A 56,293-nucleotide genomic window follows, 5' to 3' on the forward strand; every position below is an offset into this window, starting at 1 on the left:
GTCGTGGACCGTCTGCTTGCGGTGCATCCAGGCCGCGTAGGTGACGCCGTCGGAGTCCTTGATGTCCTCGGACACGCGGAAGCCCAGGTCCTCGAGGTACTTGCGCCCGCGGGGGACGTCCGGGATGACCTGGTTGAAGTGGTCCAGGCGCACCAGCTCGCCCGCGGAGTAGAGGTCGTAGCGCATGTGCAGCCGCTCGACGTGGTCGGTCTCGTAGAAGAACTCGTACGGGAAGCCCAGCGGGTCCTCGACGCGGACCGAGTCGCCGATGCCCTTGACGAAGCCTTCCTTGCGGCGCTCGGTACGGCAGCCGAGCTCCTGGTAGTAGGCCTCGGCCTTGTCCACGTCCTCCGGGGTGCGGACCCGGTAGGAGAAGGCGGCGACGGCGGCGACCGGGCCCTTGCGCAGCACCAGGTTGTGGTGGATGAACTCCTCGAAGGAGCGCAGGTAGATCGCGTTCTCGTCCTCTTCGGTCACGTGCAGGCCGAGCAGGTCCACGTAGAACGCGCGGGACTTCGCCAGGTCGGTGACCACGATTTCCATGTACGCACAGCGGACGATGTCCGGGGCCGGGACGGAGGGCTTGGGAATCTCGTTGCTCATTGTTCCTTCTTCTTTCGTCGCTGAAGCTGTCAGTAGTCGATTTCGGAGGCTTCCACGACGCCGAACTTCGGCGTGTGGACCTTGCCCAGGGTGATGTGCACAGCCTGCTGGTCGGTGTAGAAGTCGATCGAGCGGTAGCCGCCCTCGTGGCCCAGGCCCGAAGCCTTCACGCCCCCGAACGGGGTGCGCAGGTCGCGGACGTTGTGGCTGTTCAGCCACACCATGCCGGCCTCGACGTTCTGCGCGAAGTTGTGCGCGCGGGTCAGGTTCTGGGTCCAGATGTAGGCGGCCAGCCCGTACTTGGTGTTGTTGGCCAGCTCCAGGGCCTCTTCGTCGGTGTCGAACGGGGTGATCGCCACGACCGGGCCGAAGATCTCCTCCTGGAAGATCCGGGCATCCGGGGCCACGTCGGCGAAGACGGTGGGGGCGACGTAGTTGCCCTCGGGCAGGTGCTCGGGGCGGCCGCCGCCGGCCAGCAGCCGGCCCTCGGTCTTGCCGATCTCGACGTAGCTCATGACCTTCTTGTAGTGCTCCGGGTGCACGAGCGCGCCGACCTGGGTCTTCGGGTCGTGCGGGTCGCCGACCACAATGTTCTTGGCACGGGCGGCGTACTTCTCGAGGAACTCCTCGTAGACGCCGCGCTCGACTAGGATGCGCGAGCCTGCCGTGCAGCGCTCGCCGTTGAGGGAGAAGACCCCGAACAGCGCCGAATCGATGGCGGCGTCCAGGTCGGCGTCGGCGAAGACCACGCAGGGGCTCTTGCCGCCGAGCTCCATGGACAGGCCCTTCAGGTTCGCTGCCGCGTTGCGGAAGATGGTCTGGCCGGTGGTGGTCTCGCCGGTGAAGGAGATCAGCGGAACGTCCGGGTGCTTGACCAGCGCATCGCCGGCTTCCTCGCCCAGGCCGTTGACCAGGTTGAAAACACCGGCGGGCACGCCTGCGGCGGTGAAGATGTCGGCCCACAGCGAAGCCGAGAGCGGGGTGAACTCGGCCGGCTTCAGCACCACGGTGTTGCCGGTGGCCAGGGCCGGGGCGAGCTTCCAGGACTCGAGCATGAACGGGGTGTTCCACGGGGTGATCAGGCCCGCCACGCCGATGGGCTTGCGGTTGACGTAGTTGATCTGCGAGCCGGGCACCTTCATGGCGTCGTCGAACTGGGCGACGATCAGGTCGGCGAAGAAGCGGAAGTTCTCCGCCGCGCGCAGCGCCTGGCCCTTGGCCTGGGTGATCGGCAGGCCGGTGTCGAAGGTCTCCATCTCGGCCAGGCGGTCTTCCTGGGCCTCGACGGCGTCGGCGATCCGGTTCAGCACGCGGGCCCGCTCGCGCGGCTTCATCTTCGGCCACGGGCCGTTGGTGAAGGCCTCGCGGGCGGCAGCGACGGCGGCGTCGATGTCCGCCTTCTGCCCGGCCGCTGCCGTGGCGTAGGTCTGGTTGGTCACCGGGTCCAGCACATCGAACGTCTCGCCGCCGACGGAATCGACGAACTTGCCGTTGATGAAGTGCTGGATGTGGGTGGGCAGGTTCTCGGGAACGTAGTGCTCGGCCACGATCTACCTTTCTTTCTGGGGGTTGTTCTCGGTGGTCTGTCAGATGGCGGAGGGCGGCTGGTTCTGCTGCGCCATGTAGGCGTTCAGCGTGGCCGTCCGGTGCGCCCGGGCGGCCATCTCGATCTCGTGCAGGTCGGCGCCGGATTCGATCAGTGCCAGCAGCTTCTCGTGTTCCTCCACGGATTGGCGGGCGCGCCCCGGGACCAGGTCGAAGGTGGAGGCGCGCATCGCGCTGAGCCTGTTCCAGCCGCGGTGGACCAGGTCCAGGATGTGCGGGTTGGGGCAGTGCCCGTACAGGATCGCGTGGAAATCGTTGTTGATCCGGCTGAAGCGGGCCGGCTCGAAGTTCTCCAGGCAGGCGCGCAGCTCGCGGTTCAGGTAGCGCGCCCTGGTGATGTCCTCGGCGGTGATCAGCGGGGCCGCCAGGGCCGTGGCCGCGCCCTCGATCACGCTCAGGGTCTGCATCGTGTGCAGGTAGAGCATGGCATCGACGCCGGCCACGGTGGCCCCGACATTGCGCTCGAATGTCACCAGGCCCTCGGCCTCCAGCCGGCGCAGCGCCTCGCGCACGGGCACCACGCTGAAGCCCAGCTCATCGGCGATCGTGCTGAGTACCAGGCGGTAGCCCGGGACCAGGCTGCCGCTGGTGATGCGCTCCTTGAGGGTCTCGTAGGCCTGCTCCGACTTGGAGACGGCGGCCGCGGGGCCCGCGGGGGTGAGGGTGGACATCGCAGGATCCGTTACTGTTCGCCGCGGGCCGCGACCCATTCGCGGTACTTGGCCAGCCACTTGGCGTTCATCGGGAAGAGGCCGTCAACCTTATGGCCTTCCTTGACCATTTCGAAGACGAAAGCGTCCTGGCGCTCCTGCTCGACGGCTTCATCGGCCACTTCCTCGGCCAGCGACGGCGGCAGCACCAGGATGCCGTCCTCGTCGGCCACAATGATGTCACCGGGCTGGACGGTCGTGCCGCCGCAGGCAACGGTGACGTCCGTGTCCCAGGGGACGTGCTTGCGGCCCAGCACCGCCGGGTGGGCATTGGAGTAGAAGGCCGGGATGTCCAGTCCGGCGACGGCCGACAGGTCGCGCACGCCGCCGTCGGTAATCACTCCGGCGGCTCCGCGCACCTGGGCGCGCAGGGCCAGGATGTCCCCGAGCGTGCCCGCTCCCTTTTCGCCGCGGGCCTCCATCACCAGTACATCGCCTTCGTTCAGCGCGTCGATGATGCGCTTCTGCGCGTTGTAACCGCCGCCGTGGGTCTTGAACAGGTCCTCGCGGTTGGGCACGTAGCGCAGGGTGCGCGCGGTGCCGATCACCTTGCGGCCCGTCTTGGTCGGCTGCAGGCCGTCGATGCTGACGTTGTTCAGGCCGCGCTTGCGCAGGGCAGCGGAAATGGTCGCCGTGGCCACCGACGCCAGCTTGGCCTTCAGTTCCTCGGTCAGCACCGGAGCCTGGGGCTCGAGCCCGGCGGCTTCGGCGGAACCGTAGGCCTCCTCGCGGTCCTTGTCGGTGACCTTGGGCAGGTCGCCGAAGTCGGCGAAGGGCTCCTCGCCCTGGGTGACCGTCGTGGTCAGCCGGCCGCTGCTTAGGCCGATAGAGCCTTCGCGGGGCACAGTGTCGACCTCCACCTCGACGACGTCGCCGGGGACGATCACGGAGGAGCCGGCCGGCGTGCCGGTGAGGATGATGTCGCCCGGCTCCAGGGTCATCAGCTGGGACAGGTCCGCCACGATCTGTGCGAACGGGAAGATCAGCGCGTCCGTGGTGTCTTCCTGGACGAGCCCACCGTTGACCCAGGTGCGGATCCGCAGGCCTGCGGGATCAACCAGCTCGGCCGGGATCAGGGCCGGCCCGACCGGGGTGAAGCCGTCCCCGGACTTGGATCGGATGTTGGAGCCCTTGTCCGCGTACTTGATGTCGTACACGCCAAGGTCGTTGCTGGCGGTGACGGCGCCGACGTAGCTCCAGGCCTCGTCCAGGCCCACCCGCCGGGCCGGCTTGCCGATGACCAGGGCCACCTCGCCCTCGAAGGCGAGCAGTTCGGTGCCTGCGGGGCGCTCCACGGTGCCGCCGGACAGGCTCAGCGACGAGGAGGCCTTCATGAAGTAGGACGGGGTGGCCGGAATGCGGCCGCGCTGGGCCGCCCGGGAATGGTAGGAGAGGTGGACGGCCAGGACCTTGCCGGCGTTCTTCAGCACGGCGGCGTCCACCGGCTGCAGCCGGCTGTCCTGCGAAACTTCCTGGGCAATGTTGCCTTCGGACAAAGCATCCTCCTGTGGGGTCCAGCCTGCGGCGGACGGGCTGTGAGGGGTACAAGCTGTGATGTACGAAATCGTATACGATCCATCATGGCCTGTGCCAGCCATCACGTCAAGGCCTCGGCCGGACTTTTCCGCGGGTCCCGGCTCCAGCTTCCGGCACCGTGGCCGGGGAAACCCGACTGTGCGCTGTGCGCCACTTTTTCTTCGCTCACACCAAACAATCCGGCCGGGGCGCGGACCTAAGGTGAATGCCAAGAACGGGAAAAGCCGGCGCCGGACGCCGGGCCGATCCCCGGGAAAACCTGCCACTTTCTTAAGGAGAATGCGATGACTGCACAGCTGCAGGACGTCAGCAGCGGACTGGATGCCCGCGAACTGCGCAACACCTTCGGCAACTTCGCCACCGGCGTCACCGTGGTGACCTACGAGCATGAGGGCCAGGTCCTGGGCGCCACGGTCAACTCCTTCACCTCCGTTTCCATGGAGCCGGCATTGGTGCTGGTGTCCCTGATGCGCTCGTCCAAGGCCGGGCAGTTGCTGGACGGCCGCCCCTTCGCAATCAACATCCTCAATGACGCCCAGCATGCCACCGCGCTGCAGTTTGCCGGCAAGCCCCAGGACGGACATGCCATCGAGTGGAACCTCGACGGCGAGGCCCCGCGGCTGGCCGACTCGCTGGCCTGGTTCACCTGCCGCCCCTGGCGGCAGTACGACGGCGGCGACCACGTGCTGGTCGTTGGCGAAGTCGCCGGCTTCGGCCACCGTCCCGACGCCGAGCCGCTGGTCTTCTACCGCGGCGGCTGGCGCGCCGTTTCCTAATCCTTCCGATCGCCTCATACTTCGAACATGCAACAAGGAGAACATCGCATGACCGCCACGACGACCGAGCAGCCGATGATGGTTGACGGCAAGGTGACCCGGCCGATGAACGGCAAGGAATACCTGGAGAGCATCCGGGACGACCGTGAGGTCTACATCTACGGCGAGCGGGTCAAGGACGTCACCACCCACCCGGCGTTCCGCAACTCCGCCCGGATGATCGCCCGCCAGTACGACGCGCTGCACGATCCGGCCACCAAGGACGTGCTGACAGTGCCCACGGACACCGGCAACGGCGGCTACACCCACGCCTGGTTCCGTGCCCCCAAGTCCTCCGAGGACCTGCTGGCCGGCCGCGACGCCATCGCCGCCTGGGCCCGGCAGTCCTACGGCTGGATGGGCCGTTCCCCGGACTACAAGGGCTCCTTCCTGGCTTCCCTCGGCGCCAACGACGAGTTCTACAACCCCTACGAGCAGAACGCGCACCGCTGGTACAAGGAGGCCCAGGAAAAGGTCCTCTACTGGAACCACGCGATCGTCAACCCGCCGATCGACCGCAACCGCCCGGCGGACGAGGTTGGCGACGTCTTCGTGCACGTGAAGAAGGAAACCGACGCCGGCATCGTGCTCTCCGGCGCCAAGGTCGTGGCCACCGGCTCGGCGATCACCAACATGAACTTCATCGCGCATTACGGGATGCCGATCAAGGATAAGCGCTTCGCCGTCGTCGCAACCCTGCCGATGAATGCCCCGGGCATGAAGTTGATCTCCCGCGCCTCCTACGCGATGACCGCCGACGTGATGGGCAGCCCGTTCGATTACCCGCTCTCCTCCCGCCTGGACGAGAACGACGCGATCCTGGTGCTCGACGACGTGCTGGTCCCGTGGGAGAACGTCTTCGTCTACGGCGATGTGGAGAAGGTCTCCCAGTACTCGGTGAAGTCCGGGTTCAAGGCCCGCCTGCTGCTGCACGGCTGCACCCGGCTGGCCGTGAAAATGGACTTCCTCACCGGGCTGCTGGTCAAGGCCTTGGAGCTGACCGGCACCTCGGACTTCCGCGGCGTGCAGACGCGGATCGGCGAGGTCATGGCCATCCGGCACCTGTTCTGGTCCCTGTCCGAGGCCATGGCCCGCAACCCGGAGCCGTGGAAGGGCGGCCGCGAGGGCTACGTACAGCCGGACCGCATCGCGTCGATGGCCTACTCCTGGTTCTCCACCCAGCAGTACCCGAAGATCCGCGAGATCGTGCAGAAGGATCTGGGCTCGGCGCTGATCTACCTGAACTCCAACGTTGCAGACTTCCACAATGAGGACATCCGCCCGTACCTGGACAAGTATGTGCGCGGCTCCGGCGGGATCGAGGCCATGCAGCGGGTCAAGACCATGAAGGCGCTCTGGGACGCCACGAACTCAGAGTTCGGGTCCCGGCACGAGCTCTATGAGCGGAACTACCAGGGCAACCATGAGGGCGTGCGCCTGGAGATCCTGAACGTGACCAAGGGATATGGGCTGACCCAGCAGTTCACCGACTTCGCCGACCAGTTCATGAGCGAGTACGACGAGAACGGCTGGACGGTGCCGGACCTGTTCGGCAATGAGGACGTTAACATGATTGGAAAGTTCAACTTCTAACGTGTGGGGCAGGCCCTGCGTGCCGCTGGTGCGCCACGCTTCGGACCCGCCTGCCCACCCTTAGCCAAAGGTTCCCGTCATTGGCAGCAGCAACGGTGTCTTCCGTCGATATCTCCGACCTGACCGAATGGAGACGGACGGTGGCATCGTTGCTGCTGCCATTGGACATCCAGACCGATGACGAGAACTTCCATGCCAGGATTGACGCCATTACCGTCAATGGCATCCGGCTGTTCACCGTCAGTGCCACCAGGCACTGGCTGGAGCGGACCGCGCGGCTCGCTTCCTCCGGCGCCGACCCGTTCTTCAGCATCTCCCTGCAGCTGGAGGGTTCCAGCACCATCAGCCAGCACGGTCACCGGGACCTGCTGCTGCCGGGGGACTTCACCGTCTACGACTCCACCGTCCCCTACGAGCGCCGCTTCGAGGCCGACTCGACCTCGCTGGTGGTGATGTTCCCGCAGCAGCTGATCAACCTGCCGCCCAAGGCGCTGGCGGGCATCGCCGGGATGCGGATTTCCGGCGCCGAGGGACTGGGGGCCATCGTGTCCGCGTTCCTGGCCGGGGTGGCCCGCAACCTGACGGCGCTGGAAGGGCGCCTGGGCCTGAGCATGGCGGCGTCCATGGTGGACCTGGTCACCGCCGCCTTCTCCGAGAAGATGGGCATTGTCGCCCCGAACCGTTCCCGCCCGCGGCTGGAACAGATGATGGCCATCCGCGAGTCCATCATGGCCAGGCTGCCGGATCCGGACCTGACCCCGGACGCCATCGCGGCCGAGCACTTCATTTCCACCCGCCAGCTGCACATCCTCTTCCGCGAGCAGGGCACCACCGTGTCCACCTGGATCCGGGAACGCCGCCTGGAGATGGTCCGGCGCGAGCTGGTGGACCCGCTCCAGGAGACCGAGAGCATCCGGACCTTGGCCGAGCGCTGGGGCTTTCCGGACGCCACGCACTTCTCCCGCATATTCAAGGAAGCCTACGGCGTAACCCCGCGCCGGTACCGCCAGGACGCCCTGGGAACTGCCGGCTAGCCCACGGTGGGAGCGCGGTTCGGGGGAGTGGGCACAATCACGCCCCCGGTCGTCGCCGGGCCGCCGGTATCCGCCACGCGCAGGGCGGGAATTTGTCCGGCCGCTGCCTCCGGCGCCAGATGCGCGGTGACCGTCGGCTCGGACCAGGACCGCAAGGTGACGGCGACATCGTGCGCGCTGGGCCGCGCTGCCGCCTCCCGGGCCGTCATCGCGCCCAGCAGGCGGACCCAGTCGGGGCCGAGGAAGTCCGGAATCTCCGGATCGCGGAGCAGCCGGGCCACTGCCGCTTCGACCCCCGGGCCGGGAAACGCCTTCTCGCCCGTGAGGCATTCGATCAGCACCAGACCCAGGGAGTAAATATCGGTGGCCGGCGTGATCGTTTCGCCCAGTGCCTGTTCCGGGCTGAGGTAGTTGGCGGTGCCGATCGTGGCTCCCTGCGAGGTGGCAGTGGGTGCCTCCATCAGCCGGGCGACGCCGAAATCGGTGAGCCTGGGGTGGTGGCGGGTGTCCGTGCCGCCGCCGCTGAGCAGGATGTTCGCCGGCTTGATGTCACGATGGATGACACCTTCCTGGTGGATGTACGCCAGCGCATCCGCCAGGTCCGCGCCGATCTGTGCCACGTCCGCGGGCGGCAGCGGGCCACGCTCCAGCCGGCGGCGCAGGTCTTCGCCCTCGATCAGCTCCATCACCAGGTAGCTGGTCATCGCGCCGGAGGAATCCCGGTGCAGCCCGGCGTCCAGCAGCGTCACCAGCCCGGGATGGTTCAGCCTGGCCAGCAGCAGCGTTTCGGTGTGCTGCCGGCGGTACCTGTCGTCGTCCTCGGTCGTGGGCAAAAAAACCTTGACCGCCACCTCGCGCCCCAGCGCCTCATCCGTTGCGCGGTACACGGAAGCACCCCCGCCGCTGCCGAGGAGTTCACCCGTTCTGTATCGGCCCCCCAAAAGCATCTGCGCATCGCCTCCGAGCCGCCGAAATTGATCAGTCTGCTGTTGTTATACGGAAGATTGTACCCGCAGATCCGCCCAGGACCCCGCCCGGACGGCGAGGTCCTGGGCGGTGAATTAATTGGCCAGGAAGTCGATGGCGGCGTTCTTGAAGGCCCGCGAGGTGACCGCATTTGCGTGCGTCCGCGCCGGCAGCCACAGCACCTCGGCGTTGCCGCTGAGCCGGGCCAGCTCCTCGGCGGTCCGCGCCAGCTCGTCCTTCTCACCGGCCACCAGCAGCAGCGGCATGTGCGGCACGGCGTCCGAGGGCACGAACGGCTCGATCTTGATCGCCTCGATCATCGTCAGCAGCGCGTACAGGTCGTTGCTGGGCACGAGCTTGGCCATGCGCAGCAGTTCGGCGGTGGTCGGGTCCTCGATCGGGGTGCCGTCGGCCAGATAGCGCTGAGCCGCCGGCAGGTCGAAGTCCGCCAGCGGATCGTGCACGCTGGGGCCGCCCAGGACCATCCGGCGCACCAGCTCCGGCTGGGTGGCTCCGAATTCCCAGGCCAGCCGCGCGCCCAGCGAATAGCCGATGATGTCCACGCCGGTGGCGTCGTCGCCGTCCTTCAGCGGCCGCACGTGTGCGTTCTGGACCAGCTGCAGCAGGTCCGCCCGGATCCGGCTGGGGGAGTAGGCGTCCATCTCCTCCGGGGCGGGGCTGCCGCCGTGGCCGGGCAGGTCCACCGTCACCACCCGGCGGCCGGCCTGGGTCAGGGCCGTGATCCAGCCGGCGTCCTCCCAGTTCAGCTTCGCCGAGGAGGCGAAGCCGTGCAGCAGGATCACCGGCCGGCGCGGCCCGGTCGTTCCCTCGGCGGCCTCGTGGATCTGCACGTTCAGGTGCGGGTCCACGCCTTCGACGAGGCGGTCCAGGTGGGCTCCCATATTGTCCGTCCTTTACCTCGGATCGTTACGACAGGCCTGCGGGCTGGTCAGTCTTCGTCCGGCACGGGGCTCAGCCGCACCCGGCGCTTCGGCGCCTCTTCCTTCGGCACAGTGCCCACAATACCTGCGGTGTCGTCCGGAACCTCGAAGACGATCAGGGGATCGCCCACCTTGATTGTGTCCCCGGGCTCGCCGTGGATCTTCACGACCTTGCCGGCCTGCGGGGACGGCAGCTCGACGGCGGACTTGGTCGTTTCCACCTCCACGAGCGGGTGGTTGCGTTCCACCCGGTCGCCCTCGGCGACCAGCCACTCCAGCACGGTGGCCTCGATCAGACCCTCGCCCAGGTCCGGCAGGGGAAAGGAAATTTCAGCCACGGCGGTACTCCAATACTCGCTGGATCCCGAAAAGGATGCGGTCGATGTTGGGGATGTATTCGTCTTCCAGGTCTCCGGAAGGGTACGGAACGTCGAAGCCGGTCACGCGTTCCACCGGCGCGCGCAGTGTGCCGAAGCAGCGTTCGGTGATGAGCGCGGCGACTTCGGCGCCGAGACCGGCGGTCAGCGGCGCCTCATGGACGACGACGGCGCGGCGCGTCTTCGAAACCGACGCGGCCAGCCCCGCGGTGTCGATCGGCTTGAGCCAGCGCAGGTCCAGCACTTCCACCTCGATGCCGTCCTCGGCGGCGAGCTCGGCAACCTGCAGGCAGCGGGCGACCATCGCACCCCAGGCCACCAGGGTCACATGCTTGCCCGTCCGCGCCACGCGCGAACCGCCCGGCTGGAAGCCGGCACCGCCGACATTCACCGGGCCCTTCTGCCAGTAGCGGGACTTCGGCTCCATGAAGATCACCGGATCCGGCCGCGTGGCCGCGTGCTTCAGGAGGTGGTAGGCCTGCTCCGGGTCGGCCGGGGAGACGACCTTGAGCCCGGGCACGTGCGCGAAGAGCGATTCGAGCGACTCGCCGTGGTGCTCGGGGGCGCGGATGCCGCCGAAGCTGGGCACGCGCAGGGTGATCGGCATCGGCAGCGTGCCGCGGCTGCGGTAGTTCATCCGGCCCACCTGGCAGACGATCTGGTTGATCGCCGGGTAGGCGAAGCCGTCGAACTGCACCTCCGGGATGGGGTGGTAACCGGCCATGGCCAGGCCCACGGACATGCCGAGGATGCCGGATTCAGCCAGCGGGGTGTCGAATACACGCTGTTCGCCGAAGCGGGCCTGCAGCCCGTCGGTGATCCGGAAGACGCCGCCGAGCCGGCCCACGTCCTCGCCGAGGATGACCGTGCGCGGATTCTCTTCCATCACGTCGGCCAGGGCACGATTCAGCGCCTGCTGCATCGAAAGCGTCTCCACGCGTCCTTCGGCGCCCTCGGCCGCAGCGGGGGCGGTAACCGTTTCGGCATGCCCCTTGGCCTGCGCGGCATCGGCCGCTTCACGGTTGGCCTGCGCGGCGTCGAGGTCGCCCAGGGTCATGTGCTCAGACATGTTCGGACTCCTCCCGCCAGGCGGCAGCTTGGGCCTTGAGTGCCTCAGTAGGTTCCTGGTAGACGAAATCGAACATCTCCGTCCCAGGGCGCGGGCCGAGGGCCTCCAGCCCGGTGCGGATCTGCTCCTCTTCGGCCTTCGCGGCAGCCAGCGCGTCGGCGAAAAATGCTTCGTCGGCGATGCCGGCCTCCAGCAGCCGGGCGCGCATCCGGGCCAGCGGGTCCTCGCCGGCAGCGGCGCGTTCCTCGTCCAGCGTCCGGTACCGTCCCGGGTCGTCGCTGGTCGAGTGCGGTCCGCGCCGGTAGGTCATGGCCTCGATGACAGCGGGGCCGTTGCCGGCCCGGGCATGGGCCAGGGCCGCGGCCGTGGCCTGGGCGACGGCGACGACGTCGTTGCCGTCCACCTGCAGCGACGGGATGCCGTAGCCGGCCGCCCGGGCCGCCACCGATCCGCCGGCCACCTGGCGCTCGGTGGGCACCGAGATGGCCCAGCCGTTGTTCTGGACGAAGAAGACCACCGGGGCCTTCAGGACGGCGGCGAAGTTCATCGCCTCGTGGACGTCGCCCTGCGAGCTGGCGCCGTCGCCGAAGTAGGTGATGGCGGCGCCGCGCTCCTGCCCGGGTTCTGCGTCGAGGGTCTGGGCGTGGGCCCAGCCGACGGCGTGCAGCACCGAGCCGGCGACCACTGCCTGGATCGGGGCGAACCGGCTGGCCGCCGGATCGTAGAGCCCGCCGTGCCAGACGGCCTTGTGGGTGGACATGTACTGGACCATGTCCACGCCTGCGGTGCGGGCCACGCCCATTTCCCGGTACGTGGGGAAGACGAAGTCCCGCGTCATGTCCAGGGCGAAGCCGCTGCCGACCTGCGCGGCCTCCTGGCCCAGTTCGGGCGCGTAGCCGGGGATCAGGCCCTGGCGCTGCCAGCGGATGGCGGATTCATCCAGATGGCGCACGGCCACCATCAGCCGGTACAGCTGCCTGAGCTGGTCCGCGCTCAGTTCGGGCAGGTTTGCCTGCTCCACCGCGAGCTCGAGTGCCATCCGCGCTCCTTCGTGTGTCCGTCCTGCCGGCGGGGTCGGGCCGGTGCTTTCCTGGTGCTGCCAGTGACGATACTCACGTCGAAAATCGTGTTCAATATGCAGCTGGGAGACGAGGCAAAGTGCGCAATTGGTTCACTCTCTTCCCGGGCCAGTCTGACAGTTTGTTAGCTAGGGTCGTGTGTTGTCCTCGCCGCAAACCTGGATTTGGCTGGTCCAGGGCCCCTTGTATTCCACGTAGTCCTTGCAGACGGTGCCACCCCAGTAGACATGCTCGTAGGAGTCCGCCTGTGAAGCGATACGGACGAAGGGCCGGCCGTCGTCGTTGATCCTCTGGGTGTGTTCTTCACCTCCTGACAGAACCGTAAGTTCCAGCTCGAAATCGCAAAGGCGTTCCCTCGCGGAGACAAGGGCCAGGACGACGATCTGCTCGTCCTGTGCAAGGCGTATCGTCCTCGCAGGAAAGTAGGGGACCGTCCGCTCATCGTCGATGAACATTGCCGTCGCCGGACTCCGGTCCAAGTCGAAGTGCATGGCGGTAGAGGTATCGACGTGGCCGAAACCACTGGCCAGGTTGACCCGGGTGCTGTGCGCGGGGGATGAACAGCTGGTGATCGGCTCGATATTGACAATGCGCACCTGTTCGGAGCGGTTTCCGGTGAGTTCCAGGGACAGGTATTCCGGCGCGTCGCGGACTGCGCCGCGTTCGCTCAGGAGCTTGAGCTGGTCCTCGGGGGAGATGCTGCCGAGTTCGGCGAGGTCGCTGTGCGTCAGCCGGCTGCGCGGCGGAAGCACCACGGACACATTGACTTCCTGCCCGATAACCTGGACCGTGACAGGGTCCCCGGTCTCGGTCAAGCTGTTGATGACCTGCGTGAACCGGGGAACGAGCCAGTTGGTGAGCGCAAGGCCCAGGGCTGCGACCATGAGCGTGGTCAGCCAGACGGCAGGCTTCGTGAGGAAGGAGCGGATTCCGGAAGGCTTCCCCTGCGGCTTCTGTCCGGGCGGGCGGCGTCTGTCCCGGGACCTTCCCGGGCGGGATGTCTTGGCGGCCATCGCGGTATCCGGTCAGCTGTCCGATGCAGGCTTGGGTACCGCTGCAGGCTAGGCGGGGGCGGGCTGGATATTGTGGTTCAGCCGGAAGGCGTTGTCCGGGTCCCAGGCGCGCTTGAGCGCCGTCAGCCGCTCCAGCTTGTCCGGCCCGTAGACCGTCAGCGCCAGCGAGCGCGGATCCTGGCCGGGCTCGGCGCCCATGAAGTTGATGTACTGGCCGCCGGTGGCGAAGGGCCGCATGTCGGTGGCGAAGCCGCGCACGAAATTGATCCGCGCGGCGTCGTCGGCGGCGTCGTTCCAGAAGCCGTAGACATTGAGCCAGAAACGCGCGGACCGGTTCGGGAATGCGGTGGCTTCCTCGGGCACCCGGCCAAAGGCACCGCCCAGATGGTGGATGTCGAACGCCGTCCCGTGCCAGGTCTGCTCCGCCGCCCGGCCGATGATGAGGGCGATGACCTCGTCGTCGAGCCGGTCGAAGGAAGTGTTCTTCCAGTACGCCCGCACCCCTTTGGGGAAGAGTTCGTCCGTCTGGCTCTGCCACTGCACCCAGGGCACCGGCTCGACGGCTTCGGCATCCGGGGGAGCCGCCTGCCGCAGGGCGTCGACGAGCCGCTCGCCCTCTCCGCGGTCCTCCGAAGCCCAGCAGAAGCCGATGATCAGCGCCGGCTCGTCGCCCAGTTCCCAGCTTGGCGGCGGCACGATCACGGTAATAATCGAGGTCAGCTCATCGGGCAGCTCCCGGGTCCAGTGCTCCCAGGCCTGCAGTGCGATCGTCCAGTGTTCGGGGCCGTAGTAGACCAGGTTGCCGGAGAAGACCTCGGATGGCAGCGGGCGGGCGCGGAAGGTGAAGGAGGTGGCCACGCCGAAGTTGCCGCCCCCGCCGCGCAGTCCCCAGAACAGGTCCGGATTCTCGGTGTCGCTGGCGGTGGCCGGGTGGCCGCCGGCGGTAACCAGCTCAACCGAGACCAGGTTGTCGGCCGCCAGGCCGTCCGCCCGGGTCAGCCAGCCGAAGCCGCCGCCCAAGGTCAGCCCGGCCACCCCGGTGGAGGAGACGACGCCGGTGGGCACGGCCAGGCCGTGCGCGGTCGTGGCTGCGTCCAGGTCCGCCAGGGTCGCCCCCGGCTGCACCCGCACCGTCCGCCGGTCCGGATCCACCTCGACGTTCCGCAGGCCACCCAGGTCCAGCACCACGCCGGCGTCGACCGTCCCGTTGCCTGCCACATTGTGGCCGCCGCCGCGGACGGCGATCGGCAGGCCTTGCCCGAGGGCGAAACGCACCGCCGGGGCAATGTCGCTTTCCGCACCGGCCCGGACAATGACGGCCGGCCGCCGGTCGATCATCGCATTCCAGACCCGGCGGGCCTCGTCATAGCCGGGGTCGGCGGCCAGCAGCACGCTGCCGGCCAACTGCTGGCGCAGGCCGGCCAGGGCGTCTTCGTCAAGCTCCGTCTGGGGATTCATCGGGGCACCTTCCGTGCGTCCCGCCGGACAGTTTCCCACAAGTGCCCGGAGGGGTTCTGTTCCAGGGCTGGTGCCGCGGGCGGCTGTCCCGCGGCCTGCAGGATGCACGGCCGCGGCAAGCCGTTGCGGCTGCGGCTTATGCCGACTCCTCCAGTATGGGCACCCCCGGCGGGCGGGGGAAGGCTTGGCAGGGTGCAGGGCCTCCCGGAGGCCCAGGCCGGCCCTGGCGCCGGCTCCGCAAGAACCGCGCCGGGCCGGGCAGGCTTTCCGGATCGGTAGGCAGAGTGTTTATTCTTTTCGGAAAGGTGTCGGCAGGATGGCCGGTAGCTTCGGGAAAGGGAGTACACGGTGCAGGTCGATTCGCTGGATGCCCGGATTGTCACACTGTTCGCCGAAGACCCGCGCATGTCGGTCCTGGAGGCTTCCCGCGTGCTGAAGGTGGCCCGGGCCACGATCCAGGCGCGGCTGGACAAGATGCAACGCGCGGGCGTGATCGCCGGCTGGGGCCCGCGGATTTCGCCCGAGGAGCTTGGCTACGTGGTCAAGGCCTACTGTTCCTTTGCCATCCGCCAGGAAGCCGGGCACGACGCGGTGGCCACCGCGCTCGCGGACATTCCCGAGGTGCTGGAGCTGCACACCGTCTCGGGGGAGAGTGACCTGCTCGCCTGCGTGGTGGCCCGCTCCAATGCGGACCTGCAGCGTGTGCTGGACGAGATCATGGCGACCAACACGATCCTGCGCTCATCCTCGGTGATTGTGCTGAACAGCCACTTCGAGGGCCGGACCCTGCCGCTGATGCAGGCTGCCTCCAGTGCCGCGGACCGCCCGTGACCCTCCTGACCCGCCCAATCCATCGACTTTGCAGGTCATGCCCATGCGGAGGCTGGGGAGTTCTAGCGGTCGTTGCAACACCTTGATTCCTTGGAGTTGCAACGACCGTGTCGTCTTTAGCGGAAAAACCGGACAGGCCGTCCGGCAGGAGAAAGTACACGCCGCGGGAGCGGGAGGGGTTCTTCCGGGCGCTGGAACGGGCCGGGTCCGTCGCGGCCGCCGCGGCGGAGCTCGGATTCAACCTGAGCACGTGCCACCGATGGGCCCGGGCGGCGGGCATCCCCGGCAGGCCCGGCGGGCCGCTGCATCCGGGCCGGGAGGAGTTCTTCCGGCTGCGGGCCTCGGGGGTGTCCCGGAAGGGGGCGGCCGCGGCGGCGGGCATCCATCCGCGCACGGCCGGGCGCTGGGAAGCGCAGTCCCTGCCGCCGAAGCTGCTTGGCCGTCAGGCCCGCTGCCAGTCCTTCGGAGAGTGTGAAGGACGTGGCGGACAAGTGCTCCGGGAAATTCCTGACGCGGCCCATGACCGATTCTGGCCATACCTCCGCCGCAGCTGGACCGTCATCCACAGCCAGGCCCCGCATTCCTGATCCACTCTGCGGATCACGCCCGTTTTTCGCCCCGGCATGGGCGTGATCTGTGAAGTCGATGGGGAGGGTAACAGATTGTGTCAGAGTGACCAAAACCCTGTAGAATACCTTCTAGTCATTCTGACTATAAGGCGGCGTGTGAAGGAGGTGGCCATGAACATGAGCTCGGCAAATGTGTCCGAACGCGCGCAGCAGCCCCCGGCCCTGGCCATCTCCACCGTGATCTTCGCCCTTCGGCCGGACTCCGAGCGGACCCGGCCCACCCTGTGGCTGCCGCTGGTGCGCCGGACCCGCCAACCGTTCCGGGATCTGTGGGCGCTGCCGGGCGGGCCGCTGAGTGCCACCGAATCCCTGCAGGATGCTGCGGCACGGAACCTGCAGGAAACCACCGGCCTGCAGCCGAGCTACCTCGAACAGCTGTATGCCTTCGGGGGCCTGGACCGCTCGCCGTCCCAGCGGGTGGTCTCGATCGTCTACTGGGCACTGGTGAAGCCGGACGAGGCGGCCCTGGCCCGGGAGACGGAGAACGTGCGCTGGTTCCGGGCGGACCGCCTGGACAAGCTGGCCTTCGACCACAACCTGATCGTGGACTATGGGCTCTGGCGGCTGCGGAACAAGGTCGAGTACGGCTCGATCGCCTACGACCTGCTCGGCGACAGGTTCACCCTTGCCCAGGTCCGCGAAGTCTACGAGGCGGTGCTGGGCCGGACGCTGGACCCGGCGAACTTCCGCCGCCACCTGCGCGCCACCCCGGACATCGAGGCAACCGACGAATACCTTCAGGGCGTGCGGCACCGGCCGCCTCGCCTGTACCGCTATACCGGCGCTGCCGCCCAGCGCAACAACGGCCCGCTCAGCCAGTCCGGCTGAGCGGCCGCACCACAGGAACCCCAGCCAGGCAGAACAACGGAGAAGACCATGGCATCAGTCACCACCACCATCGAGCTCATCACCCGCGAGGAAGCCCTGGCGCGGCCGGCCGCCGGCAGCACCTGCAGCCCGGACCTCGCCAAGGGCCCGTGGGCCTTCGACGCCCCCGCAGCTCCGGCAGCCTGGGCGCCGTCCTACGGCCCCGGTGCCTCGATGGCCGATGACGCCCCGCTCTCCACGCCCCGCCAGGGCCAGATCCCGGAGGAGTACCGGCTGGCCTCGGATGCCGAGCTGGAGGCCCGGATCCTGGCCGCGAAGCAGAAGCTGGGGGAGAAGCTGGTGATCCTGGGCCATTTCTACCAGCGCGACGAAGTGGTCAGGTACGCGGACTTCGTCGGCGACTCCTTCCAGCTGGCCCGCGCCGCGAAGGAGAAGCCGGAAGCCGAGATCATCGTCTTCTGCGGCGTGCACTTCATGGCCGAGACCGCCGACATGCTCTCCCGCCCGGAGCAGGCGGTGATCCTGCCCAACCTGGCCGCCGGCTGCTCGATGGCGGACATGGCCGACGCCGATTCGGTCCAGGCCTGCTGGGAGCAGCTCGCCGGCATCTTCGGCACCGAGCCCGACGCCGACGGAAAAATTCCGGTCATGCCCGTCACCTACATGAACTGCTCGGCGGCCCTGAAGGCCTTCGTCGGCGAGCACGGCGGCATTGTCTGCACCTCCTCCAACGCCGCCACCGTGCTGGAATGGGCCTTCGAGCGGGCCCAGCGCGTGCTCTTCTTCCCGGACCAGCACCTGGGCCGCAACACCGCCAAGGCCATGGGCGTGCCGCTGGAGCAGATGCCGATGTGGAATCCCCGCCAGGCGCTCGGCGGCAACGACGAACAGACCCTGCTGGACTCCAGGGTGATCCTCTGGCACGGCTTCTGCTCGGTGCACAAGCGCTTCACCGTGGAGCAGATCGAGAAGGCCCGTGCCGACTACTCCGGCGTGCGGGTGATCGTGCACCCGGAGTGCCCGATGCCGGTGGTCGACGCCGCGGACGAGTCCGGATCCACCGACTACATCCGCAAGGCCATCGCCGCCGCCGAGGAGCCCACCGTCTTCGCCGTCGGCACCGAGATCAACATGGTCAACCGCCTCGCTGCCGAGTTCCCGCAGCACACCATCTTCTGCCTGGACCCGGTGATTTGCCCGTGTTCGACGATGTACCGGATCCACCCGGGCTACCTGGCCTGGGTCCTGGAAGCCTACGCCGGCACCGGGACCCTGCCAGGCGGCGAGATCCTGAACCGGATTACCGTGCCCGAGTCCGTGGCCGTGCCGGCCCGGGTGGCCCTCGAGCGGATGCTGGCTGCCCGGCCATGACCCCGGCTGTGTCCCCGGCCAAGCTGCGCGTCGTCGTCGTCGGTTCAGGCATCGCCGGCCTCTACGCCGCGGCGCTGGCGGCCCGGCGCCCGGCAACAGCCGTCACGCTGGTGACCAAGGGCGCCCTGGAGCAGAGCAACACCTGGCACGCCCAGGGCGGGATCACCGCCGTCACCGACCAAGGCCGTGCCGCGGGGGACTCCGTGGCCGCCCACGTGGCCGATACCCTGCGCGCCGGTGCGGGAATGAACGACGGCGCCGCCGTGCGCCTGCTCTGCGCCGCGGCGGGGCGGGAAATCGCCACCCTGGACCGCTGGGGCGTTCCCTTCGACCGCACCGGCGGCGGCTATGCGCTGGGCCTGGAGGGCGCGCACTCGGCACCCCGGATCCTGCACATCGGCGGGGACCGCACCGGTGCCGGCATTGCGGCAGCCCTGATCGGGCAGGTCCGGGACCTGGCCGGGGCCGGGCAGCTCCAGCTGCGCGAGCATACCGCCGTGTCCGGTCTGCTGCGCAGCGGCAGCCGGGCCGGTGCCGGCGTCACCGGCGTCCGGCTGCAACCGGCAGGCACCGGCGGCAGCAGCGGCGCCGGCACGGTCGAGGAGCTGCCGGCGGACGTCGTCGTGCTCGCCACCGGGGGCGCAGGCCAGCTCTTCGAGGCGACCACCAATCCGGCCGGAGCCACCGGCGACGGCGTGGCGCTGGCCTGGGAGGCCGGCGCAGTGCTGTCGGACCTGGAGTTCATCCAGTTCCACCCCACACTGCTGGACCCGGCCGCTACGGGCGGACAGTCCTTCATGGTCTCCGAAGCCGTCCGCGGCGAAGGGGCCCTGCTGGTCGACTCCGCCGGCGGGCGCTTTATGCCCGGCAGCCATCCGGACGCCGAACTGGCCCCGCGCGACGTCGTCTCCCGCGCCATCCACCGCCGCCAGCGCGAGCTGGCCCAGCAAGGACTGGAGCCGGTCGTCTACCTGGATGCCACGGTGGTCGCGGCGGCCAAGGGGGAGCAGTTCCTGTCCCGCCGGTTCCCGATGATCGACGCGACGGTGCGGGCCCTGGGCTTCGACTGGACCCGCCAGCCGCTGCCGGTGGTGCCCGCCTCGCACTACTGGATGGGCGGGGTGCGCACGGACCTGGATGCGCGCACCTCGGTGCCCGGGCTCTTCGCCGTCGGCGAGGTAGCCTGCACCGGCGTGCACGGGGCGAACCGGCTGGCCTCGAACTCGCTGCTGGAGGGCCTGGTCTTCGCCCGCCGGGCCGTGGAAGCCCTGGACGGGTACCGGACGGCCCCGGCCTTCGCCGCGCAGCCGCTGGCCTTCGACGAGGGGGACACCGCCTGCACGGCCGCCGGGATCCAGGCCCTGATGACTTCCGCCGCCGGCGTGGCCCGGGACGGGGCCGGGCTGGAGCTGGCGGCCAAGCAGCTGGCCGAGTGGACCGCCGGCCCCGGCGCCACCCCGGATGCCGGACCGGACAATGACACGGCGGCGCTGCTCACCGTGGCCCGGCTGGTGGCCGCCGCCGCGGCAGCCCGCCGCAACTCGGTGGGCGCACACTACCGCACCGACTTCGAACAAGCCCCCGCAGGCCGGGGACACCTCAGCTTCGTCAAAGAACAGGACCAGCCATGACCCGCATCCTCCCCGCCGACCAGCCCGCCGTGGAGCGCATTGTCGCCGCCGCGCTCGCCGAGGACGCGCCCTGGGGGGACATCACCTCCACTGCCCTGATCCCGGACTCTGCCACGGCCACCGCCGAACTCACCGCCCGCGAGCCCGGAGTCTTCGCCGGCGCCGAGGTCCTGCGCACCGTTTTCCGGCAGGTTGACGCCGCCGTCGAGGTTTCGCTCAAGGTCGCGGACGGGGACAGCTTCGGCACCGGCCAGGTGCTCGCGGTCATCAGCGGCAGCGCGCGGGCGGTCCTGCTGGGCGAGCGCGTGGCGCTGAACCTGCTCCAGCGCCTGTGCGGCATCGCCACCCTGACCGCGGCCTTCGTCCGCGAAACGGCCGGAACCAAGGCCCGGGTCGCCGACACGCGCAAGACCACTCCCGGACTGCGCGCCCTGGAACGCTTCGCCGTGCGCTGCGGCGGCGGGCACAACCACCGGTACTCGCTCTCCGACGCGGTAATGGCTAAGGACAACCACCTGGCCGTGATTACCGGCGGCAGCCGCAACCTGACCGAAGCCCTGGCCGAAGCCCGGGCCGCCCTGCCGCACACGGTGCATTTCGAGGTGGAAGTGGACTCCCCGGAGCAGATCGAGCCGGTGCTGGCCGCCGGCGTGGACACCATCATGCTGGACAACTTCAGCCTGGAGCAGCTGCGGGCCGGGGTCGAGCAGGTCGCCGGGCGGGCCCTGGTCGAGGCCAGCGGCAACGTCCGGCTGGAGACGGTGGCGCAGATTGCCGCCACCGGGGTGGACATCATCTCCTCGGGAGCGCTGACCCACAGCGTTCGGTCCCTGGACCTGGGCCTGGACATGAGCATGGGCGGCGCCGCGGACGCGCGCGCCTGAGGCATCCGGGATTGAGGCACAGCAGATGATCTACCTGGATTCGGCCGCCACGACGCCGGTACGCCGCGAAGTGCTCGAGGCCATGTGGCCGGCACTGACCCAGGACTTCGGCAACCCCTCCAGCCACCACACCGTGGGGGAGGCCGCGGCCCGGGCGCTGGAGTATGCCCGGGGCAAGGCCGCAGCGGTGCTTGGCTGCCGGCCCGGGGAAGTCATCTTCACCTCCGGCGGCACCGAGGCCAACAACCTGGCGGTCAAGGGCATTGCCCTGGCCCGGCCGCGGGGCCGGCACCTGGTCATCAGCGCCGTGGAGCATCCATCCGTCGCCGAGGCCGCAGAGTACCTGGAGCGCTTCCACGGTTTCCGCGTGACCCGCGTCCCCGTGGACCCGGACGGAACGGTGGACCTGGCCGCGCTGGAAGCCGCCCTGACGCCGGAAACCACGCTGTGCTCGGTGATGTACGCGAACAACGAGGTGGGCACCATCCAGCCCGTGGTCCGGATCGGCAGGCTCTGCCGGGCGGCAGGAGTGCCCTTCCACGTGGATGCCGTCCAGGCCGCCGGCTGGCTGCCGCTGGATGTTGCCGGACTCGGCGCCGACGCCCTGAGCGTCTCCGGGCACAAGCTGGGCGCTCCCAAGGGCAGCGGCCTGCTGTATGCGGCCGGCCGGATTGCGCTGGAGCCGCTCATCCACGGCGGCGGGCAGGAACGCGGCCGGCGGTCCGGCACCGAAAACGTGGCCGGCGCCGTCGGCACCGCCACCGCGCTGGCACTGGCCGAGGCCGAACGCACCGAGGCTGCGCCCCGGCTGGCCCGCTACCGCGACTATCTGGTGGACCAGGTCCTCGGTGCGCTGCCGGAGGCCGTGCTCACCGGCCACCGGCAGGACCGGCTGCCGGGCAGCGCCTCGTTCTGCTTCCCGGGCACCTCCGGCGAGGCCGTGCTGCTCGAGCTGGAGCGGCGCGGCATCGTCTGCTCCTCCGGGTCGGCCTGCCACGCCGGATCGGATGAGCCTTCGGCCGTCCTGCTGGCCATGGGCATCGAACCCGCCGTTGCGCAGACTGCGGTCCGGCTGACCCTGCCCGCCGCCGTGAAGGAGGCCGAAGTCGCCCTGGCCGCGCGCGCCGTCGTCGCCGCCGTGCGGCAGGTGCAGGCGCTGGCACGCTGAGCGCCCCGCACCGCCCTCATGCGGACAGGTGGGCGCGTTTAGGCAAAGCGGCCCCGGGCACGGATAATTGGTTCGGCCCCTCCGCGGGCCGGAAGATCCACCCCTGCACAGGAGCGTTCATGCGACGAGCCGTTTCGGCCCGGATTGCCGCCACCACCACCGCCAACACCTCCATGGTCTTCGCCGTGGCCGCGGTCCGGAACCCGGGCTTTGAGGCCTTCGAGGAGCAGTTGACCGTGCTGGTGAACTCCGAGCCGGTGCCGGTACGGGAACTGTCTGACGTGCACGGGGGCCGGCTCCATGTCCTGACGGTGGCCGAGCCTTCCACGGTGGAGTTGGAGTACACGGCCACTGTGGAAGGCTCGGCCGTGCCCGAAGCGGCAGACGAAGTGGAGCTGATCAAGTACGTCCGGCCCAGCCGCTACTGCGAGTCGGACCACCTGCTGCCCACCTCCTACGCCGAATTCGGTGGGCTGCGCGGCACCGGACTGCTGGCGGCGGTGCGCGACTGGGTGGGCAGGGAACTGCGCTATGTCAGCGGCTCCTCCCGCCATACTGACGGGGCGGTGCAGACGCTGCTGGCCCGCCGCGGGGTGTGCCGCGACTATGCGCACCTGGTGGTCTCGCTGCTGCGGGCCAAGGACGTTCCGGCCCGGCTGGCCGCGGTCTACGCCCCTGGCCTGGAGCCGATGGATTTCCATGCCGTCGCCGAAGCGTATGTCGACGGCGCCTGGCATGTTGTCGACGCCACCGGCCTGGCCTCCCGGCACAGCCTGCTGCGGATCGCTACCGGCCGGGATGCCTCCGACACCGCCTTCCTCTCGACAGTGGGCGGAAGCCTGTCGCTGACCCGGCTTAAGGTCACCGCGGAGATCGACGAACCCGTGCCCGACGAGGATCCGGCGGCCCTGGTCCAGCTCGGCTAGCAGCCGGCCCGCCCCATGGCCCGGGGCGGCCGGTCAGTCCCTGAAGGCCAGCATCGACAGGCTCATCACGCCGTATTTGCCGCTCGCGGCCTGCGCGCTGCCGGAGAGGAAGCCATAGTCGTTGCGCCTCATTTGGTCCAGGCGTAGCCCGCTGCCGGTCATCAGCTGCTGGTAGGTGTCCACCTGCTCCGCGCCGCCGATGCAGGCCGCCCACAGGTCGGCATTGCATACAATCTGCTGTGCCAGCTGCCGGCGGCTAACGATGTCGGCGATGGCCAGGCGGCCTCCGGGCTTCAGCACGCGGGCCGCCTCGCGGAACACGGCGGCCTTGTCCGGGGACAGATTGATGACGCCGTTGGAAATGATGCAGTCAAAGCTGGCGTCCTCGAACGGAAGGTCCTCGATGTGGCCGAAGACGAAGGACGCAGCCGGGAATCCGGCCCGCAGGGCCTCTGCCTTCTGCAGCTGCTCCTGGGTCATGTCCAGGCCCACCGCGCGCCCCTCCGGACCCACCGCGGCGGCGGCGATGAAGAGGTCCATCCCGGAACCGCAGCCCAGGTCCAGCACTGCTTCTCCCGGGGACAGCCGGGCCAGGTCGAAGAAGTAGCCGACGCCGGCGAAGGACTCAACGGCGCCCGGCGGCACCGCATCGAGGTGTTGCGGCGGATAACCCAGGCGTTCGGCCAGGGCCCGGCCCATCTCGAAGTGGTAGCGGCCCCGCGGCTCCTGCGCCACCCGCCGGTAGATCTCCTTGACCTTGGCCTCCAGTTCGGCCCGGTCCACGGTCTGGGTCCCGCTGTCCACGGCCGTGTCCGTCCCGCTGCGGACGGTTCCGATGGCATCGTTCATGGCGGTTCGCCTCTTTCCTGGCGGGCGGCCCGTCGCAGGAGCCTGCCCTGCTATTCAAGATATTAATTGAATAGTGGTTCTGTCCGGGGTAGATTGTCAAGTAACACTTGAACAGATTCCGGGAGGGTCCGGTATGGGCAGCCGCGAGGCCAAAAACGCACTGTTCGATGCCTTCGCCGCAGTGGCGAAGGCTCTGGGAAGCGGGCGCCGCGCGGAAATCGTGGACATCCTGGCCCAGGGAGAACGTTCCGTGGACGAGCTGGCCCGGGAAATCGGCCAGACCGTCGCCAATACTTCGCAGCACCTGCAGCAGTTGTTGCGCGCAGGCCTGGTGGACACCCGCCGGGACGGCAACCGGATCTACTATTCGCTCAGCGGCCCCGCGGTCTCCCGGCTGTGGGCGGCCGTGCGGCAGGTGGCGGCCGGGCACGCGGCCCGGCTTGAGGAAGTGGCGGCGGCGTATCTGGGGGACCGTTCCGGCATGACCGTGCTGACCCGGCCCGAGCTCTCGGAACGGCTCCAGGCCGGTGACGTGGTGGTCGTCGACGTCCGCCCGGACGCCGAGTTCCGTTCCGGCCACATTGCCGGGGCCCTCTCCCTGCCGGTTAGGGAGCTGGAGAAGCGGCTGGACGAACTGCCGGCCGGCCGCACCGTGGTGGCTTATTGCCGCGGACCGTTCTGTGTCTTTGCCGACGACGCCGTCCGGACCTTGCAGCGGTACGGCATTCCCGCAGCCCGGCTGGAAGAGGGCTATCCGGAGTGGGCGGCGGCCGGCCTGCCGGTGGAGGTCCACCGGCCCGGGGCCGTTCCCGGATAGGCATGCAGCATGGGAAGCGTGCGGGCGGACCGCCGGACCGAGCTCGGCCTGCGCCGGAACTGGGCACAGTTCCTGCTCCTGGTCGCGGTCAATGCCCTCGTGGGCGGCACGCTGGGCCAGGAACGCACGGTGCTGCCGCTGCTGGCGGAGGAAATTTTCGGCGTCGGCCTCTACACCGCCGCCCTGGCCTACATCTTTGCCTTCGGCCTGGCGAAGGCGGCCGGCAACTATTGCGCCGGAGTGCTGTCGGACCGCTGGGGCCGCAAGCCGGTCCTGGTCGCCGGATGGCTGGCTGCGGTCCCCGTTCCCGCCATGCTCATGTTCGGACAGGCCTGGGGGTGGATCGTGGCCGCCAATGCCGTTCTGGGCATCAGCCAGGGCCTGACCTGGTCCACCACGGTGGTGATGAAGATGGACCTCGTCGGCCCGCAGCAGCGCGGCCTGGCGATGGGTCTGAACGAAGCGGCCGGCTACCTCGGCGTCGCCGGCACAGCCCTGGCCACCGGCTACATCGCCGCGCATCACGGGCTGCGGCCCGGGCCCTTCCTGCTGGGCGCGGCCTATATCGCCATCGGCCTGGGCTTGTCCGTGCTGGCCGTCCGGGAGACCCGCCACCATGCGGCTGCGGAGGCCGGAAGCGGGCACTGGTCGGCGCCCGGCAGTACGGCCGGCAGCCTCAGCTCCCGGCAGGTTTTTATGCTCACGACCTTCCGGGACAGGACCCTGTCCTCGGTCAGCCAGGCCGGCCTGGTCAACAACCTCAACGACGGCCTGGCCTGGGGGCTGTTCCCGATCCTGTTCGCCGCGGCCGGACTGGGGGTCGCCCAGGTCGGCCTTCTGGTGGCCGCCTATCCGGCCGTCTGGGGCGCAGGCCAGCTGGTGACCGGCGTGCTCTCGGACAGGTATGGCCGCAGGAAGCTGATCGTCGGAGGCATGATGGTACAGGCGGTCGGGCTGGCCTTGGTGGCCGCCGGCGGCCGCTTCGGCCTGTGGCTGGCCGCCATGATCCTGCTGGGCGCCGGGACGGCGATGGCCTACCCGGCCCTGCTGGCGGCCATCGGCGATGTTGCGCATCCGCAGTGGCGGGCCAGCGCCGTCGGTATTTACCGGCTGTGGCGCGACGGCGGTTTTGCCGCCGGCGCGGTGCTCTCCGGGGTGGCGGCCGATGCCTTCGGCATCCCGGCCGCGGTCGCCGTCGTCGCCGTGCTGACCGCCCTCTCCGGGCTGCTGGTTGCCGTCCGCATGCCCGCCCGGCGGATTCCCTGAACCCTGCCGACTTGGCAGGTGACGCCCGTATCCGGGCCGGACACGGGCCTCATCCGGAGAATCGGTCCGAGGGTGGGTGGAGAGCCGGCCCGCAGGCAGGTCAGCAGCCCGGCGACAGGCCCGACCGCAGCTTCTCCGTCAGCGCCTGCAGCTGGCCGAATTCCTCGGCTGAGAGCGCGGGCGCAATCAGCTCGTGCAGGTGGCGCACGTGCTCGCGGCCGATTCTCCGCTGCAGTTCCCGGCCGGCCTCCGTAAGCGAGATCTCGATGCCGCGCTGGTCCTGCTCCGCCGTGCGCCGCAGCACCAGGCCCTTGGCCTCCAGCCGGTCCACCATCCGGCTCAGGCTCGGCTGGCTGATCAGCAGGTTCTCGTTCAGCTCGTTCAGCCGCGTCCAGCCTCCGGGACAGCGGGTCAGGTTGAACAGCACGTCGTACTCGCGCACGGACAGCTTCCGGAACTCCGGCAGCGCCTGCAGGCGGCGCATCACCGCCACCTGGGCGCGGAAGAGCGATTCCCAGGCCTGCGCGGTGGTCCGGATGTCCGGCAGGCGCTCCTGCTCAATCATGGGCGCCCGCCGGGGCCGCGCCTGCGGCCTGCTTCGCCGCCAGCGCCGCCTTGCGGCTGGCATGCGTCGGGGCATCCGGCACATGGGCCGGCTTCCGGGCGGCGAATTCCTTTTTCAGCACCGGCAGGACTTCCTCGCCGAACAGGTCCAGCTGCTCGAGCACCGTCTTCAGCGGCAGGCCGGCATGGTCGATCAGGAACAGCTGGCGCTGGTAGTCGCCAAAGTAGTCTGCAAAGCTGAGCGTGCGCTCGATCACCTGCTGCGGGCTGCCCACGGTCAGCGGGGTCTGCGCCGTGAAATCCTCCAGCGACGGGCCGTGGCCGTAGACCGGGGCGTTGTCGAAGTACGGCCGGAATTCGTTGACCGCGTCCTGGGAGTTCTTCCGCATGAAGAACTGCCCGCCCAGCCCCACGATCGCCTGGTCCGCCGAGCCGTGGCCGTAATGGGCGTAGCGCTCGCGGTACAGGCCGATCAGGCGCATGTAGTGCTCCTTGGGCCAGAAGATGTTGTTGGCGAAGAAGCCGTCGCCGTAGTAGGCGGCGAGTTCGGCGATCTGCGGCGTGCGGATGGAGCCGTGCCAGACGAACGGCGGAACGCCGTCGAGCGGGCGCGGCGTGGCGGTGAAGTTCTGCAGCGGGGTGCGGAACCTGCCCTGCCAGTTGACCACGTCCTCGTCCCACAGCTTGCGCAGCAGGGCGTAGTTCTCCACTGTCAGTTCCAGCGCGTCCTGGATGTTCTTGCCGAACCACGGGTAGACCGGGGCGGTGTTGCCGCGGCCCAGCACCAGGTCCACGCGGCCATCCGCCAACTGCTGCAGCATCGCGTAGTCTTCGGCCAGTTTCACCGGGTCGTTGGTGGTGATCAGCGTGGTGGCCGTGGACAGCGTGATCCGCTCGGTCTGGGCGGCGATGTAGCCGAGCAAGGTGGTGGGGGAGCTGGAGAAGAACGGCGGGTTGTGGTGCTCGCCGATGGCGAAGACATCCATGCCGATGTCTTCGACCTTCTTCGCGATCGCCACGATCGCCTTGATCCGCTCCCGCTCGGTGGGCATGCGGCCGTTGGTCGGGTCCTGGGTGATGTCGCTGACGCTGAAGACGCCGATCTGCATGGGTGGATCCTCCTGGGTGGGCAGGGCCGGATGGCCGCTGTCAGTTTACATGCTTTTGCATCTACCAGGGCAACAGCGGCCGGCCCCGGTTCATTCCCGCTCCCGTCCGGCCGGTGCCGGCTGCAGGCAGGCGAGGATCCGGCCCAGGCTCACGGACAGCGATCCCGTGGCGGCGGACGGGTGCCCGCCGGCGGCCAGCCGGTCCAGTTCCTGCATCAGCTCCTCGTGCCTGCCGGAGGCTTCCTCCAGCAGGTGCCCGTCGTCGTCGTCCAAGCTGCGGATGGCGGCAGCCACCGCGGCCATGGTGTCCGCGAGCGGTTCAACCAGGTTCGGGGGAATCCGCAGGCGCTCCTCCCAGATGACCGCAGAGAGGACGTCGGTCATGTCCCGGACATGGAACACCGTGCGCTCAAGCTGCCTGAGCCGGCGGTAGTCCTCGTCCAGGTCGCGCGGATGCAGCCGCCGGCGCGGGTTCCCCTTGCTGCTCTGGGCCGCCTCCTGGACCGCCTGCCGCACCCGGGCACTGAGCTGCGCCAGGTCCTCGCTGTGCTCGACCCAGTCCCGGTGGTCCGGCGGCCACGGCTCCACCAGGGCTTCGGCCATCTGCTCCAGCTGCCCGGCCGCGTCCTGCCGGAGCTCGGCCAGCCGGCTGGCCGCGGCATGGAAATGCAGCGGCGGGAAGACCAGGACATTGACCGTAATACCGACGGCGGCGCCCACGGCCGTCTGCACCAGGTAGGCGGTTGCATAGTCCCCGGCGTCGGACCCGCCGACCAGCAGCACGAACAGCGCAGCTACCGGCACCCAGTCCCGGCCCGACCCTAGGCGCGGAATGCCCGCCAGCAGGACGCCCAGGCAGACCAGCAGCCCCACGGAGAGGGCACTGGGGGCGGCCCAGAGCATGAGCAGCCAGGCCAGTCCGATCCCCAGCAGCAGCCCGGCCAGAGTCTGGGCTGCCGTCTTCACCGACCCGGCAACCGTGTGGTACATGCTCAGCAGCGCCCCGACCGGGGCGTAATAGGGGTACTCCTGGGCCGCGCCGGGGATGGCCAGGGCCAGCTGCCAGGCCAGACCCGCAGCCAGGGCCGCCTTCAGGGCGAGCTTGAGCCGGGGCCGGCGCAGGCCGGTCCGCAGGCGGCGTCCGGCGGCTCGGAGACGCCCTGCAGCACGGGAATCGGCATCGGGGCGGCGTCCGGTGCTGGCGGTACCCATGGTTCGATTCTTGCAGCAGGACGCCCCCGTCCGGCAAGCCGGGGCAGGCAGCCGGCGCCCGTCCATGCGGGCCCGCCCGGTGTGCTGTAGCTTCTGAACGAGAGCGTGGGAAGGTGCGGGGAGATGGACCAGGACACGGAGCGGGATCTGGCAGCGATAAAGCGGCTGCACGACATCGACATGCGGGCGTCGAAGGAGGGCGACTTTGCGACGCTGCGCACGCTGATGACCGCGGATGCCGTGGTCCTGCCGCCCGGCGGCCGGCCGATCAGCGGCCGGGACGAGATTGCGGCGCACTTCGTGCGCACCAAGGCAGCGATGCGCCGGTTCGAGGTGCTCGACTACGTGCTCGATTTCGCGGAGGTGAGGATTGCCGGCGATTACGCTTTCGAATGGGGCGAGATCCGCGGTTCGATGCGGGTAAGGCCCGATGGCCGGCCGGCACATTCCTCGTACAAGGTGATGCGCATCCTGCAAAAGCAGTCCGACGGCGAGTGGAAGGTGCACCGCACGATCTGGAACGAGAACGCCTGAGAGTGCGCGAGGGCCCGCCAGAGAACGGCCCGGTCCCCGTGCGTAAAGCGTGCGGGGCAGGCCGTGAACGGGCGGCGTAGCCGACACTGCGGGAGCGCCCCAATCTCTTGCAGCTGGCTCCGCTCCGGAGCACCCGCCCGGGCGGGCGGCTGCGGAGGCTATACGGAGGCGTGCACCGGTTCCCGCAGTTCCGCGGCCGGGCCCCCCGCGGGACGTTCCCGGCGGCCCTCTACCAGGCGGTACAGCACGGGCACCAGCACCAGGGTCAACGCGGTCGAGGAGACCAGGCCGCCGATGACGACGACGGCGAGCGGCTGGGAAATGAATCCGCCGTCCCCGGTCAGCCCCAGGGCCAGCGGGGTCAGTGCGAAGATCGTGGCCAGCGCCGTCATCAGGATCGGGCGCAGGCGCTGCCGGGCCCCGTGCCGGATGGCCTCGGCCACGCTCATGGCCGCCTGGTCCGCCGTACCGCGGCGGTACTGGTTGATCAGATCGATCAGCACGATCGCGTTCGTGACGACAATGCCCACCAGCATGAGCATGCCGATCAGCGCCGGCAGGCCGAGCGGGATCCGTGTGACGGCCAGCAGGGCGATGGCGCCGGTGGCCGCGAACGGCACGGACACCAGCAGGATCAGCGGCTGGACGAGGCTCTTGAAGGCGGCCACCATGATCACGTACACGATCGCGATGGCGGCCAGCAGCGCCAGGCCCAGCTGCCGGAAGGATTCGGCCTGCTGGCTGGCGGCGCCGCCCAGCGTCGCGGTGACTCCCGCCGGCAGGGCTGCGCCGCCGAGCCGGGCCCGGACCTCGGCGCTGAGGGCCCCGAGGTTGTCGCCGCCGGGGGTGACGGAGACGACGGCGGTCCGCTCGCCCCCTGAGGTGGTGATCGTGGCGGGAACCTGCTCCTCGGTGACAGTGGCGAGGTCCGCGAGCCGGACGGGCCCGGCCGGCGTCGGAATCCTGGCAGCGCGCAGCTCCCCGACGCTGTCGAACTGCCGGCCCTCGCCGATCTGCACCGGATAGTCGGTGGTGCCGATCCGCAGCGTGCCGCCGGGCAGCGGGCTGATGGCGGAAGCCAGCAGCCCGGACACTTCCTGTTCGCTCAGCCCGGCCGCCACCGCCTTGGCCCGGTCGATCCTGACCTGGGCTACCGGCTCCTCGGCGGCGAGGTTGCTGGAGACCTCCGCCGCGCCGGGGACGTCCGCAAGCTCCTTCACGACGGCGTCGGAGGCGGCCTTGAGGTCCCGGGCGTCCGCCGCGGAGAGGGTGACATCCACGGTGCCGGAAGTGCCGAAGCCGCCTCCCTGCGTGCCCAGGGTGATGGTCCCGGCGCCGGGCAGGGCCTGCACCGCCTCCCGCACCGAGTCGCGCAGCCCTTCCTGGTCCACACCTTCCTCAGTGGTGACGGTGAACTGGGCCACGTTGGTGCCGGCGGAGAGGAAGCCGCCCAATCCGGCCGTGGAGTTGCCGAGGGTGACCTGGACGTCCTTGACGCCCTCGGTGGCGTGCAGCAGGTTCTCCACCTTCCGAGCCGCCGCGTCGGTGGTCCCGAGGCTGCTGCCGGCAGGCATTTCCTGGCGCAGGTTGAAGCTGTTCCGGCCGGAATCACCCAGCAGGTTGGTCTGCATCAGCGGCACCATCGCCACTGTTCCGGCCAGCACGAGGACGGCGGCGGCCAGCGTCAGTACCGGGTGCCGCTGGGTGGTGGCCAGGACCGGCAGATAGCCGCGCTGCAGTTTCGAGCGGGACTCCCGGGCCTGGGCTGCCGCGCGCACCCTGGCCGGGTCCAGGCGCTGGTCCGGGGATTTGACGAACCAGTAGGCCAGCACCGGCACGATGGTCAGGGATACCGCCAGGGAGGCCAGCAGCGCCAGGGCCGTGGTGACGGCGAAAGGCCTGAACAGCTCTCCGGCCAGGTTGCCCACGAAGGCAATGGGGGCGAACACCGCCACGGTGGTCAGCGTGGAGGCAGTCACGGCGCCGGCCACTTCGCGCACGGCGGTCAGGATGGCCGTGCGTTTGGCCTCGCCGTAGGCCAGATGGCGCTTGATGTTCTCCACCACCACGATCGAGTCATCCACCACGCGGCCGATCGCAATCGTCAGGGCGCTCAGGGTCAGGATGTTCAGCGAGTAGTCCAGCGCGGCCAAGGCGATGAAGCTGGCCAGCAGGGACAGCGGGATGGAGACGGCCGCGATCAGCGTGGACCGGACCGAGAACAAAAAGGCCAGGATGACCAGCACGGCGAAGCCCAGGCCGAGCAGTCCTTCGGTGGTGAGGTCCTTGATCGACTTCTCGATGAACGGCGCCTGGTCGAACACCGTGGTGATCTGCGCACCGTGGCCCAGTTCGGCCTCCAGGTCAGGCACCAGGGCGGCGACGGCCCGCGACACGCCCACGGTGTCCCCGTCCGGCGTCTTGGTCACGGCCAAGGCCAGGGTCTCGGCACCGTTGGTCCGGGTGATCGAGGTGCGTTCGTCATCGTCGATGCGTACCTGGGCCACCTCGCCGATGGTCACCGGTTCGCCCGGAGCGTCCAGCGGCAGGTTCCGGATGGCTCCGAGGCTCTCCAGCGGGCTGCCGACCTGCACGGAGAGGGACTTGCCCTGCGCATCGACGGTACCGGCAGGAACCAGTCCGCCGCTGTTCTCAAGGCTGCCGGCGATGGCGGCGGCGGTGACGCCGTGGTCCCTGAGCTTGTCCTCATCAGGAAGGATCGAGATATGCCGGCGCGCCCCGCCGGTCACCTCCGCCCCGCGGACGCCGTCGAGCTTCTGCAGCCGCGGCACGGCCAGCCGCTGCAGTTCGGTATTCAGCTCGCTCAGCGGCAGGTCCGAGGAGACGGCCATGAAGACCACCGGGAAGTCGCTGACGCTGCCGGCCAGGGACTGCGGCGAGACATCCTCGGGCAGCAGTTGGCGGGCGTTGGAGATGGCGCGGTCCACCTGGCTGCGGGCGCGGTCCAGATTGGTGCCGTAGACGAAGGCCAGGTTCACCGTGGACAGCCCGGTGCGCGAGGTGGCCGTGGAAGACTCCAGGCCCTCCACGGCCGTGAGCGCACGCTCCAGCGGCTCGCTGACCTGCTTGTCCACCACCTCCGGCGAGGCCCCCGGCATCGAGGCCAGCACCGTGACCCGCGGAAGTTCCAGGGACGGGATGAGTTCCTGTTTCAGGGAACCCATGGTGATGACCCCGAAGACGGCCACGAAAACCGTAATGAGGGCGATCAGCGCGCGGTTCGCCAGGGACAGTGTGGCCAGCCGGTGCATGGCCTCAAGCCCGGCCGGCGGGAGGCTGCCCGGCGTCAGCCAAGCTGCAGCACGCGGTTGGTGTCGGCGGTGATCTCGGCCAGCAGGGACGGATTGTCGTTCAGCTTCACGCCGTACCCCGGGAGCATTTCCTTCAGCTTCGGCTCCCAGTTCTTGAATTCAGTGGGGAAGCAGCGCTCGAGTACCTGGATCATGATCGGCGCCGCGGTGGAAGCGCCCGGGGACGCGCCGAGCAGGCCGGAGATGCTGCCGTCGGCGGAGGTGATGACCTCGGTGCCGAACTGCAGGACGCCGCCCTTCTTCGCGTCCTTCTTGATGACCTGGACGCGCTGGCCGGCGGTGATCAGCTCCCAGTCCCCGCCCTCGGCCTCGGGGAAGAACTCGCGCAGCGCCACGTTCTTGCCCTCGCGGGTCTTCAGGACCTCGGTGATCAGGTACTTGACCAGGCCCAGGTTGTCCTTGCCGACGGCGAGCATCGGGATCAGGTTGGACGGCCGGACGGACAGCGGCAGGTCGAGGAAGGACCCGGTCTTGAGGAACTTGGGGGAGAACCCGCCGTACGGACCGAACAGCAGCGAGCGCTTGCCGTCGACGAAGCGGGTATCCAGGTGCGGCACCGACATCGGCGGGGCGCCTACGGCCGCCTGGCCGTAAACCTTGGCGGCGTGCCGGTTGATGACGGATTCGTCGGTGCAGCGCAGGAACTGGCCGGAGACGGGGAAACCGCCGAAGCCCCTGGCTTCGGGGATGCCCGAGCGCTGGAGCAGGTGCAGGGCGCCGCCGCCGGCGCCGACGAAGACGAACCGGGCGCGGACGGACTTCTTCTGCCCGGTCGCGCGATCCTTGATCGTCAGTTCCCAGCGGCCGTCGGTGCCGCGGGCGACGTCGGTGACCCGGTGGCCGAAGTTGATGTCGGCCCCGCTGCCGGCCAGGTAGCCGGCCAGTTTGCGGCTGAGGGCCCCGAAGTCCACGTCCGTGCCGCCGGCCACGCGGGAGGCCGCCACCCGCTGCTGCGGGTCGCGTCCGGCCATGACCAGCGGGGCCCACTCAGCCAGCCGGGCCGGATCCTCGGTGAACTCGATCTGCTCGAAGACAGGCTCGGCCTTGAAGGCCTCGTAACGGCGCCTGAGGTAATCGGCGTGGGCGTCGCCCCAGACGAAGCTCATGTGCGGAATCGGGTTGATGAATTCCTTCGGAGACCCGAGATACCCACTGGTGACCATGTGCGACCAGAACTGGCGGGAGATGTGGAACTGTTCGTTGATGCCCACGGCCTTGGCCGTGGCGACCGAGCCGTCGGGGCCGGCGGGGGAGTAGTTCAGCTCGCACAGCGCGGCGTGACCGGTGCCGGCGTTGTTCCAAGGGCCGGAACTTTCCAGTCCGGCCTGGTCCAGGTTCTCGAACAGGCTGATGCTCCACTCCGGCTGCAGCTGCTTGATGAAGGAACCGAGGGTGGTGCTCATGATTCCGCCGCCGATCAGGGCAACGTCAATGTTCGAGGTGGATGATCCCGAAGGGGTATGTGCAGTCAACTTGAATCTCCCGTAGCAGCTTTGCCAGCGTATAGAGGTTACCCCCGGGTCGCATCCGGACCGAAATTGCCTGCCGCCGGTGTGACCCGGGCTACAGCCCGGCGGCAGCCGGCGTGGTAGCGTCTGCGGTTCCTCAGCTGGTCCTGAGCCGCACGAGGTTGAGGACCTCCTCGAGCATCGGGCTGGCGGGGTAGCTTTCTACCTGCGGGCCCATCGCGAGCGCAGAGATCGGAAAGGCCAGCGGCAGGGCGGGCAGGCGCCTGGCCAGCAGGTCGTTGATGTCCAGGTAGGCCTGGGTGCGCTCCGGACCGTTCGGCAGCGCCCTGGCCCGGGCGATCCGGCTGAAGACCACGGCGCTGTTGAAGCCGAACTCCGCGCTGGGGGCGCCGAAAAGTGCTCCAACGAACTGGTCCGGATCCCGGTAGCTGCCGCTCAGCCCGGCCAGGTGCAGCTGGTGCTTCTCAGTGCCCTGGATCTGGCTGAGGTATCCGTCGTCCCAGGCCACCGGCATCGGCTTGATCGTGAGTCCGACGGCAGTGAGCTGGCGGCTGAGTTCCGCGTAGACCTTCTCCGGGGTGGGCAGGTAGGCGCGGGTGACGTTGAGCGGATAGTGGAAGGTGATCGGCTCGCCGTCGTAACCTGCCGCCTTCAGCAGGGCCCGTGCCTGCTCCGGGTCATAGCCGTAGTAGGTGATCTGCTCGTTGTTGACGCCGAGGCTGGGCGGAATGAACTGCCTGGCCTCGCGGGTGCCTTGGAGGAAGAAGCCGTCGATCAGGGCGCCGCGGTCGATGGCATGGGCGATCGCCTGGCGCATCCGCACGTCCGCCAGCGGGCCGGAAGCCTGGTTCATGCCCAGGTACAGCACCGAGAACGGGTCCCGCGGCAGCACCTGCATGCCGTTGCGCGCCAGATCCGTATAGGTGCCGGGGGTGACCAGGTCGTAGCCGTCGATCTCACCGGCCAGCAGGTCCCGGGCGCGGGCGGCCGGATGCGGCAGCACCGTGAACTCCACCGTGGCGACCTGGCTGGCCGCACCCCAGTAGCCCTCGAAGGCGGAGAGCACCACTGTGCGGCCCTTCCAGCTCTCCAGCTTGAAGGGGCCGGTCCCCACCGGATGCAGCGCGTAGCTTGAGATTCGGGTGCCGTTGTGTTCCTCCGTCAGTTCGTCCGCCCGGCCCTTGGCCAGGGCTGCCGGGGAGGAAATGCCGAACGCCGGTGAGGCCAGGGCGGCCACCAGCCCGGTGTAGGGCCGGTTCAGGTCCAGCTGGACTTCCAGCGGGCCGAGTACCTTGCAGTCCACGTACAGCGGCTCCGCGGAGCTGTCCGCGAAGCCGCCGAAGACCGCCTCGAAGGGCAGCCTGCCTTCGGCCGGCCGGATTTTCTTCGGCAGGTTGAACCAGCGCTCGAAGTTGATCCGGACGGCTTCGGCGTCGAACGGGGTGCCGTCGTGGAAGGTGACGCCGGAGCGGAGCGTGAACCTGTACGAGCGGCGGTTCTCGAGCTCTTCCCATGTGGTGGCCAGCCGCGGTGCCGGCACGCCGGTGTCCGGGTCCACACCGATGAGCGGTTCCAGGATTTGCCGCGTCACCCGGAACGATTCGGTGTCCACCACCAGCGCGGCATCCAGCCCTGCCGGGCTGGCAGCGGTACCCATGGTGAACCTCAGCGGCGCGGTGGCCGGGGACGACGGCGGTGCGGATGTTCCGTTGGACGCGGTCGGGGACGGGCCGGAGGTGCAGCCGGTCAGCAGCACCGCCGCGGCCGCGGCACCGGCCTTAAGAACGGTGCGGCGCGCGGGGGACATGCTCAAGCTGGTGCTCCTCGGGGCCGGCCATAAGGTGGAAGTCCAGTCTAGCGGCCGAGGGACCCGCCCCGAGCGGAGCGAGGTAAGGGAGCGGCCAGGGGTCCCCGCACGCGGAGCGTGTGGGGCAGGCAGCGAACGGGGAGGCCGGCAGACGCTGCCACGGGAAGGCCGCCGGTTAGGGGCGGCGTGATCTTCACCACTTGGCAGGATCCTGTGCCGGACCGGTGCCGTTTGGCCCCAGGTGGGCGATGATGGTCTTGTGATGGCAGTGTCCAATGAAGATCACCGTCCGGAAGGATTCGGCTTCCGGACCGGGGTGCGCAGCGAGGCCGTGGCGATCGGGTTTGCCGTGTTGGTGCTGGCCATGGGATCGCTGTTCGTGGTGCTGGGCATCGTCCTGGCCGTGGGCGAGGGACTGTGGGGCTGGGTGCTCACCCTGGCAGTGTTCGAACTGCTCTTTATCGCCGCGTTTGCCGCGATGCTGCACATGGCCCGGCAGCGGCACCGCTGAGCGCCGTTCCGTCAGGTTCTCCGGTTCCGGCCGCAGGCACGTACCGGACAGGTAATGGTGCGCAAGGCGGGACTTGAACCCGCACGTCCGAAGACACTGGAACCTAAATCCAGCGCGTCTGCCAATTTCGCCACTCGCGCAGTGCGGTGCCGGGACCGGGCCCGGGCACCTGACAATTGTACCCGCAGCGGCTGCAGCCGGAAGGCCTGGGCCTCCTGAGGGCAGGCACAGCAGCCGGAGCGGGCTCGTGGGCGCTAATCGAGGCCGAGATCCCGGCGGAGCTTGGCCACGTGGCCCGTGGCCCGGACGTTGTACTGTGCGAGGGACACCTTGCCGTCCGGATCGACCACCACGGTGGAGCGGATCAGGCCTTCGTAGACCTTGCCGTAGTTCTTCTTCTCCCCCCAGGCCCCGTACGCTGCGGCTACGGCGTGGTCGGGATCGGACAGCAGCGGGAAATTCAGGGCTTCGTTCTGCGCGAACTTCGCCAGCTTCGGCAGCGGGTCCGGGGAAATGCCGACGACGTCGTAGCCGGCTCCCTGCAGTGAGGCGATGTTGTCCCGGAAGTCGCAGGCCTGCTTGGTGCAGCCCGGTGTCGATGCGGCCGGATAGAAGTACACCACCACGTGGCGTCCGCGGAACCCGGCCAGCGAGACTTCGTTGCCCTCCGGGTCCTGCAGGGTGAAATCCGGTGCGGCGTCGCCGGTGGTCAGTCGTTCGGTCATGGGCTGGCTCCTCGATGCGGCAGCTGAAGGCAGGGGACGTTTCCACCAGCATAGCCAAATCGCCGAAAGCCCCGGCCGGCAGGGGGTGGCTTATATCGGCCAACCGTGTGCGACTTATAATTGGAAGGTGCCCGATTTGAACAGCTGGCCAACGCCGCGTCTGCTCTCCACAGCCGCGCGTCTGGTGGAACACGTGTGGAATGAAAAACTAGCGGACCTGGGGTTGACCCACGCCGGGGTGATCGCCTTGGAAGTGCTGGAAACGGAAGGTCCCATGGCCCAGACGCTGCTGGCTGCCCGGGCCCGGGTCCAGGCCCAGACCATGGGCAAGACGTTGTCCCGGCTGGAGGCGCACGGGCACATCAACCGCGCCCGCAGCCAAGCGGACCGGCGGGCCCACCGGGTGTCGATTTCCGAATCGGGCAAAGTTGCGCTCGCGCAGGCCAGGGAACTCGAGCGCAGTCTGGCTGCCGACACTGAGCAGGCCACGGACGAACTGCAGGAACTGCTGCGCGGGATCATCCGGCGGCTGGGCAGCAGCCGCTGGAGCCTGGCCGGACCGCCCCCGGCTGGCTGGACGGGCCAGGACTGATACGTGCACAGACGATGGCACCCCGCCGGCTGCGGGATGCCATCGTCTGTGCACGTGCGGACCGAGGCTGCCGGGTCACGTCCGCCCGCTCGTTCGGCCCGCAAGCGGTCAGGGTCCCCAATCCGGGAGCCGGGCTCGTCGTCGACCTGCCTGAAGGTAGTCGTTGGCGCGTGGAGTCTGGGCCCGGGTGAGCCGGCCGGTCAGCTCCCGGCCCTAGGACATCTTGCGCCGGTCTGGTTGGTGGCCACGGGGACGCGCCGGGAATTGACCGGCAGTTGCAGGTAGTCCGGGCCTGCCCGGTAGCGCTGGGTGTCGCTGTAGCCTAAGGTCCGGTCCACCAGCGTCGGCGGTGAGTCCGGTTTCGGCCAGGTCTTGGTGTCATCCAGCGGGTCCCAGTCCAGCTCGGGATGCTCGTCGTCGCTCATGATCCGCGCATACAGGCCCCACTTCGGGTAATCGCCCCGTTCGGGTCCGGTTTGAGGGACGGCTGGCCTCATCTGTCATGGCCTTGCCTGTTCCCGGGCATGAAAGAAGCCCGCCGGAGCGGGCTGTCTGCCTGGTCCGGCGGGCTGATGACGTGCACCCCCCGGGACTCGAACCCGGAACCCATTGATTAAGAGTCAATTGCTCTGCCAGTTGAGCTAGAGGTGCAGTGCTGCGGCTGACTCTGGAAAGGCGTCCGCAACGGTGGTTCCAAGGAACCGGCGCCCGTTTCCGGGCAAAAAGAGAACCGCCGCCGGTCGCGGATTCCGCGTAGCCGAAGCCGGTTCCCTTTTGGTGCACCCCCCGGGACTCGAACCCGGAACCCATTGATTAAGAGTCAATTGCTCTGCCAGTTGAGCTAGAGGTGCAGATTTGTTTTTGTGCGGTTTCCGTGCGGTTTTACCCCCGCAGCTTCCCTCGCAACGACATGAAACACTACACGAATTCCGGGTGAAAGTGAAATCGGAGGGGCGATTGAGAGCTACCTCACCGGCACTGAGAGCATGCGGTCCGGACTGCCGCCGTTCGTCAATACCCACAACGATCCGTCCGGCGCCTCGGCAGCGTCCCGCAGCCGGCCGAATTCGCCTGTGAGGTGGTCGCTGACAGCCTCACCGGAAATGGTCCCGCCCAGGTCCACGCGCCACAGCCGCTGCCCGCGCAGGGCGGCCAGCCAGGCGACGTCCTCAATGATGGCCATGCCGCTGGGGGAGGCCTCCCGCGTCGATGGCCAGACGTACGCGGCGTCGATAAAGCGCCCGTCGCCGGGTGCGCCGGTGACGACAGGCCAGCCGTAGTTGCCGCCGGGCTCGATCCGGTTCAGCTCGTCGTCCCGGTCCGGTCCGAACTCACTGATCCACAACTGCCCGGAAGAGTCCCAGGCAAACCCTTGGACATTCCGGTGCCCGTAACTGTAGACCGGGCTGTCACCGAAGGGATTGCCCGGTGCCGGATCTCCGGCGGGGGTGATCCGCAGGACCTTCCCGGCCAGGGAGGCAAGATCCTGGGCCGTGCCTGCGTCCGTCGCGTCGCCGGTACCGATGTACAGGTGGCCGTCCGGCCCGAACTTGAGGCGGCCGCCATTGTGGAAGCCGGCCTTGGGAATCCCGCCGAGTACCAGGCGCTCATCCAGCAGTTGCCCGTCCTGCCAGCGGTAGCTGAGGATCCGGTTGTCCTCCGGAGCGGTGAGGTAGACGAAGACCCGCTGGTCGCTCTCGAACTCCGGACTGAGCGCCAAGCCCATCAGCCCGCCCTCACCCGTCGGGTCGATCTCCGCGGGAACTTCCACCGAGGCAGCCATCCGGCCGTCGACAATGTGCTTGATCAGGCCTGAGTCGTTTTCCGAGACCAGGGCGCTGCCATCGGGCAGCACTGCGATGGACCAGGGTGTTTCCAGTCCGCTGGCCACCGTGGTCACGCTTCCGGTGCCCGCCGCAGGCTGGGAGGCGCTAGTGGCGCCGCCGGTCCCCGTCCCGGTCCCGGCGCCGTCCGGCCCGGATCCGGTGCTGCCGGGCGCCGTGCAGGCGCCGAGCGCGAGCAGGGCGGCTGCCGCCAGCGCCAGGCCTGCGGCGGGGAACCGGTTGTGCCGGCTTTGGCCGGTCGGGTTCATCAGTCGCGCGGTTCCCCGTCACGGGCGTCCGGGTCGACCAGACGCTCGCCCTCGTCGCCGTCCCATTCGGATTCGTCATAGCCTGCGTCCTGCGGCAGGTCCTTGCCATCGGCGGCGTTGCCTTCCCGGCCCTTGTCCTGCATCTGCGTTCCTTTCTGTCCGGCGTCCGGGCGGTTCCCGGCCGGCGCCGGCTCGGCGGGTGAAGCCGGGGCAGTCTTCCGGATCCGCCAAGGCGACGGCTCCGACCCCGGATCGATCGGTGTGGCATGCGGGGCCACGGCGATGTCTTCAATGTACTGGTCTTCCACAGGCGGATCCGTCGCCGCGGTGTCGGCGGCACTGTAGGTCCAGCCGTCGATGGGTTCCTCCGCGGCATCCGGAACCGCGGTCCGTGCAATGGCCGCCGGTGATCCGGAGGCTGCGGCGGCAGCTGTATCGCGGGTCATTGACACCGTCCCGGCAGCAGAGGAGTTCGCGGCCACCTGGCCGGATTTATGGGTCAGCCGCCAGGCTAGTGCGGCACCCGCGGCAATGGTCAGTGTCCAGATGAAAGTACCCATGGCGCTGCCTTCCCGAAGAAATTTCCCACGCCGGCTGATGCGTACGTTACGGCCACGGCCGGGACCTGTCCATAGCGTGCCGCGGCAGCGGCGCGAAAGGGACTGGCCCATCCGATAAGGTTCCTACATGGCCCAGGCGATCACCACCATTACTTTCCCGGACCCGGCCTTGCTGGAATCGGTGGCGCCGCTGCCTGCGGGATTCACAGCCGGATTGTGGGACCTGCGCGGGGACCCGGAAGGTGTGCGCGCCCAGGAGATCGACGCCGTCATCCTGCCCTATATGGCAGGAGGGGACTGGCGGGTGCTCGGCACGCTGCCGCAGCTGAAGCTGGTGCAGACCCAGACCACCGGCTATGACGGCATCGCCGAACTGGTCGGTCCGGAGGTGGCCATTGCCAGTGCCGCCGGGGTCCATGCCGCTGCTACCGCAGAACTTGCCGTGGGCCTGGTCCTGGCCTCGCTGCGCGGCATCGACCAAATGGTGCGCGACCAGTCCGCGGCCTTCTGGAACTCGGTGCGCCGCCGGTCCCTGGCCGACAGCCGGGTGCTGCTGGTCGGCGTCGGCGGCATCGGCCGCGGGATTGGCCGCCGGCTGGAACCGTTCGAGGTTGAACTGACCAGGGTGGGCCGCACCGCCCGCGACGACGACGCCGGGCACGTGCACGGCACGGACGAACTGGTGGCCTTGGCCGGCCGGTGCGATGTGATGATCGTGGTCACCCCGCTGGACGAGGACACCCGTCATCTGGTGGATGCCGAAGTGCTGGCCGCCATGCCTGACGGCGCCCTGCTGGTGAACGTGGCCCGCGGGGCGGTGGTGGATCCGGAGGCGCTGACCAGCGAGGTGCTCTCCGGCCGGCTGAAGGCTGCGGTGGATGTCTTCGACCCCGAACCGCTTCCGCCGGACCATCCGCTGTGGCGGAGTGATGACATCATCATTTCCCCGCATGTGGGCGGCAATACCACGGCGTTCGGGCCGCGGATGGTCAAATTGCTGCGCAGTCAGCTGGCACGCCTGGCCCGGGGGGAGCGGCCGGAGAACCTGGTCCGGCCCGGCCCGTTCGCCTGACCGACAGAGCGGGCACGCCTAGGCCATGCTGATGAGCGAGGCCATGAACTGGTGGAAGTCTTCGGCGTCCTGCACCTGCTCGATGCTGCCGCTGCCCGGCAGCACCCCTTCGCCGGCCACCTCGAAGCGGAAGATGCGGCCCGTGCTGTTGCCCACCTCGTATTCGATGGTGCCCGGGTCCGGTTCCGCAGCATGCCTTCCGGCCAGCTGTACCGCGTGCGAGAGGTTGGTCATGTCGATGGCCACCGGCGTGCCGGCGGCGGCCGGCCCGGCGGGGTCGACCGGCGCGATCACCAGCTCATGCGGTCTCCAGCGGTAGCCCAGCACATAGCAGGGCCCCGGGTTGCCGGCTGTGCCCGGCTCCGGCACGGCGCTGGCGAAGACAAGGTTGTAGTCACCGTGGTTGGGGATCTGGCTGTCGAAGATGCCGCTGAGGATTTCCTTGAGTTCGTCGCTGCCGCGCATGGGTCAGAGCACGCGGAGGGACTTCGCCGGCAGCGCGAAGTGGTCGGTTTCCGCGGCTTTCCAGGCGTGGCTGCGGGGGACCGGCCCGCCGCCCCGGTGGATGACAACGGCGGGCCGGGCCACAACGGCGGCAACGGCCAGGGCGCACAGGGCGGCTGCAGTAGTCACGGCGCCATTATGGCCGCATGCAAAGTGAAGTTCAATCCAACAGTTCTTATCTTGAACTGTAGAATTCCTAAATGGATGTAAAGCGGCTGCAGATCCTGCGCGAGCTGGCGGACCGCGGCAGCGTGGGTGCGACGGCCGACGCCCTCAACGTCACGGCCTCCGCCGTCTCCCAGCAGCTGAAGGTGCTGCAGGAGGAAACCGGCGTGCTGCTGGTGGAAAAGTCCGGCCGCGGAGTAAAGCTGACCGAGGCAGGACTGGCGATGGCTGCCGCCGCAGCCGATGTGGCCGCCGCCATGGAACGGGTGCAGGCGACCGTGGACAGCTACCGCAGCGGCTGGCAGCAGCAGATCCGGGCGGCATTCTTCCCCAGCTCGGCCGAGATGTTCCTGCCCGGACTGCTGTACCGGCTGCGCGGCCTGGAGGGCGTGCACTTCGCCGTCTCCCTGGAGGATCCCTCCGTGGCCGGTTTTGTGCCGCTGACGGCAGACTATGACTTTGTGGTGGCGCACAGCCTGCAGGGCGCGGATGTGTTCGAGCAGCGCGGCATCACCGTCGTCGAACTGCTGGACGAGCCGCTCGACGTCGGCATGCCGGCAGACCATCCGCTGGCAGCCAAGGATGCACTGGAGGCCGAGGATGTCGTGGACTACCCGTGGATCGGTGTCCCGCGAGGCTTTCCATTCGAACAGGTGCTGGCCCAGATCGAGGCCCGCACCGGACGGCTGGCCCGGCGGATACTGCGCTTCCCCGACCTGCGCGTGATGGAGGCGATGGTGGCCGCCGGCCACGGCCTGGCCATGCTGCCGCGCTATACCTCATTGAAGGCGCAGGGACGCGGCTTCACCATGCGGCCGATCCGGGACGTGCGCGCGCACCGCAGCATCGTCGCCCTGGTGCGCAGCGACCTGGCTGAGCGCACCACGATCCGCACGGTCCTCGGCCTGCTGCGCGAAGAGGCCCGGCTGGTGGCCAGCCAGCAGTCGGCGGTCGGGCAGGCAGAACCGTAATGTGGCCGGGCCCGCGCCGGGCTGGACATAGAATCTAATGCTATGAGCCCCGAGACAACTCCTGATATCAAGCCGCGCAGCCGCGCTGTCACCGACGGTATCCACGCGGCGCCTGCCCGCGGCATGTTCCGAGCGGTGGGAATGGGGGACGACGACTTCGCCAAGCCGCAGATCGGCGTCGCCAGTTCCTGGAACGAAATCACCCCCTGCAATCTGTCCCTGAACCGGCTGGCGCTGGCGGTCAAGGAAGGCGTGCACGCCGGCGGCGGGTTCCCGATGCAGTTCGGCACCATCTCGGTCTCGGACGGCATTTCCATGGGCCACGAGGGCATGCACTTTTCGCTGGTGTCCCGGGAGGTCATCGCCGACTCGGTCGAGACCGTGATGCAGGCCGAGCGCATTGACGGTTCGGTGCTGCTGGCCGGCTGCGACAAGTCCCTGCCGGGCATGCTCATGGCCGCCGCGCGCCTGGATGTGTCCAGCGTCTTCCTCTATGCCGGCTCGATCATGCCCGGCTGGGTCAAGCTCGAGGACGGCTCGGAGAAGGAGGTGACCCTGATCGACGCCTTCGAGGCCGTGGGCGCCTGCGCGGCCGGGAAGATGAGCATGGGCGACCTGGACCGGATCGAACGGGCCATCTGCCCGGGCGAGGGCGCCTGCGGCGGGATGTACACCGCCAACACCATGGCGAGCATCGGCGAGGCGATCGGCATGTCCCTGCCCGGGTCCGCGGCCCCACCCTCGGCCGACCGGCGCCGCGACCAGTTCGCCCGCCAGTCCGGCGAGGCAGTGGTGAACCTGCTGCGGCTGGGCATCACCGCCCGCGACATCATGACCAAGAAGGCGTTCGAGAATGCGATCGCCGTGGCGATGGCCTTCGGCGGCTCCACCAACGCCGTGCTGCACCTGCTTGCCATTGCCCGCGAGGCGGAGGTGGACCTGACCCTGGACGACTTCAACCGGATCGGGGACAGGATTCCCCACCTGGGCGACCTGAAGCCCTTCGGCCGCTACGTGATGACCGACGTGGACAGGATCGGCGGCGTGCCGGTGGTCATGAAGGCGCTGCTGGATGCCGGCCTGCTGCACGGGGACTGCCTGACCGTCACCGGCAGGACGGTGGCCGAGAACCTGGCCGCGATCAACCCGCCGGACCCCGACGGCAAGATCCTGCGGGCGCTGGATAACCCGATCCACAAGACCGGCGGCATCACCATCCTGCACGGCTCGCTCGCCCCGGAGGGCGCGGTGGTGAAGTCCGCAGGCTTCGACGCCGACGTCTTCGAGGGCACCGCCCGCGTCTTCGAACGCGAGCAGGGCGCCCTGGATGCGCTCGATAACGGGCAGATCCTGCCCGGCGACGTCGTGGTCATCCGCTACGAGGGTCCCAAGGGCGGTCCCGGCATGCGCGAAATGCTCGCCATCACCGGCGCCATCAAGGGTGCCGGCCTGGGCAAGGACGTGCTGCTGCTGACCGACGGCCGGTTCTCCGGCGGCACCACCGGGCTGTGCATCGGGCACGTGGCCCCGGAAGCCGTCGACGCCGGCCCGATCGCCTTCGTCCGGGACGGGGACCGGATCCGGGTCGACATCGGCGCCCGCAGCATCGACCTGCTGGTCGACCCGGCCGAGCTTCAGGCCCGCAAGGCCGGCTGGGAGCCCCTGCCGGCAAAGTTCACCTCCGGCGTCCTGGCGAAGTACGCCAAGCTGGTCAACTCGGCCTCCACCGGCGCCTACTGCGGATAATGCCTGCCCGTCCGGCACGGCGCTGAGCACCGTGCCGGACGGGTCCCGGCGCCACTCTGGAAGCCTTGGCGCCTCCGGAACCGGGCCGTCCGAAAGGTGGACTGTCTTGTCCAAATAGTGAGATGGGATACGCTCCGTTTGACACTGGTGTCCGCACAGCGCCTAGACTGATTGCCATGCAGATCGAAACCGTTGTAGTCGTTATCGAGCGCGTGGCCTAGGCCCGGCTGGACAGGCTACGTCACGCGCGGAACCCCATCGGAGCCAGCCGGCTCGGCGGGGTTTTTTTATTGCATGAAGAGCACAGAGCCGCAGCCTTCACCGGATGCGGCCAGCACATCAACCAACAACAGAAGATCCGTAAAGGAAGAGCCCGATGAGTAAGGGATCGCCAATCAGCCCTTCGCTGATGGCCAACAAGGCACCGGCCAAGGCCGGTGACACTGTCAGGACCAAAGATGTAGCTGCCTCTGTCTCTTCCACCGTGGATGCGGTCAATCCCGTGCAGGGACCGAACAACATCGTGCCGCCCACAGAAATGACCGGCTCACAAGCCGTTGTCCGTTCACTGGAAGAACTGGGCGTCACCGACGTCTTCGGGTTGCCGGGCGGGGCCATCCTCCCCACCTACGACCCGCTCATGGATTCGACCCGGATCAACCACATCCTGGTCCGCCATGAACAGGGAGCAGGCCATGCCGCCCAGGGCTATGCCATGGTCACCGGCAAAGCAGGGGTGTGCATCGCCACCTCCGGCCCCGGTGCCACCAACCTGGTGACCCCCATCGCCGACGCCCACATGGACTCCGTGCCCATGGTCGCCATCACCGGCCAGGTGAGCAGCGCGGTGATCGGTTCCGACGCCTTCCAGGAAGCGGACATTGTCGGCATCACCATGCCGATCACCAAGCATTCCTATCTGGTCACCCGCGCCGAGGACATTCCGCGCGTGCTGGCGGAGGCGTTCTACATCGCCACCAGCGGCCGCCCCGGACCGGTGCTGGTGGACATCACCAAGGATGCCCAGCAGGCCCTCACCACGTTCTCCTGGCCGCCGCGCGTGGACATTCCCGGCTACCGGACCGTCGTGCGCGGGCACTCCAAGCAGGTCCGGGAAGCCGCCAGGCTGATCGCCGCGGCCAAGCGCCCGGTCTTCTACGTTGGCGGCGGTGTCGTGAAGGCGAACGCCGCGGCGGAATTGCGCGAGCTGGCGGAGCTGGTCGGCGCACCCGTGACCACCACGCTGATGGCCCGCGGTGTCTTCCCGGATTCGCATGAACTGCATATCGGCATGCCCGGCATGCACGGCTCGGTCTCCGCGGTGACGGCGCTGCAGCAGTCGGACCTGCTGATTACCCTCGGCGCCCGCTTCGACGACCGCGTCACCGGGGTGCTGAGCACCTTTGCCCCGGAGGCCAAGGTCATCCACGCCGACATCGACCCGGCGGAAATTTCCAAGAACCGTGCCGCCGACGTGCCGATCGTCGGCTCGGTGAAGGAGATCATTCCCGAGCTGGCCGAGGCCTGCCGCGAGCTGTTCGCGGCGGAATCCGCCCCGGACCTGGCCGAGTGGTGGGCCATGCTGGACAAGCTGCGCCAGACCTACCCGCTGGGCTTCACCGAGCCCGAGGACGGGCTGATGGCGCCGCAGCAGGTCATCCAGCGCATCGGCGAGCTGACCGGGCCCGAAGGCGTCTACGTGGCCGGCGTCGGCCAGCACCAGATGTGGAGCGCCCAGTTCATCAAGTACGAGCGCCCGCGGGCCTGGCTGAACTCCGGCGGCCTGGGCACCATGGGCTATTCGGTGCCCGCGGCCATGGGCGCCAAGGTTGGCGATCCGGACCGCGTGGTCTGGTCCATCGACGGGGACGGCTGCTTCCAGATGACCAACCAGGAACTGGCCACCTGCGCGCTGAACAACATCCCGATCAAGGTCGCGGTGATCAACAACTCCTCCCTGGGCATGGTCCGCCAGTGGCAGACCCTGTTCTATGACGGCCGGTATTCCAATACCGACCTGCACACCGGCCACGAGACCGTCCGCATCCCGGACTTCGTGAAGCTGGCGGATGCCTACGGCTGCGTGGGGCTGCGCTGCGACCGGGCCGAGGACATCGACGCGACCATCAAGCAGGCGCTGGAAATCAACGACCGTCCGGTGGTCATCGATTTTGTGGTCAGCCCGAACTCCATGGTGTGGCCAATGGTGCCCGCCGGCGTGAGCAACGACGCTATCCAGATCGCCCGGGGCATGACCCCGGCCTGGGAAGAGGAGGACTAGGAATGTCCCGTCATACACTGTCCGTACTGGTCGAGGACGTTCCCGGCGTGCTCACCCGCGTGGCCAGCCTGTTTGCCCGCCGGGCATTCAACATCCATTCTTTGGCGGTAGGCCCCACGGAAGCCCCCGGGTATTCCCGGATCACCGTGGTGGTCGACGCCGAGGGTGACCTGCTCGAGCAGGTCACCAAACAGCTGAACAAGCTCGTCAATGTCATCAAGATTGTCGAACTGGTTCCGGAATCCTCCGTGCAGCGCGACCACATCCTGGTCAAGGTGCGCGCCGATGCCGCGGCACGGCTGCAGGTAACCCAGGCAGCAGATCTGTTCCGCGCCTCAGTGGTCGACGTGTCCACCGACTCGCTGGTCATTGAAGCCACCGGCACTGCCGAAAAGCTTTCTGCGCTGCTGTCAGTGCTGGAGCCGTTTGGCATCCGCGAAATTGTCCAGTCCGGAACTCTGGCCGTCGGCCGAGGTTCCCGGTCGATGAGCGACCGGGCCCTGCGTTCGGCCTGATATCCCCGCTCGATCCACAGACGAAAAAACCCACAGGAGAAATAGAAAGTGACTGAGCTCTACTACGACGACGACGCCGACCTCTCGATCATCCAAGGCCGCAAGGTCGCCGTCATCGGCTACGGCAGCCAGGGCCATGCCCACGCCCTGAACCTGCGCGATTCCGGCGTCGACGTGCGCGTCGGCCTGGCCGAAGGTTCCAAGTCGAAGGCCAAGGCCGAGGCCGAGGGCCTGCGCGTGCTGCCGGTGGCCGAGGCAACTGCCGAAGCCGATCTGATCATGATCCTGACCCCGGACCAGGTCCAGCGCTTCGTCTACGCCGAGGACATCGCACCGAACCTCAAGAGCGGTGACGCACTGTTCTTCGGCCACGGCTTCAACATCCGCTTCGGCTACATCAAGCCGCCGGCCGACGTCGACGTCGCCCTGGTTGCGCCGAAGGCTCCGGGGCACACCGTGCGCCGCGAGTTCGAGGCCGGCCGCGGTATTCCGGACCTGATCGCCGTGGAGCAGGACTACACCGGCAAGGCCAAGGACCTGGCCCTGTCCTACGCCAAGGCCATCGGCGGCACCCGCGCCGGCGTCATCGAGACCACCTTCACCGAAGAGACCGAGACCGATCTGTTCGGCGAGCAGGCTGTACTCTGCGGCGGCACCTCGCAGCTGGTGCAGTACGGCTTCGAGGTGCTGACCGAGGCCGGCTACAAGCCCGAGATCGCCTACTTCGAGGTACTGCACGAGCTCAAGCTGATCGTCGACCTGATGTGGGAAGGCGGCATCGCCAAGCAGCGCTGGTCCGTCTCGGACACCGCAGAGTACGGCGACTACGTCTCCGGCCCGCGCGTGATCACCCCGGAGGTCAAGGAGAACATGAAGGCCGTTCTCGCTGACATCCAGGACGGATCCTTCGCCAAGCGCTTCATCGACGACCAGGATGCCGGAGCTCCGGAGTTCAAGGAGCTGCGCGCCAAGGGTGAGGCACACCCGATCGAGGCTACCGGCCGCGAACTGCGCAAGCTGTTCTCCTGGGCCAAGTCCAACGACGACTACACCGAGGGCACCGCGGCCCGCTAACCGCACGGCGAAGGCGCGACTATGGCCGGATTCACATTGGGACCAATGGGAAACAATGTGAGTCCGGCCGTTTGTCGTCCTAAACTGATTGCACCCCCGATTGCATCGCAGAAGGAACATCCTTGTGGAAAAACCAGTAGTCCTCCTTGCTGAGGAGCTCTCGCCTGCCACCATCGACGCCCTCGGTCCCGACTTCGAGATCCGCCAGACGGACGGCGCGGACCGCTCCCAGCTGCTCCCTGCGATCGCGGACGTGGACGCCATCCTGGTACGGTCTGCCACCAAGGTCGACGCCGAGGCCATTGCCGCCGCGAAGAAGCTCAAGGTCATCGCCCGCGCCGGCGTCGGCCTGGACAATGTCGACATCAAGGCCGCCACCCAGGCCGGAGTCATGGTCGTCAATGCGCCGACCTCGAACATCATTTCCGCCGCCGAACTGACCATCGGCCACATCCTGGGGCTGGCCCGCAACATTGCCGCCGCCAATGCGGCCCTGAAGGCAGGCGAATGGAAGCGTTCCAGGTACACCGGGACCGAACTGTACGAGAAGAAGGTCGGCATCATCGGCCTGGGCCGGATCGGCGCGCTGATCGCTGCCCGCCTGCAGGCCTTCGAAACCCAGATCCTGGCCTACGACCCGTACGTCACCAGCGCCCGTGCCGCCCAGCTGAACGTGAAGCTGGTCAGCCTGGACGAGCTGCTGGAGCAGTCGGACTTTATCACCATCCACATGCCCAAGACTCCTGAGACGATGGGCATGATCGGCGCCGAGGCTTTCGACAAGATGAAGGACACCGCCTACGTGGTCAACGTCGCCCGCGGCGGCCTGATCGACGAAGACGCCCTGCACACCGCGCTGAAGGAAGGCAAGATCGCCGGCGCCGCCATCGACGTCTTCGTCAAGGAGCCGAGCACGGACCTGCCGTTCTTCGCCTTCGACAATGTCGTGGTCACCCCGCACCTGGGCGCCTCCACCGAGGAAGCCCAGGAGAAGGCCGGTATCTCCGTGGCCAAGTCGGTGCGCCTGGCTCTGGCCGGCGAGCTGGTTCCGGACGCCGTGAATGTCGCCGGCGGCATCATCGACCCGGTGGTCCGTCCCGGCATCCCGCTGATGGAGAAGCTGGGCCAGATCTTCACCGCGCTGACGCATACCTCCGTGACCCAGATCGACATCGAGGTCGCGGGCGAGATTGCCGGGCTGGACGTGAAGGCACTGGAACTTGCCGCGCTCAAGGGCGTGTTCAAGGACGTTGTCTCCGAGCAGGTCTCCTATGTCAACGCGCCGGTGCTGGCCGAGCAGCGGGGCATCAACACCCGCCTGATCACCACGCCGGAGTCGGAGGAGTACCGCAACGTGCTCACCATCCGCGGAGCCCTCTCCGACAGCGCGCAGATCTCCGTCTCGGGCACCCTGACCGGGCCGAAGCAGATCCAGAAGCTCGTGGGCGTGAACGGGTACGAAATGGAAATTCCGATCAGCGAGCACCTGCTGGTGATCAACTACGAGGACCGTCCGGGCGTGATCGGCACCTTGGGCCGGCTGCTCGGCGAGGCGGACATCAACATCGCCGGCATGCAGGTCTCCCGCAACGAGGACAGCAAGCAGGCCCTGGCCCTGCTGACCGTGGACAGCTCCGTCCCGCAGGAAATCGTGGACCAGCTGCGCGGGACCATCGGCGCCAGCCTGGCCCGTGTGGTGGACCTGGCGGACTAAGGGGCCCGGCAAACCTGCCATAATTGGACGAAGGCCCGTTGACTCAACGCTGTTGGGGCAGCGGGCTTTCGTTCGTTCCGGGCCGGTTCCGAGGATTTTCCAGACTTTATGCGCAGAGACGATTTGATCGAGAGTAACGAGATGTGTGAGGGCAGGCGATGAACCCCGCGGCACGATTCCTACGTAGCCGTTCCCTGGTAGTGACCGTGGTCGTGCTGGTGGCCGCGATGGTCCTGTCCGTGTTCATCCAGGCACGGGCCCAGATCGCCATTAACGACGTCGTGGACAAGAACGCCCGCGGCCTCTACGACATTCTGGTCCTGCCCGAGGACACCGGCGGGTCCGGGGGGACCCTGCGGCAGCCGGACGTGGTGAGCGGCACCGGCGGCATCACCGCCGCCGAGCTGCAGCAGATCCGCCAGGTCTCCGGCGTTGCCGTCGCCGCTCCGATCTCGCTGGTCTCCAAGGTGGTCCAGGACGCCCAGGTGCCGCAGCTGAAGGCCACCGACTATGTCGGCTACACCCCGAACACCCAGGCCTTCATCGACCAGCAGGGCATCTCCGACGCCGTGCCTAAGGATCAGTGGCCGGCCCCGGATTCGGTGCTCAGCGACACCCCGAAGCGCTACCGGATCACCGCCAAGGCCGAAACCTCGGACGGAAAGAACACCACGGTGCTGTTCGAGAACAGCGCCCAGGGCACGCTCGGCCAAGGCGAGGTTGTGACCGAGAAGGTGCCCGGGGGCACCAGCGTGCGCACCGTCGCACCCGACGGCGAAACCGGGATCAAGTTCCCCGACCCCGCCGGCGGCACCTTCCACGGGAACTTCGATGTCTCCATCGCCCTGCCCACGCTGCCGCAGATCTCCGAAACCGTCGTCGCCGTCGATCCCGTGGCCGAGCAGGCGCTGCTGGGCGAGGCCGGTGCCTTCCTGGCACCGCTGGCCAAGGCTCCCGGCGCCTCCGGGCGCAATGCCGAGGAAGTCGGCCAGCGGTTCATGGACCGCATGAGCCAGGGCTTCTCCGCCGAGGACGTCAAGTCCGGCATCTACCACGAAGGCCTGCCGTTCAAGTTCTGGAGCCCGTTCCTGTTCCAGTACCAGTCCGCCAAGGAAGCCGGCAGCCTGACCGACGATTCCCAGGTCATCCCGATGGTGGTCCGTTCCGGGACCGAACTGAACCTGAAGTACTCGGTCACCATCGAGGAGATCGACGAAGCCGGCAACACCATCGCGGAGGTGGGCACGGTGAGCAGGAACCTCGGCGAGGACTACCTGCCCTTCGCCACCAGCAAGCCGTTCGAACTGCGCTGGCCCGGCGGCAAGGACTACAACTACCTGCTCGGGTCCGGCGGCATCCAGGTGGCCTCCGGTCTCTACCAGCCGGCCCTGTGGTCCACGGACTTCGTCTCCCGTCCGGAATATTCGGCCGGCGAGGCCGAAGCCAACGGCGCCACGGACCAGACGGTCATCCCGCAGGGCTGGGTCCAGGTCAACAAGCTGCCCGAGAAGACGCTCTCGTGGCAGACGGAACCGGACACGACCCAGCGCGAGCCGGTGTCCGAGCAGTCCTACCGCCAGAGCCTGCAGGCTGGCGGCGAAACCTCCGCCCCGCTGCCGTTCGTCTTCGGCACCTTTGACGCCAACGCCGTCCGTTCCGCCGCCGGGGACATCAACTACCTCCCGCTGGGCGGCTACGATCCGACCCCGCTGACCCTGGTCGAGGACGCGCAGGGCAATGACGTGGAGCCGGTGGCTCTGGACCCGGGCCTGAGCGGGGCGGGGCTGGCGGTACAGTCCGCCGGTGCCATCACCGACTACACCGGCCTGGCCGCCGTGCGCGGCACCTCGGCCGAGGACCCTGTGATCGACGCCATTCGCGTCCGGGTCAACGCCGCCGGCAGCTGGCAGAGCGCGCGCGAGGAAATCGCCGCCGTGGCCGGGGACATCGCCGCCCTGGGCCTGCATACCGAGGTCGTCGCGGGTTCAGCCCGCGAGGACGTCTCGATTACGGTGCCGGAGTACCGCAAGGACAGCCTCGGCACGGTCTCGGCCCTCGGGACCGTGACCCAGTCGTGGGTGCGCCAGGGGTCGGCCACCGGCGTGCAGAACGCCCTGAGTTCCTCCAGCATTGCGCTGCTGGCGCTGACCATCGGCGGTGCCGCCCTGGTGACGGCGGCGAGCACCGTGACCTTCACCAGGAACCGGCGGGCCGAAGCGGTCACGCTCCGGGCGATGGGCTGGACCCGCGGCAGGATCCGGTCCTGGTTCCTGCACGAACTGCTGGTGGGTGCGGTGGCCATCCTGGCCGTGGCTGCGGTCGTGGTGGCGCTGAGCCGCAACTGGGTCACCGCGCTGGTGTCCGCCGCCGCGCTGGCCATCTATCTGGCTGCTGCGTTCACGTCCGCGGCACTGCTGAAGCCGCATCCGCGGCCGGACTCTGCCCCGGCCGGTGGCGACGGTTCTGCCCTGGTGGACAATGCCAAGACCTACGCAGCCCGCCAGCTGCTGTCCAACCGGTTCAATTCCGCCGCCGTGGCGGTCTCGGTTGGCGTGCTGGGTGCGGCAGCCGGCGCCCTGGTGGCCGTGCTGGTCGACCTGCCCCGCGCCGTCGGCAGCTCGGCCCTGAGCGTGCTGGCCGTGAACCAGCTCAGCGGCCTGAACCTGGCCCTGGCGCTGCTGGGCGTGCTGGCCTCGCTGATGCTGACGCTGATCACCGGCCGCTTCGAGCTGCCGCGCAAGCGCGAGCAGTGGCAGATCCTCACCGCCATGGGCTGGGGTCCGGGGCTGCTGCTGCAGCTGCGCCGCTGGGAGGCCGGCATCCTCGGGGTGCTCGCGCTGCCGCTGGCCATTCTCGGCTCGGTGGCGGTCACCCTGGTCATCGCCCCGCATGCCGTCCTGCGGGCGGCACTGGCCAGCGTGCTGGCCGTACTCATCTGGTTTATCGTGACGACAAGGACGCGGAAATGATTGACGATCCCACAACCAACGTGGCTGGCCCCGTGGACACCGACGAGGAGGTCCAGACCCGCTCGAACACCATCGTCCGCCCGGTGGAGCACCAGATGCCCTTGGAGCTGCGCGATGTGACCATCCGGTACGAGGGCGGGGGAGCGGACCCGCTGACCATCGTGGAGCACTTTAACCTCGGGCTCGAGGCCGGCACCATGCACTGCCTGGCCGGACGCAGCGGTTCGGGCAAGACCAGCATCCTGACCGTCGCCGCCGGCCTGACCCTGCCCACCGCCGGTGAGGTGCTGTGGGAGGGCGAGTCGCTGGATGAGATGGACGACGACGAGATCGCCGAGCGCCGGCGTGCCCTGATCGGCTATGTGGACCAGGGCGGGGCGCTGATCGACGGGATGAGCGCCCTCGAGAACGTGCTGCTGCCCGCGGTTCCCGACGGCCAGGTCGCCGAGCGCACGGAAATGGCCAAGAACCTGCTGGACCTGGTCGGCCTGGGCCGGCGCATGCACCACCGTCCCGTCCAGCTCTCCGGCGGCGAACGCCAGCGGGTGGCCATTGCCCGCGCGCTGATTCTGGGCACCAAGGTCCTGGTCGTGGACGAGCCGACGGCCAGCCTGGACCGCGAGCATGCGAACCAGATCATCGGCATCCTCAAGGACACCACCCGGGACGGCATCACCGTGCTGGTGGCCACCCACGACCAGGAGCTGATCGCCGTCGCCGACAGCCGCACCTACATGAACTGACCTTCGCGGTTGACCGGCGACGCGGCGGCGGGAGGTGCTCCCGCCGCCGTCGCGCGTTTAAGCGCCGGCATCGCAGCGGCCCGGCCGCTTTCGACAATGCCGGACCCGGCGCGGTAATTTCTATAGGGTGACCGCATCTGAGAAGCCCCCGTTCTACATCACCACGGCCATCTCCTACCCCAACGGCGTCCCGCACATCGGGCATGCCTATGAGTTCATCGCCACGGACGCGATGGCCCGGTTCAAGCGGTTGGACGGGTATGACGTGTTCTTCCTGACGGGCACCGACGAGCACGGCCAGAAAATGCTGCATACCGCGCAGAAGGAAGGCATCACCCCGCTGGCCCTGGCCCGGCGCAATTCCGATTTCTTCCAGGCCACGCAGGACGGGCTGGGCATCAGTTATGACCGCTTCATCCGCACCACCGAGGCGGACCACCACAAGGCCGCCCAGGCCATCTGGAAGCGGATGGAAGAGGCCGGGGACATCTACCTGGACAAGTACGAGGGGTGGTACTCCGTCCGCGACGAGGCGTACTACGTCGAGGACGAAACCGAGGTCCGCGAGGACGGCAAGCGCTACGCGGTCCAGACCGATACCGAGGTCACCTGGACCGAGGAGGAATCCTATTTCTTCCGGCTCTCCGCGTACCAGGACAAGCTCCTGAAGCTCTACGAAGAGCAGCCAGAATTCGCCGCACCCCGGACCCGCTTCAACGAGGTGATCAGCTTCGTCAAGCAGGGGCTGACGGACCTGTCCATAAGCCGTACCACCTTCGACTGGGGTGTGCCGGTGCCCGGCAAGCCGGGGCATGTGATGTACGTCTGGGTGGATGCGCTGACCAACTACCTCACCGGCATCGGCTTCCCGGACACCGAGGCGGAGTCCTTCCGCAAATGGTGGCCTGCCGACGTGCATGTGATCGGTAAGGATATCTCCCGCTTCCATGCCGTCTACTGGCCGGCGTTCCTGATGAGCGCCGGACTGCCGCTGCCCAAGCGCGTGATGATCCACGGCCATCTGTACAACCAGGGCGTCAAGATGTCCAAGTCCCTGGGCAACGTGATCGCCCCGTCGGACTGGGTGCAGCAGTACGGGCTGGACCAGATGCGCTTCTTCCTGCTGCGCGAGGTGCCCTTCGGTGCGGACGGCTCCTACAGCCACGAGGCGATCGTCAGCCGGATGAATTCGGACCTGGCCAACAACCTCGGGAACCTGGCGCAGCGCTCGCTCTCCATGGTGGCGAAGAACTGCGGCGGCCAGGTGCCGCAGCCGGCCACGCTGGCTGCCGAGGACCACGAACTGCTGGCCCGGGCCGAGCGGCTGCTGGAGAAGTCCCGCGCGGCCTACGAGGTGCAGGACTTCCACGGCTCGCTCGAGGCCATCTGGGCCCTGCTGGGGGACACCAACGCGTACTTCGCCGAGCAGGCGCCCTGGGTACTGCGCAAGACGGATGTCGAGCGGATGAACACCGTGCTCTACGTGACGCTGGAAGTGCTGCGCATCGTCTCGATCCTCATCCAGCCGGTCATGCCGGGCTCGGCCTCCCGGCTGCTGGACGTGCTCGGCCAGCCTGCGGACGCCCGCAGCTTCGCTGCCATCGGCGCCGCCCTGGTGCCGGGCACCAGGCTGCCTGCCCCGGCACCGGTCTTCCCGAAGTACGAAGAACCCGCCAGCTAGGGAGTGGGGCGCTCCCGCAGTGTCGGCTTCGCCGCCACAGCAGGTCCCTCGCGCCCCACTCCGGGGCCCCGCCGCGGGCGAAGCGAGCGGGGGAAGGCGCGACGCGTGTCTCCGGCTCCTTCGGCCCCAAGCGTCCTGGAAGCCGCCCGCCGCGGCAGCCCCCGGGCTTACTTGGCGAACCGCTGCAGCGCCGTGCGGCGCATGATGCCGGCCACCGCGTCCTGCTGCCGGCGGGTGCGTTCGAGCAGTTCGGCCAGGCGGCGCCGGTTCAGCTGGGGAAGGGCCTGCTGCAGTTCCAACAGGGTGCGCCACAAGGCCTCCTTGCCCCGCAGCGCCGACTGCAGCAGCTCCA

General features: G+C 68.5%; 50 protein-coding genes and 3 tRNA genes (1 of these 53 running past the window's edge). 25 read left to right on the forward strand and 28 right to left on the reverse strand.

Going from position 1 to position 56,293, the window contains the following annotated elements; all coding sequences use genetic code 11:
• From HGG74_RS21540 to HGG74_RS08675, 4 genes are all read right to left on the reverse strand, one after another.
• A partial coding sequence (locus HGG74_RS21540) for a VOC family protein (protein WP_246262763.1) occupies nt 1–603 on the reverse strand: 603 nt, incomplete at its 3' end.
• A 29-nt stretch (nt 604–632) separates the two neighbouring features.
• Nucleotides 633–2,150, reverse strand: coding sequence for a 5-carboxymethyl-2-hydroxymuconate semialdehyde dehydrogenase (hpaE, locus tag HGG74_RS08665; RefSeq protein WP_168485949.1), 1,518 nt, complete (start codon nt 2,148–2,150; stop codon nt 633–635).
• A 39-nt stretch (nt 2,151–2,189) separates the two neighbouring features.
• Nucleotides 2,190–2,879, reverse strand: coding sequence for a GntR family transcriptional regulator (locus HGG74_RS08670; RefSeq protein WP_168485950.1), 690 nt, complete (start codon nt 2,877–2,879; stop codon nt 2,190–2,192).
• Nucleotides 2,880–2,890: 11 nt separating this feature from the next.
• Nucleotides 2,891–4,369: a fumarylacetoacetate hydrolase family protein gene (locus tag HGG74_RS08675; protein WP_246262774.1), complete on the reverse strand. Its 1,479-nt coding sequence runs from the start codon at nt 4,367–4,369 to the stop codon at nt 2,891–2,893.
• Nucleotides 4,370–4,738: 369 nt separating this feature from the next.
• On the opposite strand from HGG74_RS08675, the gene HGG74_RS08680 reads away from it, so the two are divergent.
• The 3 genes from HGG74_RS08680 (at nt 4,739) to HGG74_RS08690 (ending at nt 7,896) form a co-directional block, all read left to right on the forward strand.
• Nucleotides 4,739–5,230 carry a flavin reductase family protein gene (locus HGG74_RS08680; RefSeq protein WP_205761614.1) on the forward strand — a complete coding sequence of 164 codons (492 nt, stop codon included), beginning with the start codon at nt 4,739–4,741 and terminating at the stop codon, nt 5,228–5,230.
• 48 nt (nt 5,231–5,278) lie between these two features.
• A complete protein-coding gene (locus HGG74_RS08685) occupies nt 5,279–6,862 on the forward strand; it encodes a 4-hydroxyphenylacetate 3-hydroxylase N-terminal domain-containing protein (RefSeq protein WP_168485951.1) in 1,584 nt (527 codons plus the stop codon).
• 80 nt (nt 6,863–6,942) lie between these two features.
• Nucleotides 6,943–7,896 (forward strand): AraC-like ligand-binding domain-containing protein, encoded by a 954-nt coding sequence (locus tag HGG74_RS08690; protein WP_168485952.1) that lies wholly within the window; start codon nt 6,943–6,945, stop codon nt 7,894–7,896.
• Here the strand turns inward: HGG74_RS08690 and HGG74_RS08695 are convergent.
• The 7 genes from HGG74_RS08695 to HGG74_RS08725 all read right to left on the reverse strand — a co-directional run bounded on the left by HGG74_RS08695 (nt 7,893) and on the right by HGG74_RS08725 (nt 14,799).
• On the reverse strand, nt 7,893–8,783 hold the full coding sequence (locus tag HGG74_RS08695; RefSeq protein WP_376766128.1) for a serine/threonine-protein kinase: 891 nt from the start codon (nt 8,781–8,783) through the stop codon (nt 7,893–7,895). The genes HGG74_RS08690 and HGG74_RS08695 overlap by 4 nt on opposite strands.
• A gap of 174 nt (nt 8,784–8,957) precedes the next feature.
• Nucleotides 8,958–9,764 (reverse strand): alpha/beta fold hydrolase, encoded by an 807-nt coding sequence (locus tag HGG74_RS08700; RefSeq protein WP_168485954.1) that lies wholly within the window; start codon nt 9,762–9,764, stop codon nt 8,958–8,960.
• A 47-nt stretch (nt 9,765–9,811) separates the two neighbouring features.
• Complete coding sequence (locus HGG74_RS08705; RefSeq protein ID WP_168485955.1) at nt 9,812–10,141, reverse strand: biotin/lipoyl-containing protein; 330 nt, start codon at nt 10,139–10,141, stop codon at nt 9,812–9,814.
• Nucleotides 10,134–11,102, reverse strand: a complete 969-nt coding sequence (locus HGG74_RS08710; RefSeq protein ID WP_246262775.1) for an alpha-ketoacid dehydrogenase subunit beta — start codon at nt 11,100–11,102, stop codon at nt 10,134–10,136. Before HGG74_RS08710 ends, HGG74_RS08705 begins: the two co-directional genes overlap by 8 nt.
• A gap of 139 nt (nt 11,103–11,241) precedes the next feature.
• Nucleotides 11,242–12,288 carry a thiamine pyrophosphate-dependent enzyme gene (locus HGG74_RS08715; RefSeq protein ID WP_168485957.1) on the reverse strand — a complete coding sequence of 349 codons (1,047 nt, stop codon included), beginning with the start codon at nt 12,286–12,288 and terminating at the stop codon, nt 11,242–11,244.
• A gap of 168 nt (nt 12,289–12,456) precedes the next feature.
• Complete coding sequence (locus HGG74_RS08720) at nt 12,457–13,212, reverse strand: hypothetical protein (protein WP_168485958.1); 756 nt, start codon at nt 13,210–13,212, stop codon at nt 12,457–12,459.
• A gap of 177 nt (nt 13,213–13,389) precedes the next feature.
• Nucleotides 13,390–14,799, reverse strand: coding sequence for an FAD-binding oxidoreductase (locus tag HGG74_RS08725; protein ID WP_168485959.1), 1,410 nt, complete (start codon nt 14,797–14,799; stop codon nt 13,390–13,392).
• 348 nt (nt 14,800–15,147) lie between these two features.
• On the opposite strand from HGG74_RS08725, the gene HGG74_RS08730 reads away from it, so the two are divergent.
• From HGG74_RS08730 to HGG74_RS08760, 7 genes are all read left to right on the forward strand, one after another.
• Nucleotides 15,148–15,630, forward strand: a complete 483-nt coding sequence (locus HGG74_RS08730; protein WP_168485960.1) for an Lrp/AsnC family transcriptional regulator — start codon at nt 15,148–15,150, stop codon at nt 15,628–15,630.
• A 740-nt stretch (nt 15,631–16,370) separates the two neighbouring features.
• The gene (locus HGG74_RS08735; RefSeq protein WP_168485961.1) at nt 16,371–17,087 is read left to right on the forward strand and encodes an NUDIX hydrolase; all 717 of its coding nucleotides are present in this window, start codon (nt 16,371–16,373) and stop codon (nt 17,085–17,087) included.
• A gap of 48 nt (nt 17,088–17,135) precedes the next feature.
• Nucleotides 17,136–18,458 carry a quinolinate synthase NadA gene (gene nadA / locus HGG74_RS08740; protein WP_168485962.1) on the forward strand — a complete coding sequence of 441 codons (1,323 nt, stop codon included), beginning with the start codon at nt 17,136–17,138 and terminating at the stop codon, nt 18,456–18,458.
• Complete coding sequence (gene nadB / locus HGG74_RS08745; protein WP_168485963.1) at nt 18,455–20,089, forward strand: L-aspartate oxidase; 1,635 nt, start codon at nt 18,455–18,457, stop codon at nt 20,087–20,089. The genes nadA and nadB overlap by 4 nt, the downstream gene beginning before the upstream one ends.
• A complete protein-coding gene (nadC, locus tag HGG74_RS08750; protein WP_168485964.1) occupies nt 20,086–20,973 on the forward strand; it encodes a carboxylating nicotinate-nucleotide diphosphorylase in 888 nt (295 codons plus the stop codon). The genes nadB and nadC overlap by 4 nt, the downstream gene beginning before the upstream one ends.
• 25 nt (nt 20,974–20,998) lie before the next feature.
• On the forward strand, nt 20,999–22,141 hold the full coding sequence (locus HGG74_RS08755; RefSeq protein ID WP_168485965.1) for a cysteine desulfurase family protein: 1,143 nt from the start codon (nt 20,999–21,001) through the stop codon (nt 22,139–22,141).
• A 119-nt stretch (nt 22,142–22,260) separates the two neighbouring features.
• Nucleotides 22,261–23,067 carry a transglutaminase-like domain-containing protein gene (locus HGG74_RS08760; protein ID WP_168485966.1) on the forward strand — a complete coding sequence of 269 codons (807 nt, stop codon included), beginning with the start codon at nt 22,261–22,263 and terminating at the stop codon, nt 23,065–23,067.
• Between the two features lie 33 nt (nt 23,068–23,100).
• On the opposite strand, the gene HGG74_RS08765 is transcribed toward HGG74_RS08760, so the two are convergent.
• The gene (locus HGG74_RS08765) at nt 23,101–23,916 is read right to left on the reverse strand and encodes a methyltransferase domain-containing protein (RefSeq protein ID WP_168485967.1); all 816 of its coding nucleotides are present in this window, start codon (nt 23,914–23,916) and stop codon (nt 23,101–23,103) included.
• A 133-nt stretch (nt 23,917–24,049) separates the two neighbouring features.
• Between HGG74_RS08765 and HGG74_RS08770 the strand changes: the two genes are divergently transcribed.
• Together HGG74_RS08770 and HGG74_RS08775 are read left to right on the forward strand one after the other, a co-directional pair.
• Entirely contained in the window at nt 24,050–24,733 is a 684-nt protein-coding gene (locus tag HGG74_RS08770; protein WP_168485968.1) for an ArsR/SmtB family transcription factor, read from the forward strand.
• A 9-nt stretch (nt 24,734–24,742) separates the two neighbouring features.
• Entirely contained in the window at nt 24,743–25,999 is a 1,257-nt protein-coding gene (locus HGG74_RS08775; RefSeq protein ID WP_168485969.1) for an MFS transporter, read from the forward strand.
• A 100-nt stretch (nt 26,000–26,099) separates the two neighbouring features.
• Here HGG74_RS08775 and HGG74_RS08780 read toward each other — a convergent pair whose 3' ends face one another.
• The 3 genes from HGG74_RS08780 to HGG74_RS08790 form a co-directional block, all read right to left on the reverse strand.
• On the reverse strand, nt 26,100–26,564 hold the full coding sequence (locus HGG74_RS08780; RefSeq protein WP_168485970.1) for a MarR family winged helix-turn-helix transcriptional regulator: 465 nt from the start codon (nt 26,562–26,564) through the stop codon (nt 26,100–26,102).
• Entirely contained in the window at nt 26,557–27,672 is a 1,116-nt protein-coding gene (locus tag HGG74_RS08785) for an LLM class flavin-dependent oxidoreductase (RefSeq protein ID WP_168485971.1), read from the reverse strand. The genes HGG74_RS08780 and HGG74_RS08785 overlap by 8 nt, the downstream gene beginning before the upstream one ends.
• Before the next feature lie 90 nt (nt 27,673–27,762).
• Nucleotides 27,763–28,884: an aromatic acid exporter family protein gene (locus HGG74_RS08790; RefSeq protein ID WP_168485972.1), complete on the reverse strand. Its 1,122-nt coding sequence runs from the start codon at nt 28,882–28,884 to the stop codon at nt 27,763–27,765.
• A gap of 123 nt (nt 28,885–29,007) precedes the next feature.
• Between HGG74_RS08790 and HGG74_RS08795 the strand changes: the two genes are divergently transcribed.
• Nucleotides 29,008–29,418: a YybH family protein gene (locus HGG74_RS08795; protein WP_168485973.1), complete on the forward strand. Its 411-nt coding sequence runs from the start codon at nt 29,008–29,010 to the stop codon at nt 29,416–29,418.
• Nucleotides 29,419–29,576: 158 nt separating this feature from the next.
• On the opposite strand, the gene HGG74_RS08800 is transcribed toward HGG74_RS08795, so the two are convergent.
• From HGG74_RS08800 to HGG74_RS08810, 3 genes are all read right to left on the reverse strand, one after another.
• Nucleotides 29,577–32,690, reverse strand: a complete 3,114-nt coding sequence (locus tag HGG74_RS08800; RefSeq protein WP_168485974.1) for an efflux RND transporter permease subunit — start codon at nt 32,688–32,690, stop codon at nt 29,577–29,579.
• Between the two features lie 35 nt (nt 32,691–32,725).
• On the reverse strand, nt 32,726–34,222 hold the full coding sequence (locus HGG74_RS08805; protein WP_168485975.1) for a malate:quinone oxidoreductase: 1,497 nt from the start codon (nt 34,220–34,222) through the stop codon (nt 32,726–32,728).
• 133 nt (nt 34,223–34,355) lie between these two features.
• Complete coding sequence (locus HGG74_RS08810) at nt 34,356–36,026, reverse strand: ABC transporter substrate-binding protein (protein WP_246262778.1); 1,671 nt, start codon at nt 36,024–36,026, stop codon at nt 34,356–34,358.
• Between the two features lie 262 nt (nt 36,027–36,288).
• On the opposite strand from HGG74_RS08810, the gene HGG74_RS08815 reads away from it, so the two are divergent.
• Entirely contained in the window at nt 36,289–36,537 is a 249-nt protein-coding gene (locus HGG74_RS08815) for a hypothetical protein (RefSeq protein ID WP_168485977.1), read from the forward strand.
• A gap of 55 nt (nt 36,538–36,592) precedes the next feature.
• Here the strand turns inward: HGG74_RS08815 and HGG74_RS08820 are convergent.
• Together HGG74_RS08820 and bcp are read right to left on the reverse strand one after the other, a co-directional pair.
• A tRNA-Leu gene (locus HGG74_RS08820) sits at nt 36,593–36,677 on the reverse strand.
• A 114-nt stretch (nt 36,678–36,791) separates the two neighbouring features.
• Nucleotides 36,792–37,262, reverse strand: coding sequence for a thioredoxin-dependent thiol peroxidase (gene bcp, locus HGG74_RS08825; protein ID WP_168485978.1), 471 nt, complete (start codon nt 37,260–37,262; stop codon nt 36,792–36,794).
• Nucleotides 37,263–37,389: 127 nt separating this feature from the next.
• On the opposite strand from bcp, the gene HGG74_RS08830 reads away from it, so the two are divergent.
• Complete coding sequence (locus HGG74_RS08830) at nt 37,390–37,854, forward strand: MarR family winged helix-turn-helix transcriptional regulator (RefSeq protein ID WP_312856792.1); 465 nt, start codon at nt 37,390–37,392, stop codon at nt 37,852–37,854.
• Nucleotides 37,855–38,054: 200 nt separating this feature from the next.
• Here HGG74_RS08830 and HGG74_RS08835 read toward each other — a convergent pair whose 3' ends face one another.
• From HGG74_RS08835 to HGG74_RS08855, 5 genes are all read right to left on the reverse strand, one after another.
• The gene (locus tag HGG74_RS08835) at nt 38,055–38,279 is read right to left on the reverse strand and encodes a catalase (RefSeq protein ID WP_281356105.1); all 225 of its coding nucleotides are present in this window, start codon (nt 38,277–38,279) and stop codon (nt 38,055–38,057) included.
• A 153-nt stretch (nt 38,280–38,432) separates the two neighbouring features.
• A tRNA-Lys gene (locus tag HGG74_RS08840) sits at nt 38,433–38,505 on the reverse strand.
• A gap of 124 nt (nt 38,506–38,629) precedes the next feature.
• Nucleotides 38,630–38,705 (reverse strand) — tRNA-Lys (locus tag HGG74_RS08845).
• 113 nt (nt 38,706–38,818) lie between these two features.
• Nucleotides 38,819–39,946: a PQQ-dependent sugar dehydrogenase gene (locus tag HGG74_RS08850; protein ID WP_168485980.1), complete on the reverse strand. Its 1,128-nt coding sequence runs from the start codon at nt 39,944–39,946 to the stop codon at nt 38,819–38,821.
• Nucleotides 39,946–40,506 (reverse strand): hypothetical protein, encoded by a 561-nt coding sequence (locus HGG74_RS08855; protein ID WP_168485981.1) that lies wholly within the window; start codon nt 40,504–40,506, stop codon nt 39,946–39,948. Before HGG74_RS08855 ends, HGG74_RS08850 begins: the two co-directional genes overlap by 1 nt.
• 127 nt (nt 40,507–40,633) lie before the next feature.
• Here HGG74_RS08855 and HGG74_RS08860 point away from each other — a divergent pair, with 127 nt between their 5' ends.
• Entirely contained in the window at nt 40,634–41,578 is a 945-nt protein-coding gene (locus HGG74_RS08860) for an NAD(P)-dependent oxidoreductase (protein WP_168485982.1), read from the forward strand.
• Nucleotides 41,579–41,596: 18 nt separating this feature from the next.
• On the opposite strand, the gene HGG74_RS08865 is transcribed toward HGG74_RS08860, so the two are convergent.
• Both HGG74_RS08865 and HGG74_RS08870 read right to left on the reverse strand, forming a co-directional pair.
• Complete coding sequence (locus tag HGG74_RS08865) at nt 41,597–42,043, reverse strand: hypothetical protein (RefSeq protein ID WP_168485983.1); 447 nt, start codon at nt 42,041–42,043, stop codon at nt 41,597–41,599.
• A gap of 3 nt (nt 42,044–42,046) precedes the next feature.
• The gene (locus HGG74_RS08870) at nt 42,047–42,211 is read right to left on the reverse strand and encodes a hypothetical protein (RefSeq protein ID WP_168485984.1); all 165 of its coding nucleotides are present in this window, start codon (nt 42,209–42,211) and stop codon (nt 42,047–42,049) included.
• Nucleotides 42,212–42,282: 71 nt separating this feature from the next.
• Here HGG74_RS08870 and HGG74_RS08875 point away from each other — a divergent pair, with 71 nt between their 5' ends.
• From HGG74_RS08875 to metG, 9 genes are all read left to right on the forward strand, one after another.
• A complete protein-coding gene (locus HGG74_RS08875) occupies nt 42,283–43,218 on the forward strand; it encodes a LysR family transcriptional regulator (RefSeq protein ID WP_168485985.1) in 936 nt (311 codons plus the stop codon).
• 42 nt (nt 43,219–43,260) lie between these two features.
• The gene (gene ilvD / locus HGG74_RS08880) at nt 43,261–44,964 is read left to right on the forward strand and encodes a dihydroxy-acid dehydratase (RefSeq protein ID WP_168485986.1); all 1,704 of its coding nucleotides are present in this window, start codon (nt 43,261–43,263) and stop codon (nt 44,962–44,964) included.
• A gap of 376 nt (nt 44,965–45,340) precedes the next feature.
• Nucleotides 45,341–47,245 carry an acetolactate synthase large subunit gene (locus HGG74_RS08885; RefSeq protein WP_168485987.1) on the forward strand — a complete coding sequence of 635 codons (1,905 nt, stop codon included), beginning with the start codon at nt 45,341–45,343 and terminating at the stop codon, nt 47,243–47,245.
• Between the two features lie 2 nt (nt 47,246–47,247).
• Nucleotides 47,248–47,760, forward strand: coding sequence for an acetolactate synthase small subunit (gene ilvN / locus HGG74_RS08890; RefSeq protein ID WP_168485988.1), 513 nt, complete (start codon nt 47,248–47,250; stop codon nt 47,758–47,760).
• A gap of 48 nt (nt 47,761–47,808) precedes the next feature.
• Entirely contained in the window at nt 47,809–48,834 is a 1,026-nt protein-coding gene (ilvC, locus tag HGG74_RS08895; protein WP_168485989.1) for a ketol-acid reductoisomerase, read from the forward strand.
• A gap of 124 nt (nt 48,835–48,958) precedes the next feature.
• A complete protein-coding gene (serA, locus tag HGG74_RS08900; protein WP_168485990.1) occupies nt 48,959–50,548 on the forward strand; it encodes a phosphoglycerate dehydrogenase in 1,590 nt (529 codons plus the stop codon).
• Between the two features lie 158 nt (nt 50,549–50,706).
• Entirely contained in the window at nt 50,707–53,517 is a 2,811-nt protein-coding gene (locus HGG74_RS08905; protein ID WP_168485991.1) for an ABC transporter permease, read from the forward strand.
• Entirely contained in the window at nt 53,514–54,260 is a 747-nt protein-coding gene (locus HGG74_RS08910; RefSeq protein WP_168485992.1) for an ABC transporter ATP-binding protein, read from the forward strand. The genes HGG74_RS08905 and HGG74_RS08910 overlap by 4 nt, the downstream gene beginning before the upstream one ends.
• 127 nt (nt 54,261–54,387) lie before the next feature.
• The gene (gene metG, locus HGG74_RS08915) at nt 54,388–55,941 is read left to right on the forward strand and encodes a methionine--tRNA ligase (RefSeq protein ID WP_168485993.1); all 1,554 of its coding nucleotides are present in this window, start codon (nt 54,388–54,390) and stop codon (nt 55,939–55,941) included.
• A 167-nt stretch (nt 55,942–56,108) separates the two neighbouring features.
• Here the strand turns inward: metG and HGG74_RS08920 are convergent, their stop codons facing one another.
• Nucleotides 56,109–56,293 carry the 3' end of a hypothetical protein gene (locus HGG74_RS08920; protein ID WP_168485994.1) on the reverse strand. 328 nt of this gene lie beyond the right edge of the window, so only the last 185 of its 513 coding nucleotides appear in the window; the start codon falls outside the window, past its right edge; the stop codon is at nt 56,109–56,111.

Source organism: Arthrobacter mobilis (assembly GCF_012395835.1).
Lineage (GTDB): Bacteria > Actinomycetota > Actinomycetes > Actinomycetales > Micrococcaceae > Crystallibacter > Crystallibacter mobilis.

Excerpts from the sequence above, each read along its gene's own strand:
- ilvD (WP_168485986.1), top strand. The coding sequence starts at position 43,261 with ATGAGCCCCGAGACAACTCCTGATATCAAGCCGCGCAGCCGCGCTGTC.
- HGG74_RS08785 (WP_168485971.1), bottom strand. The coding sequence starts at position 27,672 with ATGCAGATCGGCGTCTTCAGCGTCAGCGACATCACCCAGGACCCGACC.
- HGG74_RS08855 (WP_168485981.1), bottom strand. The coding sequence starts at position 40,506 with ATGGGTACTTTCATCTGGACACTGACCATTGCCGCGGGTGCCGCACTA.
- HGG74_RS08685 (WP_168485951.1), top strand. The coding sequence starts at position 5,279 with ATGACCGCCACGACGACCGAGCAGCCGATGATGGTTGACGGCAAGGTG.
- HGG74_RS08680 (WP_205761614.1), top strand. The coding sequence starts at position 4,739 with ATGACTGCACAGCTGCAGGACGTCAGCAGCGGACTGGATGCCCGCGAA.
- HGG74_RS08710 (WP_246262775.1), bottom strand. The coding sequence starts at position 11,102 with ATGCAGCAGGCGCTGAATCGTGCCCTGGCCGACGTGATGGAAGAGAAT.
- HGG74_RS08835 (WP_281356105.1), bottom strand. The coding sequence starts at position 38,279 with ATGAGCGACGACGAGCATCCCGAGCTGGACTGGGACCCGCTGGATGAC.
- nadA (WP_168485962.1), top strand. The coding sequence starts at position 17,136 with ATGGCATCAGTCACCACCACCATCGAGCTCATCACCCGCGAGGAAGCC.
- nadC (WP_168485964.1), top strand. The coding sequence starts at position 20,086 with ATGACCCGCATCCTCCCCGCCGACCAGCCCGCCGTGGAGCGCATTGTC.
- HGG74_RS08795 (WP_168485973.1), top strand. The coding sequence starts at position 29,008 with ATGGACCAGGACACGGAGCGGGATCTGGCAGCGATAAAGCGGCTGCAC.
- HGG74_RS08735 (WP_168485961.1), top strand. The coding sequence starts at position 16,371 with ATGAACATGAGCTCGGCAAATGTGTCCGAACGCGCGCAGCAGCCCCCG.
- HGG74_RS08860 (WP_168485982.1), top strand. The coding sequence starts at position 40,634 with ATGGCCCAGGCGATCACCACCATTACTTTCCCGGACCCGGCCTTGCTG.
- HGG74_RS08775 (WP_168485969.1), top strand. The coding sequence starts at position 24,743 with ATGGGAAGCGTGCGGGCGGACCGCCGGACCGAGCTCGGCCTGCGCCGG.
- HGG74_RS08865 (WP_168485983.1), bottom strand. The coding sequence starts at position 42,043 with ATGCGCGGCAGCGACGAACTCAAGGAAATCCTCAGCGGCATCTTCGAC.
- HGG74_RS08725 (WP_168485959.1), bottom strand. The coding sequence starts at position 14,799 with ATGAATCCCCAGACGGAGCTTGACGAAGACGCCCTGGCCGGCCTGCGC.
- HGG74_RS08810 (WP_246262778.1), bottom strand. The coding sequence starts at position 36,026 with ATGTCCCCCGCGCGCCGCACCGTTCTTAAGGCCGGTGCCGCGGCCGCG.
- HGG74_RS08815 (WP_168485977.1), top strand. The coding sequence starts at position 36,289 with ATGGCAGTGTCCAATGAAGATCACCGTCCGGAAGGATTCGGCTTCCGG.
- HGG74_RS08670 (WP_168485950.1), bottom strand. The coding sequence starts at position 2,879 with ATGTCCACCCTCACCCCCGCGGGCCCCGCGGCCGCCGTCTCCAAGTCG.
- HGG74_RS08760 (WP_168485966.1), top strand. The coding sequence starts at position 22,261 with ATGCGACGAGCCGTTTCGGCCCGGATTGCCGCCACCACCACCGCCAAC.
- ilvN (WP_168485988.1), top strand. The coding sequence starts at position 47,248 with ATGTCCCGTCATACACTGTCCGTACTGGTCGAGGACGTTCCCGGCGTG.
- HGG74_RS08720 (WP_168485958.1), bottom strand. The coding sequence starts at position 13,212 with ATGGTCGCAGCCCTGGGCCTTGCGCTCACCAACTGGCTCGTTCCCCGG.
- HGG74_RS08770 (WP_168485968.1), top strand. The coding sequence starts at position 24,050 with ATGGGCAGCCGCGAGGCCAAAAACGCACTGTTCGATGCCTTCGCCGCA.
- HGG74_RS08700 (WP_168485954.1), bottom strand. The coding sequence starts at position 9,764 with ATGGGAGCCCACCTGGACCGCCTCGTCGAAGGCGTGGACCCGCACCTG.
- bcp (WP_168485978.1), bottom strand. The coding sequence starts at position 37,262 with ATGACCGAACGACTGACCACCGGCGACGCCGCACCGGATTTCACCCTG.
- HGG74_RS08790 (WP_168485972.1), bottom strand. The coding sequence starts at position 28,884 with ATGGGTACCGCCAGCACCGGACGCCGCCCCGATGCCGATTCCCGTGCT.
- HGG74_RS08800 (WP_168485974.1), bottom strand. The coding sequence starts at position 32,690 with ATGCACCGGCTGGCCACACTGTCCCTGGCGAACCGCGCGCTGATCGCC.
- HGG74_RS08715 (WP_168485957.1), bottom strand. The coding sequence starts at position 12,288 with ATGGCACTCGAGCTCGCGGTGGAGCAGGCAAACCTGCCCGAACTGAGC.
- HGG74_RS08910 (WP_168485992.1), top strand. The coding sequence starts at position 53,514 with ATGATTGACGATCCCACAACCAACGTGGCTGGCCCCGTGGACACCGAC.
- HGG74_RS08850 (WP_168485980.1), bottom strand. The coding sequence starts at position 39,946 with ATGAACCCGACCGGCCAAAGCCGGCACAACCGGTTCCCCGCCGCAGGC.
- HGG74_RS08755 (WP_168485965.1), top strand. The coding sequence starts at position 20,999 with ATGATCTACCTGGATTCGGCCGCCACGACGCCGGTACGCCGCGAAGTG.
- HGG74_RS08765 (WP_168485967.1), bottom strand. The coding sequence starts at position 23,916 with ATGAACGATGCCATCGGAACCGTCCGCAGCGGGACGGACACGGCCGTG.
- HGG74_RS08780 (WP_168485970.1), bottom strand. The coding sequence starts at position 26,564 with ATGATTGAGCAGGAGCGCCTGCCGGACATCCGGACCACCGCGCAGGCC.
- HGG74_RS08905 (WP_168485991.1), top strand. The coding sequence starts at position 50,707 with ATGAACCCCGCGGCACGATTCCTACGTAGCCGTTCCCTGGTAGTGACC.
- nadB (WP_168485963.1), top strand. The coding sequence starts at position 18,455 with ATGACCCCGGCTGTGTCCCCGGCCAAGCTGCGCGTCGTCGTCGTCGGT.
- HGG74_RS08875 (WP_168485985.1), top strand. The coding sequence starts at position 42,283 with ATGGATGTAAAGCGGCTGCAGATCCTGCGCGAGCTGGCGGACCGCGGC.
- HGG74_RS08885 (WP_168485987.1), top strand. The coding sequence starts at position 45,341 with ATGAGTAAGGGATCGCCAATCAGCCCTTCGCTGATGGCCAACAAGGCA.